Below are 57346 nucleotides of genomic sequence, written 5' to 3'. Positions count from 1 at the left end.
CCGTGAGTACGACCCGCGCCGCAGCACCAGCGGTGTGTACTTCAACAACCACGACTACTGGGCAGCCTGGGCCGTGGCCGCCACCGGCATGCTGGTCGGCCGCGACGACTTCATCCAGTGGGCCGACGGCAACCTGCGCCGTGCCCTGGCCCAGGCCGTGCGCGCCAACAACGGTAACTACGCCTATCTGCCGCTGGAAGTGGCGCGCAGCAAGCTGGCGGCCAACTACAGCCAGTACGCCCTGGTGCCGCTGGTGCTGCTGGCCGAGTCGGCACGTGCCAATAACCTGCCGTGGAGCCACGACGACCAGCAGACCCTCGACCAGCTGGCCAGCTTCGCTGCCCGCACGGTGCTCGCCCCAGGTGAGCTGCCCGAACTCAAGGGCCAACCCCAGGCGGACGTGGCACCCTACAAACTGGCCTGGCTGATCCCGTTCCTGCAACGCAACCCCGGCCATGCACTGGCGCGCCAGCTGTACGACAGCGAAGACGGCGAGGTGGACAACTACAGCCAGCTCGGCGGCCCGATCAAAGCGTTCTACCCCCCATTGCCCGGATCAAGGAGCTGACCCATGGCTGCCCTCGCCCGCTTTTCCCTCACTTGCCTGGCCGCCTTGTGCCTGGCCGGCGCTGCCCACGCCGCCAGCCAAGCGCTGCCGGTCAACCAGACCGTGGACACCCTGCCCGGTGAGCAACGCCAGCTCAAGGTCGAGCAGCTGCGCCAGCAGGTACGCCAGGCCGTGGCCTTCCAGCAGGCCGAGCGGCCACGCCCGGCCGGGCGCGCCAGCGTCAGCCTGCAGCCAATGTTCTCGTCCCAGGCCGGCAGCTGGCCGTTCGAGCCATTCGTCAACAACGGTCTGTTCCGCGCCATCGCCGGTTACCAGGCGCACCACCCGCAAGTGGTGATGCTGCGCGGTGGCAGCATCACCCTGGCGCAGTTGCACGACGCCCTGAATGATCCACGCATCCTCAAGCGCTACAAGGACGGCTACCTGCTCAGCTACCCGCTGATGATCGCCAGCGATGCGGGACTGGTGCTCGAAGGCACCAGCCTGTACCTCTCGAGTTTCTCCGGCACGGCGCTGATCAACCAGGGCTGGCTCGGGCTCAACCAGTCCAGCCTGGAGAGCATGGCCGGCGACAAGCCGGGCAGCACCGACCGGGCCTGGCGGCCGTTCGTGGTGGCCTGGGCCGGCAGCCATACCCAGGTGATCGGCTCGACGCTCAAGCGCCTGGGCTACAACGCCAACCTCTCCCGTGGCCTGACCACCGCCTTGAGCACCCAGCAGGCGGCCAGCACGCGCCCGGCCACGCTGATCATCCGCGACAGCCAGTTCAGCGAGATGTCCAGCGCGGTGGAGCTGCAACACAGCCAGGCGACCATCACCGGCAGCCAGTTCGGGCAGTCGCAGCAATACGCCATCGATGTGCAGAACAGCCAGGTCAGGCTGCAGGGCAACCAGCTGCGCGGCATCGACAACAACAGTGGCGTGCGCCTGCGTGGCCAGACCCGCGCCCTGGTCGAAGGCAATCTGATCCTCGGCGCGACCAAGGCCGCCATCGAAGTCAGCGAGCAACAAGGCGCAGTGCTGCTGGCCGGCAACCGCATCGGCGACAGCCGTGGCAACGGCATCCAGCTGCGCGACCTGGCACCCACTGCAACGGCACCGCTGGTGATCGACGACAACCTGCTGGCCAGCAGCCAGGGCAGCGCGGTGGATGCCAGCGAGGTGGGCGCGGTGGCGCTGCTCGACAACCGCATCGGTAATACCGCGGAATATGCCATCAGCCTGCGCAATGCCACGCCGCTGGCCGGGCCCTTGCTGCTCAGCGGCAATCGCCTGGGCCGGGTCGGCAAGGCGCTGGTGCGGGTCGAGGGTATGCGGGATGTGGTGCTGGGGGGCAACAGCTTCGATGGCAAGCCGTTGCTGCAAAACCTGTTGATCGGCGATTTGTTGCCCTTGCAGGGGCAGTTGCTCGAGGCCACGGTTCGTCAGGGTGAGACTGTGCGTGTGAGGCAGCAGTGATCCAGCATCTGCTGTAACTGCACCGCCCTCTTCGCGGGCTCGCCCGCTCCCACAGGTACTCCACAGCATTCAGAATTGTGGTGATCCTGTGGGAGCGGGCGAGCCCGCGAAGAGGCCGGCACAGGTCAACCGATAACTCGCTGCATCCTCACAAAGCAATCATCCTCACCCATCTCGACAAACCCATGGCGCAGGTACAACTGCCGCGCCGGGTTGCTCCTGAACACCATCAACCTCAAGAGTGGCAAACGCCGCTGCGCCGCCCAGTCTGCCAGGGTTTCCAGCACCTGGCTGCCCACCCCGCGCCCACGCTGCTCCGGCACCAGGTGCAACTCACGAATGAACAATGCCTGCCGGTCCTGGCTGAGGCTGCAGAAACCCAGCACGACCTCCCCTTCCATCACCAGCCATTGCTCGCGCCAGCCCCAGGCTTCGTCGAAGGCCTCCTCGATCCACAACAGGTCGAACTCGCGGTAATAGGGCAACATCGCCCGTCGCGTCAGGTCCCGGGCAAACGTGCACCAGGCATCGCTCGCGGCGATCAGCTCAACGGGCATAGCATACCGGCGAGCTGCCCGGGCCGCGCCGCTCCAGTTCGTCTTCCAGCCAGGCCGCCAGCACCTGGGCATTGTTGTGCCCGGCGTCCTTGCCGGCATACAGCAAGGTCAGGTTGCCTTTGGCGGCGAGGTCCAGCAGCGGATACCAGTGTTCCGGGTGCGCCGCCAGTTCCTGCTGATAGCGCTGGGTGAAACCGGCGAAATCCACCTCGCCCTGGTGAAACGCCTTGCGCAAATCAGTGGATGGCGCTACTTCGCGAAACCACTCGCCATGCAGTTGGTCCTTGCGTTTATTGCGCGGCCACAGGCGGTCGACCAGCACGCGCCGGCCATCTTCCTCCTCTGGCGCGTCGTAGACGCGCTTGCAACGAATCATGGGGTTCTCCTTCCTTTACCGTCTGTCTTGAGCCTAGGTAAATCATTGACCGAGGTCACGTCCAGCCGGGGAATTGTTTCTATGCTCAGAGCCACCCTCGCCGACGCCAATCGGAGCTCCCATGGCAACCCCGTCCCTGGCCAGCCAGCCGCCACTGGTCCACAGCGATGCTCGCCCGCAGCTTTCACACAAACCCGGGCGCGCCACCCTCGTGCTGTTCTTCGGCCTGCTGCTGGCCGGCATCGCCTACACCGCCTGGAGCCTCAAGCAGGACGTGGCCGCCAGTGGGACGGCAATCACCACCGTCACGCCGTTTCTGCTGCTGGGCCTGGCGCTGCTGATTGCCCTGGGCTTCGAATTCGTCAACGGTTTCCATGACACCGCCAACGCGGTGGCCACGGTGATCTACACCCACTCGCTGCCGGCACCGGTGGCGGTGGTCTGGTCCGGCTTGTGCAACTTTCTCGGCGTGTTGCTTTCCAGTGGCGCGGTGGCGTTCGGCATCATCGCCCTGTTGCCGGCAGAGCTGATTCTACAGGTCGGTTCCTCGGCTGGCTTCGCCATGGTCTTTGCCTTGCTGCTGGCGGCGATCATCTGGAACCTCGGCACCTGGTGGCTGGGGTTGCCGGCGTCCTCCTCGCATACACTGATCGGCTCGATCATCGGCGTCGGCGTGGCCAACGCGCTGATGCATGGGCGTGATGGCACCAGCGGGGTCGACTGGGCGCAGGCCAGCAAGGTCGGCTATGCCCTGCTGTTCTCGCCGCTGATCGGCTTCGCCTGTGCCGCCGTGTTGCTGCTGGCGCTGCGCGCGCTGGTCAAGCGCAAGGCGTTGTACCAGGCGCCGGAAGGCCGCACGCCGCCACCGTGGTGGATCCGCGGGGTGCTGATCCTGACGTGCACCGGGGTGTCGCTCGCCCACGGCTCCAACGACGGGCAGAAGGGCATGGGTCTGATCATGCTGATTCTGGTCGGCACCCTGCCGATGGCCTATGCCCTGAACAAGACCATGCCCAGCGAGCAGGCCCTGCAGTTCTCTGCCGTTGCCGAAGTCACCCGCCAGGCGCTGGTCCACACCGCGCCGGCGCCGGCCCCCGGCGACCCCCGCCAGGCATTGACCGCGTTCATTGCCGAGCCCAAGGCCACGCCCCAACTGGTACCGGCACTGGCCGCGCTCACCGGCCAGATCGGTGACCAGGTCAAAGGCTACGGTTCACTGAAGCGCGTGCCGGCCGAAGCCATGGCCAACGTGCGCAACGACATGTACCTGGCCAGCGAAACCATCCGCCTGATCGAAAAGAAACAGCTGGTGGCATTTGACGCCGACACCCACAGCCAGGTGCTGGCGTTCAAGACGCAACTGGACGACGCAACCCGCTACATCCCGCTGTGGGTCAAGGTGGCGGTGGCCATCGCCCTGGGCTTGGGGACGATGGTCGGCTGGAGACGTATCGTGGTGACGGTGGGCGAGAAGATCGGCAAGACCCACCTGAGCTATGCCCAGGGGGCTTCGGCGGAATTGGTCGCCATGTGCACCATTGGTGCGGCGGACATGTTCGGGCTGCCGGTGTCGACCACCCACGTGCTGAGTTCGGGGGTGGCCGGGACCATGGTCGCCAACGGCTCGGGGATTCAGAAGCGCACGCTGATCAACCTGCTGATGGCCTGGGTGCTGACGCTACCGGCGGCGATGCTGTTGGCCGGCAGCCTGTACTGGCTGCTGAACCAGATTTTCTGATCCGCAATGAACGCTTTTTTGTGGGAGCGGCCTTGCGTCGCGAAAGGGGCGCGAAGCGGCCCCAGGATTTCTGCGCCATTACATATCGCTGGGGGCTGCTTCGCAGCCCTTTCGCGACGCAAGGCCGCTCCCACAAAGGCCGCACCTGCAGGAAGTGGCGTGAGCTGATCAGGCGGGAATTTTCAGGCCACGCTGCACGGCTGGCCGTTCAAGGAACTTCGCCAGCACCCGCTGCACTTCCTTGAATTCATCGAAGCCCACCAGCTCGCGGGCGTTGTAGCGTTCTACCAGGTTGCGCACCCAAGGGAAGATGGCAATATCGGCGATACTGTATTCGTCGACCATCCACTCACGCCCTTCCAAGTGGCGGTCCAGCACGCCCAGCAGGCGCTTCGATTCGTTGACGTAACGGTCCCGCGGGCGCTTGTCTTCGTATTCCTTGCCGGCAAAGAAATGGAAGAAGCCGACCTGGCCGAACATCGGCCCGATGCCGCCCATCTGGAACATCAGCCACTGCAGGGTCTGGTAGCGCTGGGCCGGATCCTGGCTCAGCAACTTGCCGCTCTTTTCCGCCAGGTACTGCAGGATCGCCCCCGACTCGAACAGCGGCAACGGCTGGCCGCCCGGGCCGTTGGGGTCGAGGATCGCCGGGATCTTGTTGTTGGCACTCAGCGAAATGAACTCGGGGCTCAGTTGATCATCGTTATCGAAGCTGACCTTGTGCGGCTCGTAGGCCAGGCCGATCTCCTCCAGCATGATCGACACCTTGACGCCGTTGGGCGTGGGCAGCGAGTACAGTTGCAGGCGCTCAGGATGCTTCGCAGGCCATTTATGGGTGATGGGGAAAGCGCTCAGATCGGTCATGCTCGGTCCCTGCAGGAGTGAAACTCATCACTCTAAGGACATTGCTCTGGTTTGACCATCTCCGAGCAATTGGCAGACGACGCGCAAGCCTGAGCAGAATCGAGTACTCCCCTACCTGGCATTTCTACCAGTAGACGCCCCTATGCTTAAGTCATACCGTCCAGCTGTAAGCACTGCACAATCTGTGCGGGCACCAGGGGAACGGACCATGCCCAAGACACTCGAAATCAACTTGATGCTCGAAGGACGGACAGGAACCTCGCCAGCGCAACTTACAGTTTATCGGCAAGACTGGTGGGAGGATGGCTTCGATATCGAAGCCATCAGTGAAGAGCACAATCAGCGACCTCAATACTGGCTGCGCTTGACGGGGCACAATGCACCGAAGAAAGGCACATACCGACTTGATGGCGACGATGATCGTGAAGATCGTCTGCTTATCGAATTCGGCCTCTACAATCGTGATGTCCAGCCGATTGAAAACGGTGCGTTCATTCTCGAATCGATCGAGTTTAACCAACGCTCGTTAAAAGGAAAGTTCGAGTTCACTTGGGAACATGATGATGAGAAAGTCGAGGTCCAGTGCTGGGACCTTGAAGTGTTATCTCCATCTACGCATGACCATGAGCCTTGAGCTTGAGTTTTTCGGTGTCCACCCGCACGAACACCGAGTCGGCGCTGACCGTCAGCACATCGCCCGCCCAGACCTCACAGACGACCCGGGTCTTGCGCCCGACTTCACCTTCGACACGCGCCTTGAGCAGCAACTCTACCCCCATCGGCGTGGGCTTGAGGTAATTCAGCCCGAGGCTGCCGGTGACACAATCGATGCGCGGCAGGCTGCCCGCTTCGCGGCCTTCGGCGCGGTAGTGGTAGGCCATGGCGGTCCAGTTCGAATGGCAGTCGACCAGCATCGCCAGCAGGCCGCCATAGACCAGGCCGGGCCAGCCGATGTAGGTGCTGTCGGGTGAGTGCCGGCACAGCAGGTGAATACCGTCGGCGTCCCAGTGGCTTTGCAGGTGCAGGCCGGAGGGGTGGGAGCAACCGCAGCCGAAGCAGGTGCCTTCGGGGGCAGCGAGGGCCTGGAGGGAAAGGGGGTTATCGTTCATACGCAGCCTTGTGCTTGTTGGAATGGGGGCGCGAAACGCCCCCATTTAAGCAGAAAGTTCAAGCCGGCTGGGCAACCACCTTGCCGCCCTTCTGGGTCAGCGACACCAGCAGGATGAACAGGGTCACGCCAGCGGTCATCAGCGTCTCGTAGCGGTAGGCGTCGCTGAACAGCATGTAGCCCAGGACCATGACGATGGTGCCGATCACCAGCCAGGTCAGCCACGGGAACAGCCACATCTTCAGCTCCAGCGGCCGCCCTTCACGTTCGGCACGAGCGCGCATGCGCAGTTGCGACACGGCGATAACCAGGTATACCAGCAAGGCGATGGCGCCCGTGGTGGACAGCAGGAAGCCAAAGACCTTGCCCGGCAGTACATAGTTGACGAAGCAGCCGACGAAACCGGCCAGGGTCGAAAGGAGCACCGCCACGGTCGGCACGCCAGCACCGGAAATGCGCTTGGTCATGCTCAGCGCCTGGCCGCGGGCACCCAGCGAATAGAGCATCCGCGAAGCCGTGTAGAGGCCGGAGTTCATGCAGCTGGTCACCGCCACCAGTACCACCAGGTCGACCAGCAGCTTGGCGCCCGGCACGTTGAGCACTTCCAGCACGCGCTGGAACGAGCCCACCGCTTTCAGGCCAGGGTCGTTCCAGGCTACCAGCGACACCACCAGGAAGATCGACGCCAGATAGAAGATGGCGATGCGGTACACCACCAGGTTGGTGGCACGGCGGATCTTGTCTTTCGGGTTGGCGGTTTCGTCGGCAGCAATGGTGACGATCTCGGCGCCGAAGAACGAGAAGATGGTAATCAGCACGCCACCGAGCACGGTGCCGAAACCGTTGGGCATGAACCCACCGCTGTCCCACAGGCGGCTGATGCCGGAAACCTCGGCCAGCGGCCAGACGCCGGACACGGCCAGGCTGCAGACCGCGATGAAGGCGATGATCGCGACCACCTTGACCAGCGCGAACCAGTACTCGAACGCGCCGAAGTTCTTCACGCTGACCAGGTTGCTGCCCGACAGCACGAGCATGATCAGGAAGGCGAACAGCCAGGACGGCACGCCTGGGAAGTAGGCATGCAGGATGTCTGCACCGGCGATGGCCTCGACCGGGATGATCAGCACCCAGAACCACCAGTACAACCAGCCGATGGTAAAGCCTGCCCAGGGGCCGATGGCCTCCGAGGCGTAAGTGGAGAACGAGCCGCTGTTGGGGTTGGCGATGGCCATTTCGCCCAGCATGCGCATCACCAGCAGCACCAGCAGGCCGGTCATGGCGTAGGAGATGAGAATGGCCGGGCCCGCCGTGGCGATGGCGTTGGAAGAACCGATGAACAGGCCGGCGCCGATGATGCCGGCAATGGAGATCATGGACACCTGACGCGAGGTCAGGCCGTGCTGCAAGGAACGCTGTTTGTTGTTGTGTAGCGAAGCCATGAAGAACCCTCGAATGGGTCGGCCGGCGTGCGGCTTGAGTGCCGTCGTCGGCTGAAAAGTTGGAGCAGAAGTCGGGTAGGTCGTATTGCTCGTTGTTGTTGTTTTATGTCGCCGGTCGCGCCGTTACCTCCTCTTCGCCGTACCGGTTGTAATCGTTGATCGAGGTCAGTATTAATCTATAGGGCGAGGTCAACAAACGACCTTTTCGAAGCACATGATTCCAATACGGAATGAACTTCATCTTTTTTTGCTCGGTACGCGCCTGCCATGTCCAAACGCCTGATGCCCTCGACCACCGCCCTGCAGTGCTTCGAAGCCGCCGCCCGGCACCTGAGCTTCACCCGCGCGGCGCAGGAGCTGCACCTGACCCAGAGCGCTGTCAGCAAGCAGGTTGCGCAACTCGAGGACATGCTCTCGCATTCGCTGTTCCAGCGTATCCGCCGGCGCTTGCACCTGACCCCGGCCGGCGCGCTGTACCTCGCCGAAGTGAACAAGATCCTCAACCAGATCGACATCTCCAGCCGCTACATCCTCAGCTACGGCGACGAGACCGAGGTGCTGCGCATCGCTACCCAGCCAACCTTCGGTGCGCGCTGGCTGGTACCCAGGCTCAAGGGCTTCGGCGACCGCCACCCGCGCATCCACCTGGACATCCGCAACGAGCTGGAGCCGTTCGACCTGGTGCAGGCCAAGGCCGATATCGCCTTCTTCTTCGGCCAGGGCACCTGGCCGGGGGCCACCTGCATCGAGCTGTTCAGCGAGGAGGTGGTGCCGGTGTGCGCACCCGAGCTGCTGGCCCGGCACCGCTTCGACAGCGCCGAGGCACTCACCGAACACCGGCTGCTGCAGTGCGCATCACGGCCAGAGGCCTGGCATGAGTGGTTTTTGGGGTTGGGCTTGCACAGCCAGAACAGCTACCACGGGCCGCGCTTCGACACGTTCTACCTGTGCATCCGCGCGGCCATCGCCGGCTGTGGCATTGCCCTGATTCCGCGCTACCTGGTGGCTGAAGAACTGAGCGAAGGCAAGCTGGTGGTGGCCTGGGACCACCCGGTGGCGAGCAATGGCCGGCATTTCATCGCCCACGCCGAACACGCCGCCGAAGTGCCTAAGGTCAAGGCCTTCGTGCAGTGGATTCGTGAGCGGGTGGCCGAGGGGGATTGATGTCGCCTGTACCGGCCTCTTCGCGGGCGAGCCCGCCCCCACAGGTAATGCACAAGGCTTGAATCTTGCGCTGATCCTGTGGGAGCGGGCTTGCCCGCGAAGAGGTAAGTTCATGAATCTGAGGAATGACCGCAATCGAATAATTCGTTTGCGGAATAATACTGCGGCGCGCTTGGATATTAAGAAACTCGAACAAGGTCCGCGTGCCCATGAAACTGGAAAGTATCAGTCAATCCATTGCCATCGTTCATCCGATCACACTTTCCCATGGCCGTAATGCCGAAGTCTGGGATACCGACGGCAAACGCTACATCGACTTTGTCGGCGGTATCGGCGTGCTCAACCTGGGCCACTGCAACCCGGCGGTGGTCGAGGCGATCCAGGCCCAGGCCAGCCGCCTGACCCACTACGCGTTCAACGCCGCGCCCCATGGCCCGTACCTGGAGCTGATGGAGCGCCTGCGCCAGTTCGTCCCGGTCAGCTACCCGCTGGCCGGCATGCTCACCAACAGCGGTGCGGAAGCGGCGGAAAACGCCCTGAAGGTCGCCCGCGGTGCCACCGGCAAACGCGCCATCATCGCCTTCGACGGCGGCTTCCACGGCCGCACCCTGGCCACCCTGAACCTCAACGGTAAGGTCGCGCCGTACAAGCAGCGGGTCGGCGAACTGCCAGGGCCGGTGTACCACCTGCCCTACCCCAGCGCCGATACCGGCGTCACCTGCGAGCAGGCGCTCCAGGCCATGGACCGGCTGTTCAGCGTCGAGTTGGCGGTGGAAGACGTGGCGGCGTTCATCTTCGAGCCGGTGCAAGGCGAAGGTGGCTTCCTTGCCCTTGACCCAGCGTTTGCCCAGGCGCTGCGGCGCTTCTGTGACGAGCGCGGGATCCTGATCATCATCGACGAGATCCAATCCGGCTTCGGCCGTACCGGCCAGCGTTTCGCTTTCCCACGCTTGGGCATCGAACCGGATTTGCTGTTGCTGGCAAAGAGCATCGCCGGCGGCATGCCGCTGGGCGCAGTAGTCGGGCGTCAGGACTTGATGGCGGCACTGCCCAAGGGCGGCCTGGGTGGGACCTATTCGGGCAACCCGATCGCCTGCGCGGCGGCGCTGGCGAGCCTGGCACAGATGACCGACGACAACGTTGCCACTTGGGGTGAACGCCAGGAACAAGCGATCGTTAGCCGCCACGCCCGCTGGAAGGCCTCGAACCTGAGCCCGTATATCGGCCGCCTGACCGGCACCGGCGCCATGCGTGGCATCGAGTTCGTCAATGCCGATGGCAGCCCGGCGCCAGCACAGCTGGCCAAGGTGATGGAAGCGGCGCGGGCCAAGGGGCTGCTGTTGATGCCCAGCGGCAAGGCGCGGCACATCATTCGCCTGCTGGCGCCGCTGACCATCGAGGCCGAGGTGCTCGAGGAAGGGCTGGATATCCTCGAGCAGTGCCTGGCTGAACTGAGCTGAGGGTTACAGGCCCAGTTCTTCAGGGGTGAGCATGTCGGACTCGAAGGCGATCCAGCCGCCTTCGAGTTCGGCGTGGCCGTTGACGATCGGGCCGTAGTAGGTCAGGCCATTCTCCAGGGTCACGCAGATGTGCGTGGCGGTTTTTTCGGGGGCCGCGAGCGTACCGACGAAATGCACCTTCTTCAGGGTTTCGGTCACCGCTTCCAGCCCGACGCGCATGCCCGGGTTTTCCGAGGCTTCGGTGTCCCCCCCGCGGTCTTCGGCACTGATGGTCACGGTGGCGGTGTAAGGGTACTTGGTGCTCAAGCGGGGTTACCTCAAAAGGGTGTCTGGGTATATGGGCGCGTAGAGTACGGCAGGCGATCTCCGTTGTCTCTACCGGCCTCTTCGCGAGTAAACCCGCTCCCACAGGAATTTCACATTGCTCAAGGTGTGCACGGTACCTGTGGGAGCGGGCGAGCCCGCGAAGAGGCCAGGCCTGCAAAAGCTGCCCCGATCTGTTAGGGTGCCCGCCGATGCACGCCACACCACACGAGGACACCTGAGTGAGCGCCGAAGAACCCCTGATCGCCGACCTGTTCGAGGTCGACAAACGCCTGACCCTCAAGCCCGTCGTGGATTTCAACAGCTTCCTGCGCAACGCCTTTGGCGAAGGCCCGTGCCGCTGCCACCGCTGCGCCGAAGGCAGCGACCAAAGCAGCTACAGCCACGCCCACACGTTCACCTTCGAAGGCCGCCCGTGGCATCGCCGCTTCGCCAGCACCGCAGGCAGCGACGTCGCCCAGGTACTGAAAAAGGCCTGGCTGTCGTACACCAAGGCCGACCTCACCCTGCTCGGCGCGCTGGACCTCACCACCCTCAAGACATTCACTGAGGTCGCCATGCACGAGCGCCTGCTGGCCCTGCTGCCGGCCAGCGGCCTGGCCCGCGAAATCGACGGCCAGTGGATGCTGCAAGCCCAGGCTGACTGACGGCCCGGCGGTCAGGCAGGATTCCCCCGCTCTGCTACCGTGGGGGAATCCGCCCATCTGCAGGTAGTCCGTCATGGCCCGTACAACGCCCATCGAGCTGTACCGCAATATCGGCATCGTCGCCCACGTGGACGCTGGCAAGACCACGACCACCGAGCGCATCCTGTTCTACACCGGGGTCAACCACAAGATGGGCGAGGTGCACGATGGCGCCGCGACCATGGACTGGATGGCCCAGGAACAGGAGCGCGGCATCACCATCACCTCGGCAGCGACCACGGCCTTCTGGCAGGGCTCGACCAAGCAGTTCGCCGACAAGTACCGCTTCAATATCATCGACACCCCCGGCCACGTCGACTTCACCATCGAGGTGGAGCGTTCACTGCGCGTACTGGATGGCGCGGTGGTGGTGTTCAGCGGCGCAGACGGCGTCGAGCCGCAGTCCGAGACGGTCTGGCGCCAGGCCAACAAGTACCACGTGCCGCGCCTGGCCTATATCAACAAGATGGACCGCCAGGGCGCCGACTTCCTGCGTGTGGTTAAACAGATCGACCAGCGCCTGGGCCACCACCCGGTGCCGATCCAGCTGGCCATCGGCAGCGAAGAGAACTTCATCGGCCAGATCGACCTGGTGAAGATGAAGGCGATCTACTGGAACGACAATGACCAGGGCACCAGCTACCGCGAAGAAGACATTCCCGCCGAACTGCAGGCGCTGGCCGACGAATGGCGCGCGCACATGATCGAGGCCGCGGCCGAAGCCAATGATGAACTGACCATGAAGTTTCTCGAGGGCGAGGAGCTGAGCGTCGATGAAATCAAGGCAGCCTTGCGCCAGCGCACCATCGCCAATGAAATCGTACCGACCATTCTCGGCTCGTCGTTCAAGAACAAGGGTGTGCCGCTGATGCTCGACGCGGTGATCGACTACCTGCCCGCGCCCTCGGAAATCCCGGCAATCAAGGGCACCGACCCGGACGACGAGGAAAAGCATCTGGAGCGTCACGCTGACGATAAAGAGCCCTTCTCCGCCCTCGCCTTCAAGATCGCCACCGACCCCTTCGTCGGTACCCTGACCTTCGCCCGGGTGTATTCCGGTGTGCTCAGTTCAGGCAACGCCGTGCTCAACTCGGTGAAAGGCAAGAAGGAACGCATCGGCCGCATGGTGCAGATGCACGCCAACCAGCGCGCCGAGATCAAGGACGTGTGCGCCGGCGACATCGCCGCGCTGATCGGCATGAAGGACGTCACCACCGGCGACACCCTGTGCGACATCGACAAGCCGATCATCCTCGAACGCATGGACTTCCCCGACCCGGTGATCTCGGTGGCGGTGGAGCCGAAGACCAAGGGCGACCAGGAGAAGATGGGCATCGCCCTGGGCAAGCTGGCCCAGGAAGACCCGTCGTTCCGTGTGCGCACCGATGAAGAAACCGGCCAGACCATCATTTCCGGCATGGGCGAACTGCACCTGGACATCATCGTCGACCGCATGAAACGCGAATTCAATGTCGACGCCAACATCGGCAAGCCGCAGGTGGCCTACCGCGAGAAGATCCGCAACACCTGCGAGATCGAGGGCCGCTTCGTTCGCCAGTCCGGCGGGCGTGGGCAGTATGGCCACTGCTGGATCCGCTTCGCCCCCGGCGATGAAGGCAAGGAAGGCCTGGAATTCATCAACGAGATTGTCGGCGGCGTGGTGCCGCGCGAGTACATCCCGGCGATCCAGAAAGGCATCGAGGAGCAGATGAAGAACGGGGTACTGGCCGGCTACCCGCTGATCAACCTGAAGGCAGCGGTGTACGACGGCTCCTACCACGACGTCGACTCCAACGAGATGGCCTACAAGATCGCGGCGTCCATGGCCACCAAGCAGCTGTCGCAGAAAGGCGGTGCGGTGTTGCTGGAGCCGGTGATGAAAGTCGAGGTGGTGACACCGGAGGAGTATCAGGGCGATATCCTCGGCGACCTGAGCCGACGTCGGGGGATGATCCAGGATGGCGACGAGACCCCCGCCGGCAAGGTGATCCGCGCCGAAGTGCCGTTGGGCGAGATGTTCGGCTATGCCACTTCGATGCGCTCGATGACCCAGGGGAGAGCGAGCTTTTCGATGGAATTCACCCGCTATGCCGAGGCACCGGCTAGCATTGCCGATGCCATCGTCAAGAAAAACCGCGGGGAGTAAGCATTTTTCCTGTACCGGCCTCTTCGCGGGCACGCCCGCTCCCACAGGGAATATGCGATCCCTGTGGGAGCGGGCGTGCCCGCGAAGGGGCCGGTGCAGGCCACAACGATAGTCAGTGCTGCTCGCCAGCCCGCTTGAGCAGCTTCTTGCAACGCTCCGACAGATGCACCACCCGCAGATGCTTACCCGCCTTGGCATAACGCTCACGCAAGGTCTTCAACGCCGCAATCGCCGAATAATCGACAAAGCTCAGATGCTGGCAATCAAGGATGACCTTGGCCGGGTCATTGGCGGGGTCGAACTGGTTGAGAAACGGTGTGGTCGAGGCAAAGAACAACGTGCCATGCACCTGGTAATGCTTGCCCCCTTCCCCGTCCTCGTGGCTGTCGGCATACAGCTCACGGGCATGCTGCCAGGCAAAGTTGACCGCCGCGATGACAATGCCGAACAGCACCGCGACCGCCAGGTCGGTGAACACCGTCACCACGGTCACGGCGATGATCGCCAGCACGTCGCTCACCGGTACCTTGTGCAGCACCCGCAACGAGGCCCAGGCAAAGGTCTGCTGGGCCACCACGAACATCACCCCGACCAGCGCCGCCAGCGGAATGCGCTCGATCAGCGGCGACAGGAACAGTACGAACAGCAAGATCATCAGCCCCGCTACCACGCCTGACAACCGGCCACGGCCATTGGAGCTGAGGTTGATCACGGTCTGGCCGATCATTGCGCAGCCCCCCATGCCACCGCACAGGCCGGAGACCATGTTGGCCGCCCCCAACGCCACGCACTCGCGGTCCGGGTAGCCACGGCTCTCGGTGATCTCATCGGTGAGGTTGAGGGTCAGCAGGGTTTCCAGCAGGCCGACCATGGCCATCAGCACTGCGTAGGGGACGATGATTTTCAGGGTTTCCAGGTTCCAGGGCACCGCCGGCAGGGCCAGCTGCGGCAGGCCACCGGCAATATGCGCCATGTCACCGAGGGTGCGGGTCGGCAGGCCGAGCAGGTACACCAGCATGCCAACACCGAGAATCGCCACCAGCGCAGGCGGCACCGCACGGGTCAGTTTCGGCAACACATAGACCACCAGCATGGTCAGCGCCACCAGGCCGATCATCAGGTACAGCGGTGCGCCACTGAGCCAGTGCCCACCGTCCTTGAAGTGCTCGAGCTGGGCCAGGGCGATGACGATCGCCAGGCCGTTGACGAAGCCGAGCATCACCGGGTACGGCACCAGCCGCACCAGTTTGCCCAAACGCAGCAGGCCGAACAGGATCATCACCACCCCGCCCAGCAGGACGGTGGCCAGCAGGTATTGCACACCATGCTGCACCACCAGGGCGACGATCACCACCGCCATCGAGCCTGCGGCACCGGAGATCATCCCCGGGCGGCCACCGAACAGCGCCGTCAGGGTGCAGATGATGAAAGCGCCATACAGGCCCATCAATGGATTGAGGTGGGCCACCAGGGCGAAGGCGATGCACTCGGGCACCAAGGCGAACGAAGTGGTCAGGCCGGCGAGCAGGTCGGCACGTAGTCGGGCGGGTTTCATGGGCATCCTGTGGTGCGGTCCGGGCGGACGGTACGGAAAAACAAGGGGCGCGATGTTACGGAATTTGTCTGACAGCGGCCACCGCAGCGCCACGGCTTTCCTCAATTATTCGGCGGACAATATTTTATAGTTGGCCGGATAATTGAGGATAAAAGCCGTAGCCCGGCAGACTCCTGACAAATTTGCCATCATGTTGATTCCACCTGCGGAGATCATGGACATGCCGCTACGCCCCCTCTTCACTGCCCTGCTGCTGACTGCCAGCCTCACCGCCCAGGCCGCCACCGAAGTGGTGCCCCTGCAGCATCGCAGCAGCGCCGAACTGCTGCCCGCCGCACAGGCCTTCATTGGCCGCGACGGCACGGTGAGCGCTTTCGAGAACAAGCTGATCGTCAATGCCAGCCCCGAGCGCATCGATGACCTGCGCACGCTGCTGCAACAGTTGGACACCGCGCCCAAGCGCCTGCTGATCAGCGTCGACAACAACGACAGCAACTATCAGGACACCCGCGGCAACGGCCAGGTCATCCGCTACGGCACCAGTAATCGCGACGGCGGCTTGCAGCAAATTCAGGCCAGCGAAGGTCAGCCGGCATTGATCCAGATCGGCCAGAGCATCCCGATTACCAGCAGCAGCACCGACGGCTACGGGCGCATCCAGAGCAACACCGAATACCGCAATGTGACCCAGGGTTTCTACGTCACGCCGAGCTTGAGCGGAGATACGGTTCGTCTACAAATTAGCAGCAATAATGACCGAGTGAGCCAGGAACGTGCCGATGTAGTGAAAGTGCAAAGTACCGACACGACAATCACCGGCAGGCTCGGTGAGTGGATCACCCTGGCCGGCTACAACCAGCAGAGCCAAGCCGACCGCAACCCTTCAAGCCGCACCTACAGCACGCAACGGGGTGAAAACATGACTTTGCGCGTCAAAGTCGACCTTCTGGACTGATCCCAGGCAATTCAAGGCCTCGACCAAAGGCCTTGAAACTGACCGCCAAGTCGCATTAGACCAAAGATGTAGTAAGAGAAAAAAACCACTACAAAACATTTGACAGGGTCTTTTTGCCAAGGGCATGATGGCCTCGCTCCCGCTAATCAGGGGCCCTGGCAAGGGCCTTCGAGGCGCCCTCCTCCCACCCCTGGAGGCACCTCGTGTCTATACGGCCCACAAGGCGGTTCGACGGGATTGCGACTGCAACGAAGAAGTTGTCCCGAGGGACGGAAGCGCATCACCGCAGTTCTGGCAATCGCGTAGCACCGCAGCAAGGCAACCACGAGCCGACCTGCCGGAGCGCAACTGCGCCTGACCTGCATCTCCTTCCCCTTCGAGCCTTCGCGTTCGCCGCCGCATTCCCCCGCACAGGACAGCCGCCAGTCCCTGATGAGCCCCGAGCATCAGCACAATTAACCCAAGATCGATGCGACGAGGTTTATTTCCATGGCACTGACACGCGAACAGCAAATTGCAGCCCTCGAGAAAGACTGGGCCGAGAACCCGCGCTGGAAAGGCGTGACCCGTACCTACACCGCCGCCGATGTCGTTCGCCTGCGTGGCTCCCTGCAGCCGGAGCACACCCTGGCCCGCCTGGGTGCAGAAAAACTGTGGAAGCTGGTCACCGAAGGTGCCCACCCGTCCTTCCGCCCAGAAAAAGATTTCGTCAACTGCATGGGCGCCCTGACCGGCGGCCAGGCAGTGCAGCAGGTCAAGGCCGGCATCCAGGCCATTTACCTGTCTGGCTGGCAAGTGGCCGCCGACAACAACTCGGCCGAATCCATGTACCCAGACCAGTCGCTGTACCCGGTCGACTCGGTACCGACCGTGGTCAAGCGCATCAACAATGCATTCCGCCGCGCCGACCAGATCCAGTGGAAAGCCGGCAAGAACCCGGGCGATGAAGGCTACATCGACTACTTCGCGCCGATCGTGGCTGACGCGGAAGCCGGTTTCGGCGGCGTGCTGAACGCCTACGAGCTGATGAAGAACATGATCGAGGCAGGCGCCGCCGGCGTGCACTTCGAAGACCAGCTGGCCTCGGTGAAAAAATGCGGCCACATGGGTGGCAAGGTACTGGTACCGACCCAGGAAGCGGTGCAGAAGCTGGTGGCCGCACGCCTGGCTGCCGACGTATCGGGTGTACCGACCATCATCCTGGCCCGTACCGACGCCAACGCCGCCGACCTGCTGACCAGCGACTGCGACCCGTACGACCAGCCGTTCGTGATCGGCGAGCGTACCCGTGAAGGCTTCTACAAGGTGCGTGCCGGCCTTGACCAGGCCATCGCCCGCGGCCTGGCCTATGCCCCGTACGCCGACCTGATCTGGTGCGAGACCGCCAAGCCGGACCTGGACGAAGCCCGTCGCTTCGCCGAAGCGATCAAGAAGGAGTACCCGGACCAGATCCTGTCGTACAACTGCTCGCCTTCCTTCAACTGGAAGAAAAACCTGGACGACGCGACCATCGCCAAGTTCCAGCGCGAGCTGTCGGCCATGGGCTACAAGCACCAGTTCATCACCCTGGCCGGCATCCACAACATGTGGCACGGCATGTTCAACCTGGCGCACGATTACGCCCGCAACGACATGACCGCCTACGTGAAGCTGCAAGAGCAGGAATTTGCCGACGCCAACAAGGGCTACACCTTCGTGGCGCACCAGCAGGAAGTCGGCACCGGCTACTTCGACGACATGACTACCGTGATCCAGGGTGGCGCTTCGTCGGTGACTGCACTGACCGGTTCGACCGAGGAAGAGCAGTTCCACTGATCGTGGCTTGCTGACTGAGGCCCGGGGCTTGCGAAAGCCCCGGGCTTTTCATTTTCCTGTACCGGCCCTTTCGCGGGCACGCCCGCTCCCACAGGAACTGCGCACAGTTCGAAGGCTGTGGTTATCCTGTGGGAGCGGGCGTGCCCGCGAAAGGGCCAGTACAGGCTGAAGCAATTCCCAGGATCAGGGCTATGCTTGTGGCAGCCCAGCAGCAAGGACCGCCCATGCCCCGTCCAAGCCACCTGATGATGCTCGCCCTGGCCGCCGCCGCGCTCTATCTATATGCAGTGGCCAGCGACAACGCGCTGCTCGGCCTGCTGGCCAAGCCCATTCCAGTCCTGGCACTGATTGCCTGGCTATACACAGCCCCCGCTACACCCTATCGCCGCCGGATCACCATCGGCCTGGCGTTCTCGGTACTGGGCGACATCCTCCTGGCCATCCCGGCCGACCTGTTCGTGTTCGGCCTGACCGCGTTCCTTTGCGCTCACCTGGCCTACCTGCGCGCCTACTGCGGCAAGACCATCCGCCCCGCCCTGCCCGCACTGCTGCTAAGCGTCATCACCGGCGTCACCCTGTTCGGCGTACTGGCCAGCCACGGCCTTGGCCCGCTGCTGACTCCGGTCTCGGTCTATGCCCTGGCCATCAGCGCCATGCTCTGGCGCGCGCTTGCCTGCGGCGGTGTCGCCGCTTTGGGGGCCTGCCTGTTCGTTTTCTCCGACAGCCTGATCGGCATTGACCGCTTCGTCAGCCCGTTCGCTGCCGCGCCCTACTTGATCATCCTCGCCTACTGGCTGGGCCAGTGGGCGATCGCTTCGTCAGTCCGTCATGGCTCAAGCGCTGAAGTATTGACCCAGAGCGGTGCGCGCAGCACCGGAAGCTGCTAGAACACGAGTCTTTCGCATTTACAAGTAGGGTGAATCTGCAGATGAACTTTACAAGGCACAGAACAGCCAAATTCAAAGGCATCAGATCAAATGATATCAATTATCATTACGAAGTTTGTAATTCGTTACCACTCGCAAGAAACATAATTAACAAAACCGCATGCAATGCCCGAATCTCAAGGCTTTCAGCCAGTTAGGCGCGGGTTTTGTACTAAATCCTACGAATAAATTTGCAACGGAAATTTTACTTGCACCGGGTTTACCCATAAAATCAGCCCGATTGATTCAGCTGCGACATTTGGTCACTGCACCTGCGACACCACGTCGCCGCTCTACTTATTTCAGACTGCAGAGCTGGGTCTCTGTATAAGGATTTCTAGCATGTCCGATTCGGCAGGACTCATCGCCCACAACTGGGGCTTTGCCATCTTCCTCCTGGGTGTCGTCGGCCTGTGTGCCTTCATGCTCGGCCTGTCCAGCCTGCTCGGTAGCAAAGCCTGGGGCCGCGCCAAGAACGAACCTTTCGAATCCGGCATGCTGCCCGTCGGCAGCGCCCGCCTGCGCCTGTCCGCCAAATTCTATCTGGTCGCGATGCTGTTCGTGATCTTCGATATCGAAGCCCTCTTCCTGTATGCATGGTCTGTGTCCGTCCGCGAAAGTGGCTGGACCGGATTCGTCGAAGCACTCGTTTTCATAGCAATTCTGTTGGCTGGTCTTGTCTACCTATGGCGCGTCGGAGCCCTTGACTGGGCACCCGAAGGTCGCCGCAAGCGGCAAGCGAAGCTGAAACAATGAGGCTTTGGCAATGCAATACAATCTCACCAGAATCGATCCGGATGCGCCCAACGAGCAGTACCCGGTAGGTGATCGGGAAACCGTCACAGACCAGCTGCTCGAGGACCAGGTCCACAAGAACATCTTCATGGGCAAGCTTGAAGATGTGATGCGTGGCGCGGTCAACTGGGGTCGCAAGAATTCCCTCTGGCCGTACAACTTCGGCCTGTCCTGCTGCTACGTGGAAATGACCACGGCCTTCACGGCGCCCCACGACATCGCCCGCTTCGGCGCCGAAGTCATCCGGGCCTCGCCGCGTCAGGCCGACTTCATGGTCATCGCCGGTACCTGCTTCGTCAAAATGGCGCCGATCATCCAGCGCCTGTATGAGCAGATGCTCGAACCGAAGTGGGTCATCTCCATGGGTTCGTGCGCCAACTCCGGTGGCATGTACGACATCTACTCGGTCGTTCAGGGGGTCGACAAGTTCCTCCCCGTGGACGTCTACGTGCCTGGCTGCCCGCCGCGCCCCGAGGCTTTCCTGCAAGGCTTGATGCTGCTGCAAGAGTCGATTGGCCAAGAACGACGCCCGCTTTCCTGGGTGGTTGGTGATCAAGGCATCTACCGTGCCGAGATGCCAGCCCAGAAGGACCTGCGTCGTGAACAGCGCATTGCGGTTACCAACCTGCGCAGCCCCGACGAAGTCTGATCCAGCGACCTGCCGCCCGCTCCCGAAAGAGCCGGCGGCCTGGCTTCATTCTTAACGCTGACCCAAAGCGACCGAGACCATGACAGCGGACAACGCTATTTTCATTCCGCCTTACAAGGCAGACGACCAGGATGTGGTCGTCGAATTGCACAACCGTTTTGGCGCCGACGCATTCGTCGCCCAGGAAACCCGCACCGGCATGCCTGTGCTGTGGGTAAAGCGCGCCCAGCTCAAAGAAGTGCTGAGCTTCCTGCGCGGCGTCGCCAAGCCGTACAGCATGCTGTACGACCTGCACGGCGTCGACGAGCGCCTGCGCACCCAGCGCCGCGGCCTGCCCGCTGCCGACTTCAGCGTTTTCTACCACTTGCTGTCGATCGAACGTAACAGCGATGTGATGATCAAGGTGTCGCTCAGCGAAGGCGACCTGAACCTGCCGACCGTGACCGGCATCTGGCCCAACGCCAACTGGTACGAGCGCGAAGTCTGGGACATGTTCGGCATCGACTTTGCCGGCCACCCGCACCTGAGCCGCATCATGATGCCGCCGACCTGGGAAGGTCACCCGCTGCGCAAGGACTACCCTGCCCGCGCCACCGAGTTCGATCCCTACAGCCTGACCCTGGCCAAGCAGCAGCTTGAAGAGGAATCGGCGCGCTTCAACCCGGAAGCCTGGGGCATGAAGCGTCAGGGCGCCAACGAGGACTACATGTTCCTCAACCTCGGCCCGAACCACCCTTCGGCCCACGGTGCCTTCCGTATCGTCCTGCAGCTGGACGGTGAAGAGATCGTCGACTGCGTGCCGGACATCGGTTACCACCACCGTGGTGCCGAAAAAATGGCCGAGCGCCAGTCCTGGCACAGCTTCATTCCCTACACCGACCGTATCGACTACCTCGGCGGGGTGATGAACAACCTGCCGTACGTGCTCGCGGTCGAGAAGCTGGCCGGCATCAAGGTGCCACAGAAGGTCGACACCATCCGCGTGATGCTGGCCGAGTTCTTCCGTATCACCAGCCACCTGCTGTTCCTGGGTACCTACATCCAGGACGTCGGCGCCATGACCCCGGTGTTCTTCACCTTCACCGACCGCCAGCGCGCCTACACCGTGATCGAAGCGATCACCGGTTTCCGCCTGCACCCGGCCTGGTACCGCATCGGTGGCGTTGCCCACGACCTGCCACGCGGCTGGGACAAGCTGGTCAAGGACTTCGTCGAATGGCTGCCCAAGCGCCTCGACGAGTACGAGAAGGCCGCCCTGCGCAACAGTATCCTCAAGGGTCGTACCATTGGTGTTGCCGCGTACAACACCAAGGAAGCCCTGGCCTGGGGTACCACCGGTGCCGGCCTGCGTGCCACCGGCTGCGACTTCGACCTGCGTAAAGCGCGCCCGTACTCCGGCTACGAGAACTTCGAGTTCGAAGTACCGCTGGCCCACAACGGCGATGCCTACGATCGCTGCATGGTCCGTGTCGAGGAGATGCGCCAGAGTATCCGCATCATCGACCAGTGCCTGCGCAACATGCCGGAAGGCCCGTACAAGGCGGACCACCCGCTGACCACGCCGCCGCCGAAAGAGCGCACCCTGCAGCACATCGAAACCCTGATCACGCACTTCCTGCAGGTCTCGTGGGGCCCGGTCATGCCGGCCAACGAGTCGTTCCAGATGATCGAGGCGACCAAGGGCATCAACAGTTACTACCTGACGAGCGATGGCGGCACCATGAGCTACCGCACCCGGATCCGTACTCCGAGCTACCCGCACCTGCAGCAGATCCCTTCGGTGATCAAAGGCAGCATGGTCGCCGACCTCATTGCGTACCTGGGCAGTATCGACTTCGTTATGGCTGACGTGGACCGCTAAGCATGAACAGCACGCTTATCCAGACAGACCGTTTCGCCCTGAGCGAAACCGAGCGCTCGGCCATCGAGCACGAAATGCATCACTACGAGGACCCGCGCGCGGCGTCCATCGAAGCCCTGAAGATCGTCCAGAAGGAACGTGGCTGGGTGCCGGACGGCGCCATCCACGCCATCGGCGAAGTGCTGGGCATTCCCGCCAGCGACGTCGAGGGTGTGGCCACGTTCTACAGCCAGATCTTCCGCCAGCCGGTTGGCCGCCACATCATCCGCGTGTGCGACAGCATGGTCTGCTACATCGGTGGCCACGAATCGGTGGTCAGCCAGATCCAGAGCGAACTGGGCATCGGCCTCGGCCAGACTACCGCGGACGGGCGCTTCACCCTGCTGCCGGTGTGCTGCCTGGGCAACTGCGACAAGGCCCCGGCGCTGATGATCGACGACGACACCTTTGGTGACGTACAGCCGGCTGGCGTTTCCAAACTGCTGGAGGGTTACGTATGACCATTACTTCCTTCGGCCCGGCCAACCGCATCGCGCGCTCGGCCGAAACCCACCCGCTGACCTGGCGCCTGCGTGACGACGGCGAGCCAGTGTGGCTGGCCGAGTATGAGTCGAAGAACGGCTACGCTGCCGCGCGCAAGGCGCTGGCCGACATGTCGGCCGACGACATCGTGCAGAGCGTCAAGGACTCCGGCCTCAAGGGCCGCGGTGGCGCTGGCTTCCCCACTGGCGTGAAGTGGGGCCTGATGCCCAAAGACGAATCCATGAACATCCGCTACCTGCTGTGCAACGCGGACGAAATGGAACCGAACACCTGGAAGGACCGCATGCTGATGGAGCAACAGCCCCATCTGCTGGTCGAGGGCATGCTGATCAGCGCCCGTGCGCTCAAGGCCTACCGTGGCTACATCTTCCTGCGTGGCGAATACACCACCGCAGCGAAGAACCTCAACCGTGCCATCGACGAAGCCAAGGCCGCAGGCCTGCTGGGCAAGAACATCCTGGGTTCGGGCTTCGACTTCGAGCTGTTCGTGCACACCGGGGCCGGGCGCTACATCTGCGGTGAAGAAACCGCACTGATCAACTCCCTGGAAGGCCGCCGCGCCAACCCGCGCTCCAAGCCGCCCTTCCCGGCCGCCGTTGGCGTATGGGGCAAGCCGACGTGCGTGAACAACGTCGAGACCCTGTGCAACGTCCCGGCCATCGTCGCCAACGGCAACGACTGGTACAAGTCGCTGGCCCGTGAAGGCAGCGAAGACCACGGCACCAAGCTGATGGGCTTCTCCGGCAAGGTGAAGAACCCGGGCCTGTGGGAACTGCCGTTCGGCGTTACCGCCCGCGAGCTGTTCGAAGACTACGCCGGTGGCATGCGCGACGGCTACAAGCTCAAGTGCTGGCAGCCTGGCGGCGCCGGTACCGGCTTCCTGCTGCCCGAGCACCTCGACGCCCAGATGTATGCCGGTGGCATCGCCAAGGTCGGCACCCGGATGGGTACCGGCTTGGCCATGGCGGTCGACGACAGCATCAACATGGTCTCGCTGCTGCGCAACATGGAAGAGTTCTTTGCCCGCGAGTCGTGCGGCTGGTGCACCCCGTGCCGTGACGGCCTGCCATGGAGCGTGAAGATGCTGCGCGCGCTGGAGAAAGGCCAGGGCCGCGCCGAAGACATCGAGACGCTGCTGGGCCTGGTCAACTTCCTCGGCCCGGGCCGTACCTTCTGTGCTCACGCACCGGGTGCCGTCGAGCCGTTGGGCAGTGCTATCAAATACTTCCGGTCCGAGTTCGAGGCTGGTGTCGCGCCAGCGTCCGCTGCAGACAGCCTGCGCCCTGACCTGGCCAAGCCGATCGTGGTCGGCGCATAACAAGATGACAAGGCGGGTGGCCCGTGCCGCTCGCCAGCTGACAGGCCCGAGTCGATCGTGGCGTGTCGCAAGCTCACCGATTTCCATTAGCCACGCCCGCTCACGCGGGCCAACGAAGAACTTTGAACAATGGCCACTATCCACGTAGACGGCAAAGCGCTCGAAGTCAACGGTGCAGACAACCTGTTACAGGCGTGTCTGTCGCTCGGCCTCGACATCCCTTATTTCTGCTGGCACCCGGCGCTTGGTAGCGTCGGCGCCTGTCGGCAGTGTGCGGTCAAGCAGTACACCGACGAGAACGACACCCGTGGTCGTATCGTCATGTCCTGCATGACCCCTGCCTCCGACGGCACCTGGATTTCCATCGACGATGACGAGTCCAAGGCGTTCCGCGCCAGCGTCGTCGAATGGCTGATGACCAACCACCCGCACGACTGCCCGGTGTGCGAGGAAGGCGGTCACTGCCACCTGCAAGACATGACGGTGATGACCGGCCACAACGAGCGCCGCTACCGTTTCACCAAGCGTACCCACCAGAACCAGGACCTTGGCCCGTTCATCGCCCATGAGATGAACCGCTGCATCGCCTGCTACCGCTGCGTGCGCTACTACAAGGACTATGCCGGTGGTACCGACCTGGGCGTGTACGGCGCCCACGACAACGTGTACTTCGGCCGCGTCGAAGACGGCGTGCTGGAAAGCGAGTTCTCCGGCAACCTGACCGAGGTCTGCCCGACCGGCGTGTTCACCGACAAGACCCACTCCGAGCGCTACAACCGCAAGTGGGACATGCAGTTCGCCCCAAGCATCTGCCATGGCTGCTCCAGCGGCTGCAACATCAGCCCGGGCGAGCGCTACGGCGAGCTGCGTCGCATCGAGAACCGCTTCAACGGTTCGGTCAACCAGTACTTCCTGTGCGACCGCGGCCGCTTCGGCTATGGCTATGTCAACCGCAAGGACCGCCCGCGCCAGCCACACCTGGCCGACGGCACCAAGCTGGGCCTGGACGCTGCGCTGGACAAGGCCGCCGACCTGCTGCGCGGCCGCACCATCGTCGGTATCGGCTCGCCACGCGCCAGCCTCGAAAGCAACTACGGCCTGCGTGAGCTGGTCGGCGCCGACTACTTCTACTCCGGCATGGAAGCAGGCGAACTGGCCCGCGTCCGCCTGGTCCTGGACGTGCTGAACAACAGCCCGCTGCCAGTACCGACCCTGCGCGACATCGAAGACCACGACGCCGTGTTCGTGCTCGGTGAAGACCTGACCCAGACCGCTGCCCGGGTTGCCCTGGCCGTACGCCAGGCCACCAAGGGCAAGGCCGAGGCCATGGCCGAAGCGATGAAGGTTCAACCGTGGCTCGACGCCGCCGTGAAGAACATCGGCCAGCACGCGCTGTACCCGCTGTTCATTGCCTCGCTGGCTGAAACCAAGCTGGACGACGTTGCCGAGGAATGCGTGCATGCCGCCCCGGCGGACCTGGCCCGCATCGGTTTCGCCGTGGCCCACGCCATCGATCCGAGCGCACCGGCAGTCGCCGGCCTGGACGACGAAGCCAAGGCCCTGGCCCAACGCATCGCCGATGCCTTGGTCGCCGCCAAGCGCCCACTGGTCGTGGCCGGTACTTCGCTGGCCGACCCGGCACTGATCGAAGCTGCCGCCAACATCGCCAAGGCCCTGAAGCTGCGCGAGAAGAACGGTTCGCTGAGCCTGGTGGTACCTGAGGCCAACAGCCTCGGTATGGCCATGATGGGTGGCGAGTCGGTCGATGCCGCACTGGATGCCGTCATCAGCGGCAAGGCCGACGCCATCGTCGTGCTGGAGAACGACTTGTACGCCCGCGTACCGGCCGCCAAGGTCGATGCTGCCCTGGCTGCGGCCAAGGTGGTGATCGTCGCCGACCACTCCAAGACCGCCACTGTCGACCGCGCCCACCTGGTGCTGCCGGCCGCATCCTTCGCCGAAGGCGACGGTACCCTGGTCAGCCAGGAAGGCCGCGCCCAGCGCTTCTTCCAGGTGTTCGATCCGCAGTACCTGGACAGCAGCATCCTGGTTCACGAAGGCTGGCGCTGGATGCACGCCCTGCGTGCCACCCTGCTCAACAAGCCGGTCGACTGGACCCAGCTGGACCACGTCACCAGTGCCTGCGCCGAAGCCGCCCCGCAACTGGCCGGCATCGTCAACGCCGCGCCGAGCGCCGCGTTCCGCATCAAGGGCATGAAGCTGGCCCGTGAGCCGCTGCGCTACTCCGGCCGTACTGCCATGCGCGCCAACATCAGCGTGCACGAGCCGCGTACCCCGCAGGACAAGGACACCGCGTTCGCCTTCTCCATGGAAGGCTATTCGGGTTCGGCCGAACCGCGTCAGCAGGTGCCGTTCGCCTGGTCGCCAGGCTGGAACTCGCCGCAAGCCTGGAACAAGTTTCAGGACGAGGTCGGCGGCCACCTGCGTGCCGGTGACCCGGGCGTGCGCCTGATCGAATCGCAAGGCGATCGCCTGAACTGGTTCACCGCCATCCCTGGCGCGTTCAACCCGGCCCGTGGGACCTGGACTGCGGTACCGTTTTTCCATCTGTTCGGCAGCGAAGAGAGTTCTTCGCGCGCAGCCCCGGTGCAAGAGCGCATCCCGTCCGCCTACGTGGCGCTGGCCAAGTCCGAAGCCGACCGCCTGGGGGTCAACGACGGCGCCCTGCTGAGCCTGAACGTCGCAGGCGTGGCGCTGCGCCTGCCGCTGCGCATCAATGAAGAACTGGGCGCTGGCCTGGTTGCCCTGCCCAAAGGCCTGGCCGGCATCCCGCCGGCCATCTTCGGTGCATCCGTCGAAGGTCTGCAGGAGGCAGCACAATGAGCTGGTTCACCCCCGAAGTGATCGATGTGATCCTCACCGTGGTCCGGGCCATCGTGGTCCTGCTCGCCGTGGTGGTGTGCGGCGCGCTGCTCAGCTTCGTCGAGCGCCGCCTGCTGGGCTGGTGGCAGGACCGTTACGGTCCGAACCGTGTCGGCCCGTTCGGCATGTTCCAGATCGCTGCCGACATGCTGAAGATGTTCTTCAAGGAAGACTGGAACCCGCCCTTCGTCGATCGCATGATCTTCACCCTGGCGCCAGTGGTGGCCATGAGCGCCCTGCTGATCGCCTTCTGCGTGATCCCGATCACCCCGCTGTGGGGCGTCGCCGACCTGAACATCGGCCTGCTGTTCTTCTTCGCCATGGCCGGCCTGTCGGTCTACGCGGTGCTGTTCGCCGGCTGGTCGTCGAACAACAAGTACGCCCTGCTGGGCAGCTTGCGTGCCTCGGCACAGACCGTGTCGTACGAGGTGTTCCTGGGCCTGGCGCTGATGGGCGTGGTGGTGCAGGTGGGCTCGTTCAACATGCGCGACATCGTTGAATACCAGGCTCAGAACCTGTGGTTCATCATTCCGCAGTTCTTCGGCTTCTGCACCTTCTTCATCGCTGGCGTCGCCGTGACCCACCGTCACCCGTTCGACCAGCCGGAAGCGGAACAGGAACTGGCCGACGGCTACCACATCGAGTATGCCGGGATGAAATGGGGCATGTTCTTCGTCGGTGAGTACATCGGCATCATCCTCATCTCGGCGCTGCTGGTGACCCTGTTCTTCGGCGGCTGGCACGGCCCGTTCGGCATCCTGCCGCAACTGTCGTTCCTGTGGTTCGCCCTGAAGACTGCGTTCTTCATCATGCTGTTCATCCTGCTGCGCGCTTCGATCCCGCGCCCACGCTATGACCAGGTGATGGACTTCAGCTGGAAGTTCTGCCTGCCGCTGACCCTGATCAATTTGCTGGTGACCGCTGCGATCGTGCTCTACAACACGCCAGCCGTCGCGGCCCAGTGAGGATTTGACCCATGTTCAAGTATATCGGCGACATCGTTAAGGGCACCGGCACCCAGCTGCGCAGCCTGGCAATGGTGTTCTCCCACGGGTTCCGCAAGCGCGACACCCTGCAGTACCCCGAAGAACCCGTGTACCTGCCGCCGCGCTACCGCGGCCGCATCGTCCTCACCCGCGACCCCGATGGCGAGGAGCGCTGCGTAGCGTGCAACCTCTGCGCGGTGGCCTGCCCGGTCGGCTGCATTTCGCTGCAGAAGGCCGAGACCGAGGACGGCCGCTGGTACCCGGAGTTCTTCCGCATCAACTTCTCGCGCTGCATCTTCTGTGGCCTGTGTGAAGAAGCGTGCCCGACCACCGCGATCCAGCTGACTCCGGATTTCGAAATGGCCGAGTTCAAGCGTCAGGACCTGGTGTACGAGAAAGAAGATCTGCTGATCTCCGGCCCCGGCAAGAACCCTGACTACAACTTCTACCGTGTTGCGGGTATGGCGATCGCTGGCAAGCCGAAGGGCGCTGCGCAGAACGAAGCCGAGCCGATCAACGTGAAGAGCTTGCTCCCATAAGGACAGAAAGATGGAATTCGCTTTCTACTTCGCATCCGGGATCGCCGTGGTCTCCACCCTCCGGGTGGTGACGGGCACCAACCCCGTGCACGCCCTGCTTTACCTGATCATCTCGCTGATCTCCGTCGCGATGATCTTCTTCGCCCTGGGCGCGCCGTTTGCCGGCGCCCTGGAAGTGATCGCCTACGCCGGCGCCATCATGGTGCTGTTCGTCTTCGTGGTGATGATGCTCAACCTCGGGCCAGCTTCGGTCGCCCAGGAACGGGGCTGGCTCAAGCCCGGCATCTGGGCCGGGCCGGTGATCCTGGCCGCCCTGCTGCTGCTGGAGCTGCTGTACGTGCTGTTCGTCGCGCCGAGCGGCGCGGCCATCAGCGGTACCACCGTCGGCGCGAAAGAAGTGGGTATCAGCCTGTTCGGCCCGTACCTGCTGGTGGTCGAACTGGCCTCGATGCTGCTGCTCGCTGCTGCCGTCACCGCCTTCCACCTGGGCCGCAACGAGGCGAAGGAGTAAATCATGGGTGCTATCCCTCTCGAACATGGTCTGGCAGTCGCCGGCATCCTGTTCTGCTTAGGTCTGGTTGGCCTGATGGTCCGCCGCAACATCCTCTTCGTGCTCATGAGCCTGGAAGTCATGATGAACGCCTCTGCCCTGGCGTTCATCGTCGCCGGTGCCCGTTGGGTCCAGCCCGACGGCCAGGTGATGTTCATTCTGGTGATCAGCCTGGCAGCCGCCGAGGCCAGCATTGGCCTGGCGATCCTGCTGCAGCTGTATCGCCGCTTCCACACTCTCGACATCGATGCTGCCAGTGAGATGCGCGGATGAACCTTCTCTTCCTGACTTTCGTCTTCCCCCTCGTCGGCTTCCTGCTGCTGTCGTTCTCGCGCGGGCGGTTCTCGGAGAACCTGTCCGCCCTGATCGGCGTCGGCTCGGTGGGCCTGTCGGCCGCCACCGCCACCTACGTCATCTGGCAGTTCAACGTCGCCCCGCCTGAGGGTGGCGCCTACAGCCAGCTGCTCTGGCAGTGGATGTCGGTGGACGGCTTCGCGCCGAACTTCACCCTGTACCTGGACGGCCTGTCGGTCACCATGCTCGGCGTGGTCACCGGTGTCGGCTTCCTGATCCACCTGTTCGCCTCCTGGTACATGCGTGGCGAAGCCGGCTACTCGCGCTTCTTCTCGTACACCAACCTGTTCATCGCCAGCATGCTGTTCCTGATCCTCGGCGATAACCTGCTGTTCATCTACTTCGGCTGGGAAGGCGTGGGCCTGTGCTCGTACCTGTTGATCGGTTTCTACTACAGCAACCGCAACAACGGTAATGCGGCACTCAAGGCGTTCATCGTCACCCGTATCGGCGACGTGTTCATGGCCATCGGCCTGTTCATCCTGTTCGCCCAGCTGGGTACCCTGAACGTGCAGGAACTGCTGGTGCTGGCACCGCAGAAATTCCAGGCTGGCGACACCTGGATGGTCCTGGCGACCCTGATGCTGCTGGGTGGCGCGGTCGGTAAATCGGCCCAGCTGCCGCTGCAGACCTGGCTGGCCGACGCGATGGCGGGCCCGACCCCGGTTTCGGCACTGATCCACGCGGCAACCATGGTGACCGCGGGCGTGTACCTGATCGCCCGTACCAACGGTCTGTTCCTGCTGGCGCCGGACATCCTGCACCTGGTAGGCGTGGTAGGTGGCGTGACCCTGGTACTGGCCGGCTTCGCCGCGCTGGTGCAAACCGACATCAAGCGTATCCTCGCCTACTCGACCATGAGCCAGATCGGCTACATGTTCCTCGCCCTGGGCGTGGGCGCCTGGGACGCGGCGATCTTCCACCTGATGACCCACGCCTTCTTCAAGGCCCTGCTGTTCCTGGCCTCCGGTGCGGTAATCGTTGCCTGCCACCACGAGCAGAACATCTTCAAGATGGGCGGCCTGTGGAAGAAGCTGCCACTGGCCTATGCCAGCTTCGTGGTCGGTGGCGCTGCCCTGGCAGCCTTGCCGATCGTGACCGTGGGCTTCTACTCCAAGGACGAGATCCTCTGGGAAGCCTTCGCCAGCGGTAACACCGGCCTGCTGTACGCCGGCCTGGTCGGTGCGTTCATGACCTCGCTGTATACCTTCCGCCTGATCTTCATCGCCTTCCACGGTGAAGCCAAGACCGAAGCCCACGCTGGCCACGGCATCAGCCACTGGTTGCCGCTGGGCGTGCTGATCGTGCTGTCGACCTTCGTCGGCGCCTGGATCACCCCGCCGCTGGCCGGTGTACTGCCAGAAAGCGCCGGCCATGCCGGTGGCGAAGCCAAGCACGCGCTGGAGATCACCTCGGGTGCCATCGCCATCGCCGGCATCCTGCTGTCGGCCCTGCTGTTCCTGGGCAAGCGCAGCTTCGTCAGCGCGGTCGCCAACAGCGGCATCGGTCGGGTGCTGTCGGCCTGGTGGTTCGCTGCCTGGGGCTTCGACTGGATCTACGACAAGCTGTTCGTCAAACCTTACCTGCTGATCAGCCACGTCCTGCGCAAGGATCCGGTTGACCGCAGCATAGGCCTGATCCCGCGCCTGGCTCGCGGCGGTAACGTCGCCATGAGCAAGACCGAGACCGGCCAGCTGCGCTGGTACACCGCTTCGATCGCCGTTGGTGCAGTGCTGGTACTCGGCGCTGTGGTAGTGGCAGCGGTATGACCATGAACTTTGCGAACCTTGCGACTCTGCGAAAGGAAACCAACCCGTCATGATTTTGCCTTGGCTGATCCTGATCCCCTTCATCGGCGGCCTCCTGTGCTGGCTGGGTGAGCGCTTCGGCGCCACCCTGCCGCGCTGGATCGCGCTGCTGACCATGTCCCTGCTGCTCGGCATCGGCCTGTACCTGTGGGCCAACGGCGACTACACCCTGGCGCCCGCCCCGGGTGGCGAGCCTGCCTGGGCCCTGGAATACAAAGTCCAGTGGATCCAGCGCTTCGGCATCAGTATCCACCTGGCCCTCGATGGCCTGTCGCTGCTGATGATCCTGCTCACCGGCCTGCTCGGTGTGCTGTCGGTACTGTGCTCCTGGAAAGAGATCCAGCGCCACGTCGGCTTCTTCCACCTCAACCTGATGTGGATCCTCGGCGGCGTGGTCGGTGTGTTCCTGGCCCTGGACCTGTTCCTGTTCTTCTTCTTCTGGGAAATGATGCTGGTGCCGATGTACTTCCTCATCGCGCTCTGGGGTCACAGCTCGGCAGATGGCAAGAAGACCCGGATCTACGCGGCGACCAAGTTCTTCATCTTCACCCAGGCCAGTGGCCTGATCATGCTGGTGGCGATCCTCGGCCTGGTGCTGGTCAACTACAGCAACACCGGCGTGATCACCTTCAACTACAGCGACCTGCTCAAGGCCGAGCTGCCGGCCGGTACCGAGTACCTGCTGATGCTGGGCTTCTTCATCGCCTTCGCGGTGAAGCTGCCGGTGGTGCCGTTCCACTCCTGGCTGCCTGACGCTCACGCCCAGGCGCCGACCGCAGGTTCCGTAGACCTGGCCGGTATCTTGCTGAAGACCGCGGCCTATGGCCTGCTGCGCTTCGCCCTGCCGCTGTTCCCTAACGCCTCGGCCGAGTTTGCGCCGATCGCCATGACCCTGGGCCTGATCGGTATCTTCTACGGTGCCTTCCTGGCCTTCGCGCAGACCGACATCAAGCGCCTGATCGCCTTCTCCAGCGTTTCGCACATGGGCTTCGTGCTGATCGGTATCTACTCCGGCAGCCAGCAGGCCCTGCAAGGCGCGGTGATCCAGATGCTGGCCCACGGCCTGTCGGCTGCCGCGCTGTTCATCCTGTCCGGCCAGCTGTACGAGCGCCTGCATACCCGTGACATGCGCCAGATGGGCGGCCTGTGGCACCGCATTGCCTACCTGCCAGCCATCAGCCTGTTCTTCGCCGCCGCGTCGCTGGGCCTGCCAGGTACCGGTAACTTCGTCGGCGAGTTCCTGATCCTGATCGGCAGCTTCGTGCATGTACCGTGGATCACCGTGATCGCCACCACCGGCCTGGTATTCGGTTCGGTGTACTCGCTGATCATGATCCACCGCGCCTACTTCGGCCCGGCCAAGGCCGACACCGTGCTGGCCGGCATGGACGGTCGCGAGCTGGTCATGGTGCTGGGCCTGGCGGTACTGCTGATCCTGCTGGGCGTGTATCCGCAGCCGTTCCTCGACACCTCTGCCGCCACCATGTCCGGCGTGCAGCAGTGGCTCGGTTCCGCTTTCACTCAACTCGCTTCGGCCCGGTAAGAGCGCTATGGAATTCACCACTCAACACTTCATCGCATTGGCGCCGATGCTGATCACCACCATCACCACCGTGGTGGTGATGCTGGCGATCGCCTGGAAGCGCAACCACTCGCAGACCTTCCTGCTGTCTACCGTAGGCCTGAACCTGGCCCTGCTGTCGATCCTGCCGGCACTGAAAGTCGCGCCCTTGGCGGTGACCTCGCTGGTCACCATCGACAAGTTCGCCTGCCTGTACATGGCGATCATCCTGGTGGCCACGCTGGCTTGCGTCACCCTCGCCCACGCCTACCTCGGCGAAGGCTCCAAGGGTTTCCCGGGCAACCGTGAAGAGCTGTACCTGCTGCTGCTGATGTCTGCCCTCGGTGGCCTGGTGCTGGTCAGCGCCAACCACCTGGCCGGCCTGTTCATCGGCCTGGAGCTGCTGTCGGTACCGGTCTATGGCCTGGTGGCATACGCCTTCTTCAACAAGCGTTCGCTGGAAGCTGGCATCAAGTACATGGTGCTGTCGGCCGCAGGCTCCGCCTTCCTGCTGTTCGGCATGGCACTGCTGTACGCCGACGCTGGAAGCCTGACCTTCGACCAGCTGGGCAAGGCCCTGGCCGCCACCAGCATGCCAAGCCTGCTGGCCCAGCTGGGCCTGGGCATGATGCTGGTCGGCCTGGCCTTCAAGCTGTCGCTGGTACCGTTCCACCTGTGGACCCCGGACGTATACGAAGGCGCCCCGGCGCCGGTCGCCGCGTTCCTGGCCACCGCCAGCAAGGTTGCGGTATTCGCCGTGGTCGTGCGTCTGTTCATGCTCTCCCCTGCTGCCAGCAGCGGCGTGCTGAGCACCGTCCTGGCCGTGATCGCGGTAGCGTCGATCCTGATCGGTAACCTGCTGGCACTGACCCAGAGCAACCTCAAGCGCCTGCTCGGTTACTCGTCCATCGCCCACTTCGGTTACCTGGTCATCGCCCTGGTCGCCAGCAAGGGCCTGGCCCTGGAAGCCATGGGCGTGTACCTGGTCACCTACGTGATCACCAGCCTCGGTGCCTTCGGTGTCATCACCTTGATGTCGTCGCCTTACGCCGGCCGTGACGCCGACGCCCTGTACGAGTACCGCGGCCTGTTCTGGCGCCGCCCGTACCTGACCGCGGTGCTGACCGTGATGATGCTGTCGCTGGCGGGTATCCCGCTGACCGCTGGCTTCATCGGCAAGTTCTACATCATCGCCACCGGCGTCGAATCGCAGCTGTGGTGGCTGGTCGGTGCGCTGGTGATCGGTAGCGCCATCGGTGTCTACTACTATCTGCGCGTCATGGTCACCCTGTACCTGGTCGAGCCCAACCTGCGTCGCCACGACGCCCCGCTGAAGTGGGAACAGCGCACAGGTGGCGTGATGCTGCTGGCCATCGCCATCCTCGCCTTCGTCCTCGGTGTATACCCGCAGCCTCTGTTGGACATGGTCCAGCACGCCGGCCTGCAACTGCTGGGCTGATCACTCGGCAATACGCAAAACCCCGCCTCGGCGGGGTTTTTCTTTTTCAAAGGTTACACAACCAAAGCTGTGCTTCGTCTGACACTTGCAGCGTCAGAATCCCGCTTATCGATCTGGAACCCCTGAAATGCGCCCCACCCTCCCCCTTTCGCTGCTGGCCCTGCTGGTCACCAGCGCCGCCCAGGCCGCTGGCAGTATCGAACTCGACCAGGTACTGATCGAAGATCGGCAACAGACCGAACTGGAGACTGCCGCCGAGCGTCTGCGTGAGATCCCAGGCGCCAGCAACCTGGTCGACATGGACAAGGTGGGGCAAGGACGGGTGGCCAGCAATCAGGACGTGCTGGCCTATCAACCTGGCGTGTTCGCCCAGTCCGCGGGTAACGATGGCATCAAGTTGTCGATCCGCGGCTCGGGCATCAACCGTGCGCCTGGAGCCCATGGCTCCGGGGTCTACACGATGTTCGACGGCCTGCCGCTGACAGGCCCGGGCGGTACGCCCTACGAGCTGTTCGAACCCCTGTGGCTGAGCCGTGCCGAAGTACTGCGCGGGGCCAACGGTTTCGATCAAGGCTCGCTGGCCCTGGGCGGGGCCGTCAACTATGTGACCCATACCGGTTACGACGCCGCGCCGCTGCAGGTGCGATACGAGGTCGGCAGCCGAGGCTACCAGCACCGGCAGATCAGTTCCGGGCAAGTACTGGGCAACCTCGATTATTACGTGGCCCTGACCGACTCGGAGTACGACGGCTATCAGGACCACAGCAGCGGCAGCTCGAAAGGCATTGCCGCCAATGTCGGCTACCGCTTCAACCCGAACCTGGAAACGCGCTTCTACCTGCGCTACCGGGAAACCGAAAACGAACTGGCCGGGCGCCTGACCAAGGACCAGATCAGACATGACCCTCGCGCTGCCAACCCAGGCTATCTGTCGCGCAACGACAGCCGCCCGCAACCGGGCAGCACCTGGGTGGGCAACAAGACCACCTTCTTCCTCGACGACGATTCGCGGCTGGAGGCCGGGCTGGTCTATCACGACTACCCGATGGACCTGCGCGAGGGCGCCATGCGCCTGAAGGTGGCCTACACCGATGTCAGTGGCACGCTGAACTACTTCCGGCGTGACACCCTGCTTGGCCATGAGAGCAAGACCACCGTTGGCTGGCGCACCACCAAGCACCTGCCCAACAGTGGCGCCTCGCAGTTCTCCCGGGTCAATGACGTGGTCGGCGCGCGCACGCGTGACTTCACCTACCAGGGTTCGGACACCGTGCTGCACCTTGGCAATGATCTGGAACTGGTCCCCAACCTGTGGCTGACCACGGGACTTGCGGTGATCTATACCCGCCGTGAAAGCGATGTGACTTACCCCGCCGATGGCGGCAAAGTCAGCCAGCATGACTGGGACTATGCCCCGCGTGTGGGCCTGCGTTACGACATTCGCCCGGACCTGCAGGTTTACGGCAATCTCAGCCGCTCGGTCGAACCGCCTCACCCATGGTCGCTGATCTGGAGCGCACCGACCAAGTTCCAGCCCATCGAGATGCAGAACCAGACCGCAACCACGCTGGAGCTCGGCGCCCGCGGTGAATCACTGCTCGGCCGCTGGGACCTGGCCTGGTACTACGCCCAGGTGCGTCACGAACTGCTGGCAGTGGAGCTGGCCCCAGGCATCACTGGCGAATACAACGCCAGCCCCACCGTACACCAAGGCGTCGAAGCCGGCCTGGACAGCCTCCTCTGGGAGCAACCCGGCACGGGCAAGCTGAGCCTGCGCCAGGCCTACACCTTCAGCGACTTCCACTACCGCGACGACGACAAATTCGGCGACAACCGCCTACCTGGCATCCCCATGCACTACTACCAGGCGGAACTGCGCTACGACTGGCCGAGCGGGTTCTACGCCGGGGTCAACACGCAGATGGCGTCGAAAGTCCAAGTCGACTACGCCAACAGCTACCACGCCGACGCCTACGCCTTGTTCGGCGCTCGCCTGGGCTGGGATTCGCCGAAGCAGGACTGGCAGACCTGGCTGGACCTGCGCAACCTGACCAACCAACGCTACGCGGCGACCGTGACGCCGGGGTACAACGATGCCGGCAAGGACGTTGCCCGCTCGACACCGGGCGAAGGCTTCGGCGTGTATGCCGGGGTTTCGTTCAGCTTCCGCTGATACCGTCTCAGGACGGTAACTGCACCTGCGGCTTGGCCGCAGCGAAGATCGCCCAGCTGGAAACGAACAACGCCGCAATCAACGGCCCGATCACGAAGCCGTTGAGCCCGAATACCGCGAGCCCGCCCAGGGTGGACACCAGGATCAGGTAATCGGGCATCCGCGTGTCCTTGCCCACCAGGATCGGCCGCAGCAGATTGTCCACCAGGCCGATCACCAGCACGCCGAACGCGGTCAGGATCAACCCTGGCAGAATCGCCCCGGTCAACAGGAAGTAGGCTGCCACCGGCGCCCAGACAATCCCCGCGCCGACCGCTGGCAATAGCGACAGGAATGCCATCAGTACTGCCCAGACCAACGCACTGGGGATATCCAGCACCCAGAAGATCAAACCACCCAGCGCACCCTGGGTGATGGCCACCAGCACATTGCCCTTGACCGTGGCCCTTACCACCCGGTTGAACTTCAACTGCAGCCGGCGCTTCTGGTGTTCCGGCAACGGCACGGCCAGGCGCACCCGGCGCGCCACGTCGGCCCCCTCGCGCAGGAAGAAGAACAACAGGTACATCATGATGCCGAAGCTCACCACAAACTCGAAGGTGCCCTGGCCAAAGTTGAATGCCTGGCTGGCCAGCACCTGGCTGCCCTGGGTGGCCCATTTGGTGATCTTGTCACGCAGCCCGTCCAGGTTGCCCATGCCCATGCGATCCAGACCGTGTTGGGCAAAGGCCGGGAGCATGTCCTTGCCGCGCTCGACGTAGCCGGCGATGTCCAGCTGCCCACTCTCGATTCGCTGGTACAGGGTGGCGCCTTCCTGCACCAGCAAGGCGCTGGTGATGATCACTGGCAGCACGGCCACCAGCAGGCACACCAGCACGGTACAGGCCGCCGCCAGATTGCGTCGGCGGCCGAAGCGGATCAGCAGGTGACGCTGCAACGGTGCGAACAGGATGCCGAGAATCACGGCCCAGAAGATGGCGCCGTAATACGGCAGCAGGATCCACACGAAGGCGATGGTCACCAGGGTCAGGAGTACGGCCAGGGCTTTGTTCTGCAGGGCGTCTTGGTTCATGGCAACTCCTCAGGGGTCATGGTCATTAGTGCACACCACCTGGGCAAAAGTGCCACCCTGCCGTTGATTCAAATCAATACCACGGCCCCGGCCAGCCGCTAGCATCCGCGCCTTTGCCCCGGTGCGCCCATGACCCTACCTGCCAAGCCCGAACTGCTTGCCCCCGCCGGCAGCCTCAAGACCATGCGCTATGCCTTCGCCTACGGTGCCGATGCGGTCTACGCCGGCCAGCCGCGTTACAGCCTGAGGGTGCGCAACAACGAATTCGACCACGCCAACCTGGCGCTGGGCATCAACGAAGCGCATGCCCAGGGCAAGCGTTTCTACGTGGTGGTCAACATCGCGCCGCACAATGCCAAGTTGAAGACCTTCCTCAAGGACCTGGCACCGGTGATCGAGATGGCGCCCGATGCGCTGATCATGTCCGACCCCGGGCTGATCATGCTGGTGCGCCAGCATTTTCCGCAGATGCCGGTGCACCTGTCGGTGCAGGCCAATACGGTCAACTGGGCCAGCGTGCAGTTCTGGCAGCAGATGGGCCTGAGCCGGGTGATCCTGTCGCGTGAACTGTCGCTGGAGGAGATCGAGGAAATCCGCCAACAGGTACCGGCCATGGAGCTGGAAGTGTTCGTCCACGGCGCACTGTGCATGGCCTACTCCGGTCGCTGCCTGCTGTCCGGTTACCTGAACAAGCGCGATGCCAACCAGGGCACTTGCACCAATGCCTGCCGCTGGAAATACCAGGCCACCCCAGCCACGGAAAACGCCACCGGCGACATCGTCCGAGAGGTCGAGCCGACCCTGGGCCTGGGCGCGCCCACCCAGCAGGTGTTCCTGTTGCAGGAGAGCAATCGCCCTGGCAGCGAGATGCCCACCTTCGAGGACGAGCATGGCACCTACATCATGAATGCCAAGGACCTGCGCGCCATCCAGCACGTCGAGCGCCTGGCGGCCATGGGTGTGCACTCGCTGAAGATCGAAGGGCGGACCAAGAGTCACTTCTACTGCGCCCGGGCCGTGCAGTCCTACCGCAAGGCCATCGACGACGCCGCAGCCGGTAGGCCGTTCGACATGGCCTTGATGGACAACCTCGAATCGCTGGCCCAGCGCGGCTATACCGAAGGCTTCCTGCGCCGCCATGTGCACGACGAATACCAGAACTACCTGCGTGGCAACTCGCTGTCTGAGCGCCAGCAGTTCGTCGGCGAGCTGACGGGCTTGCGCGTCGATGGCCTGGCCGAGGTCAAGGTCAAGAACCGCTTCGCTTTGGGTGACCACCTGGAGTTGATGACCCCGCGTGGCAACTACCACTTCGACCTGCACCGCCTGTTCGACCGCCAACAGCACGCCATCGAAGTTGCGCCCGGCGACGGCCATGTGGTGTACCTGCCGATTCCCGAGCAGGTTGCGCTGGAGTACGGCCTGCTGATGCGCGACCTGGGCGATGCCGAACAGGCTGCCTGACAAGGCTGTAACCTGCGCCTCAGCCAGCTGACAGGCGCAACCGGCGAGGATCGTGTCTCCCCCGCACGAGACCACGCCATGTTGCGCAACCCTACCCGCCGCACCTTCGTCAAAGGCCTGGGCGCTGCCACCACACTGGCCGGCCTGGGCCTGTGGCGGCCGCTGGCCCAGGCCAGCGATGGCCGCGAACTGGCCGGCCAGCACTTCGAGCTGTTCATTGGCCAGACGCCGGTCAATATCACTGGCCGGCCACGCACCGCGCTGACCATCAATGGCAGCCTGCCCGGCCCGCTGCTGCGCTGGCGCGAAGGCGACACGGTGACCCTGCGCGTGCGCAACCGCCTCGACCAGGACACCTCGATCCACTGGCACGGCATCCTCCTGCCGGCCAACATGGATGGCGTACCGGGGCTGAGCTTCGCCGGCATCGCGCCGGGTGGCGATTACCTGTACCGGTTCACCCTGCGTCAGAGCGGCACCTACTGGTACCACAGCCATTCCGGCCTGCAGGAACAGGCTGGGGTGTATGGCGCGATCGTCATCGAACCCCGCGAGCCCGAGCCGCATGCCTACCAGCGCGACCATGTGCTGCTGTTCAGCGACTGGTCCGACCAACCACCCGAAGCGTTGCTGGCAACCCTGAAGAAACAGTCCGACGCCTTCAACTACCACAAGCGCACACTCGGCGACTTTGTCACCGATGTTGCCGACAACGGTTGGGGCGCTACCGTCGACGAACGCCTGGCCTGGGCGCGCATGCGCATGAGCCCGACCGATCTGGCCGACATCAGCGCCGCCAGCTACACCTACCTGCTCAACGGCCAACCCCCGGACGGCAACTTCACCTGCCTGTTCCAGCCCGGCGAAACCGTGCGCCTGCGCCTGATCAATGCGTCGGCCATGACCTATTTCGATTTCCGCATTCCGGGCCTCACGCTGACGGTGATCGCCGCCGACGGCCTGCCGGTGACGCCGGTGACCGTGGACGAGCTGCGCATCGCGGTGGCCGAAACCTACGACGTGCTGGTGACCGTCGGCGACCTGCCCGCCTACACCCTGTTCGCCCAGAGCATGGACCGCAGCGGTTACGCCCGCGGTACCCTGGCACGTGCCAACGGTCTGCAGGCAGCGGTGCCCGCGCCTGACCCGCGCCCCGTGCTGAGCATGGCCGACATGGGCCACGGCAACATGGCTGCGATGCATCACGGCAACATGGCCGGCATGGACCACGCCAGCATGAGCGGCATGCAAGGCCACCCCACCAGCGAGGCCGGTAACCCGTTGGTGGACATGCAGACCATGGCCCCGCGCGCCAACCTGGCCGACCCTGGCATCGGCCTGCGTGACAACGGCCGCCGGGTGCTGACCTATGCCGACCTGCGCAGCCCCTACCCTGACCCGGACGGCCGCGAACCTTCACGGGATATCGAACTGCACCTGACAGGGCACATGGAGCGCTTCGCCTGGTCGTTCGACGGGGTCAAGTTCAGCGATGCCGCGCCGTTGCGCCTGGCCTACGGCGAGCGGGTGCGCATCACCCTGGTCAACGACACGATGATGACCCACCCCATCCACCTGCACGGCATGTGGAGCGATCTGGAGGACGAACACGGGCGCTTCCTGGTGCGCAAGCACACCGTCGACATCCCGCCCGGCAGCCGCCGCAGCTACCGCGTAACTGCCGACGCCCTGGGCCGCTGGGCCTACCACTGCCACCTGCTCTACCACATGGAGACCGGCATGTTCCGCGAGGTACGGGTCGATGAATGAGATCAGCAACCGGCGCCTGGTCACGGGCGTCGCCCTGGCCGCGCTGCTGGCCAGCGAACGGGCCACGGCCGCCAGCATGGAGCACATGGAACATGGCGTCATGCCGATGGACCACAGTCAAATGAACCACGGCACAGCCCCAAGCCAACCCCGCACACCGCTCCCCGTGCTGACCGACGCCGACCGCCAGGCCGCCTTCCCGCCCCTGCCTGGCCATCAGGTGCACGACCGCGCCGTCAACTGGGCGGTGATCGTCGATCAGCTGGAATATCAGGACTTCGAAAGCAGCAACGCCCTCAAGTGGAACGCCACGGCCTGGGTCGGTGGCGACATCGACCGCCTGTGGCTACGCACCGAGGGCGAACGGCAACAAGGCAATACCCACAAGGCAGAGTTGCAGGCGCTGTGGGGCCACGCGATCAGCCCCTGGTGGGAGTTGGTCGGCGGCCTGCGCCAGGACTTCAAGCCGGCCAGCGGGCAAACCTGGGCCGCCTTCGGCATCCAGGGCACCCCGCTGTATGGCCTGGAGCTGGAAGCCACCGCCTATGCCGGTGAGCGACAACAGAGCGCGCTGCGCCTGGAAGCTGCTTACGCTATCCTGCTGACCAACCGCTGGATCCTCGAGCCGAACCTGGAAGCCAACTTCTACGGCCGCAACGATACCGGCCACGAACAGGGCGCCGGGCTTGCCGACAGCGAGGTCGGCCTGCGCCTGCGCTACGAAATCAGCCGGGGCTTGGCGCCCTATGTCGGGGTAAGCTTCGAGCGCCTGCACGGCAACCGCGCCGACCAGGCCCGTGAAGACAGCGAAGACCTCGGCCAGACCCGTCTGGTGGCAGGCATACGCCTGCGTTTCTAAGGAGATGTTCCACCATGCTGCGTAAACACCTGATCACCTTCGGCCTGCTGGCCATCACCGGGCTTGCTCAGGCAGCCGAAACCATCGATGTCTATCGCGACCCCAACTGCGGCTGCTGCAAGGCCTGGATCAGCCACCTGCGCGACAACGGCTTCACCGTCAACGACCATGTCGAGCCGAACATGAGCGCCGTCAAACAGCGCCTGGGCGTGGCGCCGCGCCTGGCGTCGTGCCACACCGGGGTGATCGAGGGCAAGTTCGTCGAAGGCCATGTGCCCGCCGAACAGGTGCGCCTGCTGGCCCAGCGCAACGATCTCAAGGGCCTGGCCGTGCCAGGCATGCCCATGGGGTCGCCCGGCATGGAAATGGGTGACCACAAGGATGCCTACCAGGTCATCGGCGTGACCCAGGATGGCCAGGACACCGTGGTTGCCAGCTACTGATGCTGAGCCTTTGGGCGCTGTTTCTCAGCGCCTTCGGTGCCGCCACCCTGCTGCCGCTGCAATCGGAGGCAGTGCTGGTCGGCTTGTTGCTGCGTGAGCCCGACGCCTGGGTGACCTTGCTGCTGGTAGCCACCTTGGGCAATGTGCTCGGTTCGCTGGTCAACTGGCTGCTCGGCCGGGCCATCGAGCACCTGCGCGACCGGCGCTGGTTCCCGTTCAGCGCCAGCCAGCTGCAACGGGCGCAGCGGCGTTACCAGCGTTGGGGGCAATGGTCGCTGCTGCTGAGCTGGATGCCCGTGATCGGCGATCCGCTGACGCTGATTGCCGGCGTCATGCGTGAACCATTCTGGCGTTTTCTGCTGCTGGTGACCCTGGCCAAGGGCGGGCGCTATATCGTCGTGGCGATGATTACCCTGGGCTGGTTTCATGCCTGGTAACACCTTTAACGTTTAAGGTGGTCCACTGACTGCTAAAGTCGCCAATTCCTACATGGTCCTACACGGAGTGCCCCAATGCTGCGCGCAACCGCCCTGGCCCTGGCCTGCCTCGTCGGCGCCCCGGCCATCGCTGCCGAATCGCCCACCTACGGCAAACAGCTCGAAGGCTTCAGCTACCCCCACCCCCTCCGGCATTTCGACTTCCAGTCCCAGGGCCAGCACCTGCAGATGGGCTACATGGATGTGCCAGCACAGGGCCAGGTCAATGGCCGCAGCGTGGTGCTGATGCACGGCAAGAACTTCTGCGCCGCCACCTGGGAGACCACCATCGACGCCTTGAGCCAGGCTGGCTACCGGGTCATCGCGCCGGACCAGATCGGCTTCTGCACTTCAAGCAAGCCGGCGCAGTACCAGTACAGTTTCCAGCAGCTGGCAGTGAACACCCATGCCCTGCTCGAACAACTGGGCGTCAAGCAGGCCATCGTGCTCGGCCACTCCACCGGCGGCATGCTCGCCACTCGCTATGCGCTGATGTACCCGCAGCAGGTCGAGCGCCTGGCGATGGTCAACCCGATCGGCCTCGAGGACTGGAAAGCACTCGGGGTGCCCTACCGCACGGTGGACCAGTGGTATGCCCGCGAGCTCAAGCTCGATGCCGAAGGCGTGCGCGAGTATGAACGCAAGACCTACTACGCGGGGCGCTGGAAGCCTGAATACGAGCGCTGGGTACAGATGCTGGCGGGCCTTAACAAGGGGCCGGGGCATGAGGCGGTGGCGTGGAACTCGGCGCTGATCTACGACATGATCTTCACCCAGCCGGTGTATCACGAGTTCAAGGACCTGAAGATGCCGACCCTGCTGCTGATCGGCGACCAGGACACCACGGCGATCGGCAGCGACATCGCCCCGCCTGAAGTAAAGGCCAAGCTGGGCAAGTACAAGGAACTCGGGCCGCACGTGGCCAAGCTGATTCCACAAGGCGAGCTGGTGATCTTCGAGGGCATGGGGCATGCGCCGCAGATCGAGGAGCCGCGGCGCTTCAACCGGACACTGGTGGAGTGGCTCGGGCGCTAACCCTTCCAGACCTGCGCTTCGCTCCAGCCGAGTTCGGCGAAGTCCAGGGCGCGCAGGTCGGCCTCCTCTTCACAGAAAAACTCATCCAGCTGCGGCGGCCGCACCGCTGTGTCACTGAGCATCGCATGCACCTGCCCACGGTGATGGATCTGGTGCTCGAACAAATGCGCCAGCAGGCGCAAGCGCTGTTCGCGCTGGATCCGCCCAGGCCGCACGATGCTCACGTAGCGCGCCAGCTGATCGTCCTGCAACTGCCTGCAATAGGCGATCAGCCGGTGGTCGGCCTGGGCCTGCTCGGCATGCAGGTCGGTACAGGTAGCAAACGGTTGCTCCGGCTCGAAAAAGCGCTCGCCGTCAGGGTTCGGCGTTTCACCGCGCTGTTCGCACTCGAGCATGTCCAGATAGAACCAGTCCACCGTCAGCAGATGGTTGAGGGTGGCCTTGATCGACGGGAAGAAACTGCAACGGGGGGCGACGAACTCGTCGTGGGTCAGTTGCAGGCAGGCTTTGTACAGGCGATGGTTGGCCCAGCCATTGTTGTAGGCCTGGGTCAGCAGATGATGCGACAGCGGCTGCATGATTCGGCTCCTTCAGACGAAGCGTTGCAGTTGCATCTCCCGTAACCGGCTCAGGGTGCGTTGGTACGGGAACGCCAGATACCCTTGAGTGTAGAGCGCATCGAGCGGCACCTGCGCCTCCAGGTACAGGGCCACACGCCGATCGTAGCATTCGTCGACCAAAGCAATGAAACGGCGCACGGCGTCATCCCTGGGTGACAGCATCGGCAATTCCCGGTCGCCTGCCACGACACGCGCGGCGCCATCTTCGGTGCCGCGGGCAATGCGCCCGGCCCGCTGTTCACCGCCCAAGGCCGGAATACCCTCGACCAGGATCGCCGGAAACTGGTCGCACAAGGCCATGAACTCCATGGCGGCCAAGGGCCGTTCACAGAGTTCGGTAAAGTGGCACCAGACCGCCTGGTTGCTGCGCCGGATCACCTCGACCTGCCGCGAGCCAATCAACAAAGGCGCAGTGCTACCGGGTTCACCCGCGCTGAGCTGGAGGAAAACAGCTTCGAGCGCACCGCCTTTGCTCCCCGCTTCGGCCACCCAGTAACGCTGGCACTGTGCGCCGGGATGCAAGCGATGGTCCTGCTCGCCGGCCACCGACAGCACTTGCATGTGCCGCTCGATGGCGCTGATGGCCGGCAGGAAGCGCTCGCGATTGAAACCGTCGCGGTACAGCTGTTGCGGCGGCTGGTTGGAGGTAGCGACCACCGCCACGCCGTGGTCGAACAGTACTTGGAACAGCCGGCCGAGAATGATCGCATCGCCGATGTCGCTGACAAACAGCTCGTCGAAGCACAACACACGGATCTGCCCGGCCAGCTCCCGCGCCAATGCCTTCAAGGGGTCGGCAGTGCCGTTGAGCTGGAACAGGCGCTGGTGGACCCAGGCCATGAAGTGGTGAAAGTGCTGGCGCCGGGACGGGACGCTGAGGCAGCGGTGGAACAGGTCCATGAGCCAGGTCTTGCCGCGGCCGACCGGGCCCCAGAGGTACAAGCCCTGGGCAGCATGGCCACTTTCCAGGGCTTCGAAACAGCTTTGCAGGGCCGTGACCGCCTGGGCTTGAGCAGGGTCATGGGCGAAGCCCTGCTCGGCGAGCGCCTGGAGATAGAGAGACTGCGGATCGAGGGGCATATAGTCGGTGGCTTGGGCAGTTAGCCCTCTATTGTCTGCACTGGCCCCTTCGCGGGCAAGCCCGCTCCCACAGGGGGCGCACCGCCCCTCAGGCTTGTGGTGAACCTGTGGGAGCGGGCTTGCCCGCGAAAGGGCCAGTGCAGGAAAAAGCGCCTTCAGCCCTCGCTCAGGCCCACCTTCAGCAGTGTGCCGTCCTTGGCATCGGTGAGAATGTACAGGTAACCGTCCGGCCCCACCCGCACATCACGAATGCGTGCCTTCAACGCTCCCAGCAAGCGTTCTTCGTGGACGATCTTGTCACCGTCGAGCTGCAGGCGGATCAATTCCTGAGCCGCCAGCGCGCCGACGAACAGGTTGTGATCCCAGGCCTTGAAAGTCGGGCTGTCATAGAACGCCATGCCGCTGATGCCAGGCGACTTCTCCCAGACATGGTGCGGGTCGACCATGCCGTCGACATGCTTGCCCTTGGCTTCAGGGATTGGCATGAGCGAATAGTTGATACCGTGCGTAGCGATCGGCCAGCCATAGTTCTTGCCTGGCTCCGGGATGTTGATCTCGTCGCCGCCACGCGGGCCGTGTTCATGGGTCCAGAGTTTGCCGGTCCACGGGTTGAGCGCTGCGCCCTGCTGGTTACGATGGCCAAACGACCAGATTTCCGGGCGCACATTCCGCTTGCCGACGAAAGGGTTGTCCTTTGGCACTTCGCCGTCCGGCAGGATCCGCACCACCTTGCCCTGCAGCTTGTCCAGGTCCTGCGCTGTCGGGCGCTGGTTGTTCTCGCCCAGGGCAATGAACAGGAAACCGTCGCGGTCGAATACCAGCCGCGCGCCAAAGTGATTGCCTTCGGAGAGCTTAGGTTGCTGGCGGAAGATCACAGTGAAGTCTTCCAGCCGTGCGCGGTCCTCGGACAGCTGGCCACGACCCACTGCCGTGCCGGCCTTGCCATCACTGCCCTCCTCGGCATACGACAGGTACACCGTGCGGTCCTTGGCAAACTCAGGCGACAGCACCACGTCAAGCAGGCCACCCTGGCCCTCGGCCCAGACCTTGGGCACGCCGCTGATGGGTGGGCCGACCTTGCCCTCGGCGCTTACCACCCGAAGATTGCCGGGGCGCTCGGTGACCAGCATGTCCTTGCCACCCGGCAGGAAAGCCAGCGCCCAGGGGTTGCGCAGGCCATCCGCCACGGTGCTGACGGTAAGTTGGCCCTCTTCGCTGGGAAATTGCTGCTCAGGGGCGGCGTGGGCCAGCAGTGGCAACAGCGCAGCAGCGGTCAAGGTGGTCAGCCAGTTGATTCGGGTCATGCAGGATTCCTTTCTGAGGCTCAGGCGATGGATCAGGGCACACGCTGGCTATCACGCGCTGGCCGCGTCGGCTCCAGATTGGGAGCCTGCTGCTGGCGGCGCAGGTTGTCGCCATTGCCGATGCCGCGATTATCCAGGCTTGGCGTACGGTAGATGGGCTGGGTGGACGGGCCGCGAACGGGCGGTGTGGCCGGCATGCTGCCCTGGCGACTGTTGGGGTTGGCACGCTGGATCGGGCTGTTGTAGGGGTTGTTGCCTGCGGCGAGCTGCAATGGCTGCGCAAACGCAGCCTGTAACGACAGGCCCAGCGTCAAGCCGAAGAACAAGGCTGGCACCCTGGGTTTCATGCTTCACCTCCTGTACGAAAAAGCGCGCCATGTGGGTTTGGATAGCCTAGGGCGCGAAGGGTTCGCGGCAAAAGTGTGAATGCGATTCCTGATGTTTCAGTATGGGCCTGATGGCACGGCGCATCAGGCCCGCCGATCACCGGGCGGCGCCGACCTTGTGCCGTGCCGCATACAGGCACAGCATCTCCATGGCCAGGGTAGCCCCGGCCAGCGCAGTGATATCGGCGTGGTCATAGGCTGGCGCCACTTCCACCAAGTCCATCCCTACCAGGTTGATACCGCGCAGGCCGCCGAGGATCTCCAGCGCCTGCAGCGTGCTCAACCCCCCGCATACCGGGGTGCCGGTGCCTGGCGCATAGGCCGGGTCCAGGCAATCGATGTCGAACGTCAGGTACACCGGCCGGTCGCCGACCCGCTGGCGGATCGCCGCGATGATCGCCTCGGTGCCTTGGCGGTGAACCTGCCGGGCATCGAAGATGGCGAAGCCCTGGCTGTCGTCATTGGTGGTGCGCAGGCCGACCTGCACCGAGCAGGATGGATCGACCAGGCCACTCGCGGGCGGCATGCCAGAACATGGTGCCATGGTCGATGCGGCCCTCTTCGTCCGGCCAGGTGTCGCTGTGCGCATCGAAATGGATCAGCGCCAGCGGGCCGTGGCGGCGGGCATGGGCCTTGAGCAGCGGGTAGCTGATGAAATGGTCACCGCCCAAGGTGAGCATGGCGCAACCGGCTTCAAGTATGTGCTCGGCATGGGCCTGGATACTCTCCGGGACCGACTGCGGGGTGCCACTATCGAAAGCGCAGTCGCCGTAGTCGATCACTGCCAGATGGTCGAACGGGTCGAAGGCCCAGGGCCAGTGGCGCGCCCAGGCCTGCTGCACCGAGGCGGCACGGATTGCGCGCGGCCCGAAACGCGCCCCGGGGCGGTTGCTGGTGGCGTTGTCGAAAGGCACACCGCTGACCACCACATCCACTCCACGCAGGTCGCGACTGTAGCGACGACGAGAGAAACTGGTAATACCTGCGTAGGTACTTTCCGCTGCAGTACCGTACAGGCTGTCACGGGTCATGGCCTGGTCGTTGTTCTGGGCTTGTTCCACGGTTGGGCTCCTTTGTGTTTATCAGTCACTGGCGGCTACGGAAGGCGGTCCACAGCCGGTTGCGCTGACGCAGGTCGGACAGCGCCATGCTGCGGTCGGCATACAAGCGCTCACGCACATCGGCAGGCGGGTAGATATCCGGGTCATTGCGCACGGCGTCATCGACCAGAGCCGTCGCGGCCTGGTTGGCATTGGCAAAGAACAGCGTATTGGTGAGCGCAGCCACCGACTCAGGTTTCAACATGAACGCAACGAACGCCCGGGCAGCTTCCGGGTGTGGGGCGTCCTTGGGGATGACCAGGTTGTCCTGCCACACCAGCGTGCCTTCACGGGGAATGCGGTAGATCAGCTCGAACGGCTTGCCGGCGCGGCGCGCCTGGTCGGCGGCCATGGCCGCGTCGCCGTTGTAGGTCAGCGCCAGGCACACGCTGCCGTTGGCCAGGTCACTGATCTGTCGGCCATTGGCGACGTAGCTGATCGACGGCTGCAGCTGGTTGAGCAGGTCCTGCGCCGCCGCGAGGTCGGCCTTGTCCTGGCTGTAAGGGTCCTTGCCGAGGTAGTTGAGGGCGACACCGATCACTTCCTGTGGTGAGTCCGGCATGGCAATGCCACACGCCTTGAGGCGGCTGGCGTACTCGGGCTTGAACAGCAGGTCCAGGCTATCCAGCGGTACATCGCCCAGGCGCTGGCGCACCGCCTCGACATTCACCCCCAGGCCCAAGGTGCCCCAGGTATAGGGCACCGCGTAGCGGTTGCCTGGGTCGGTCTCGGCCAGCTTGGCCAGCAGGTCCTTGTCAAGGTTGGCGTAGCCGGGCATGCCTTGCGCATCGAGCGGTTGCAGGGCATTGGCCTTCAGCGCCCGGGCCAGCACGGTGGCTGATGGCACCACCACGTCGTAGCCGCTGCCGCCAGTGAGCAGCTTGGTTTCCAGGACTTCGGTGGTGTCAAAGGTGTCGTAACGCACCTTGTAGCCGGTTTCCTTTTCGAAGCGTTGAAGGGTTTGCGGCGCGACGTAGTCGGCCCAGCTGTAGAGGTTGACGACCTTTTCTTCGGCCTGCAGCGGCAGAGCCAGGATCAAGGATAACAGGCACAGCGATCGACGCATGACGGGCACCTCGGCAAGTGGGTGGATGCCGCCAGCATGCCATCCGGGTAACATTGCAAGAATGGCAAGCTTGCAAAGCTGACATTCATCAGGAGCAATGTGATGCTCGGACAACTGCACGACCCCGACCTGCACCTGCTGCGGCTGTTCGTCACTGTAGTAGAGGCAGGCGGCTTCAGTGCCGCCCAGGGCGTACTGGGGCTGAGTCAGCCCACCATCAGCCAGCGCATGGCGCAGTTGGAAACGCGCCTGGGTTACCGCCTGTGCAGCCGCGGCAAAGGCGGTTTTCGGCTGACCGACAAGGGCGAGTTGCTGCTGGAAGCGGCACGCGGGCTGTTGCTGAACGTCGAGTCGTTCCGTCAGCAGGCCAACGGCGTCGCCGGGCGCTTGCTGGGGACGGTGCGGGTGGGCATGGCCGAGCACCAGGATGCGGCCGTGAGCCTGCGCCTGGCCACGGCCATCTCACGCTTTCGCCGGCGCGAAGAAGCCGTGCAACTGGAGCTGATCAGCGCACCACCGGCGGAGCTTGAGCGACTGCTGCTGGAGCAACGGCTCGACGTTGCCATCAGCTATTTTTCCGGCAACCAGGCGGCGTTCGACTATCAGCCTTTGTTCGAAGAGCGCCAGCGCTTGTACTGCGGCAAGGGGCATGTGCTGTTCGACAAGGCCAAGGTGACGCACGAGCAGTTGCTGGAGGCGGACCAGGTGCGCCACCCGTACCGCTTTCTCAAAGGCGGCGAGCCGTTCCAGAGCCGACGCAGCATGGCGGTGGCGGAACAGATCGAGAGCGTGCTGACACTGATACTTTCGGGGCGGCATATTGGCTACCTACCGTGTCATTGTGCAGCGAGCTGGGAAGACCAGGGGATGTTGCGGGCGCTGGATACGGAGCTGGATTTCGTGGTGCCGTTCACCTTGGCTCGGCATCGGGCACAGCGGCCTGGGGAGGCGCAGGCCGCATTTGTAGAGGATTTGCTGGTAGCGTTCTCCTGACATGGCCTGTTCGCGGGTAAACCCGCTCCTACACGTTCATCACAGCCTTCAAGACTTGTGCTGTACCTGTACAAGGAGCGGGTTTACCCGCGAAGAGGCCAAGTCAGGCGGCGACCTCTAGTAAGCCATGCTCCAGGTCAGGGTGTAGGTGCGGCCCCGGCCCTGGTAGTCATACAGATAGGCCGGCCCGTAGGTCGGCGAGTAGAACAGCGTCGCCCGCTGCCCCCACACGGTGCTGTACTGCTTGTCCAGCAGGTTCTGTATCCCCGCGCTGAAAGTGCCAAAACCGCTGTCCTGGCTGGCCAGCAAGTCAAAGGTGGTGTAGCCGTCGATTTCATGATCGGCATCGTCCTTCAAGCTGAAGGCGTGGTTGGCCTGCAGCCGCGCACTGCGGCCATCGCCCTTCCAGCCGACGAACGCGGTGGCCTTGGACAGCGAGGCATAGCGGGCATCGCGCTTGATCCAGTCGCCGTCGGCATCTTCTTCCTCGGAACGGGTCAGGTGCAGCGTTCCACCCGCCTCCCAGCCCGCCAGGAAATGCCGGGTCAATGCGCCCTCGAAGCCGAAATCGCGGCTTTTCTGATCCTCGACGTCGATGGTCAGCGTCTGCGAGTCGACGTTGATGATCTTGTCCGACCAGATGTAGTACAGCGCCGCCTGCGCGTCCCATTCGAGGTCGGCATAGCGCCAGCCCAGCTCGACCTGGCGACTCTTGATGCCGGCCAGCGGGTTGTCCGCCACGCTCAGGCCAGGCTTGCCGTAGTACTTGGCCGGGTCTGGCAGGTCGAAACCTTCACCATAGTTGGTCCACAGCTGATGACCGTTCTTGAAGTCGTAGATGGCGCCGACGTTGTACAGGTTGACCTCATAGTCGTTACTACCACCGGGTACGCCCTTGAAGTCGCTGACATCCACATCCATCTGCTGGCGCCGGGCGCCGCCGGACAAGGTCAGGTTGTCGCTGGCATGCCAGTCGAGCTGGGCGTAGACCGAAACGCCATCGACCCGATAGCTGGGGTAGCGCTCGGCCTTGCTTTGCTTGTCCAGGTCCAGCCCACCGCTCTGAGAGGACGTCAGCGCATCGAACGTGGTCTGGTCGGCGTTGAAACGCTCGCGATCCAAGTCGACGCCGTAGGTCAGCTTGAGGCTGTCCCACTGCCTGGCGAACAGCCCCTTGAGGCTGGTGACTTCGAAGTTCTGTTGCGAGGCAGCGAAGTACACGCCACGCGACCCGCTCGGAGTGGCACGGTTGTAGTACGGGAACGGATAGAAATTATCGTCTTCCTTGCGGTACGAGGCCTGCAAGTAGAAGTCCTGGCCCAGCACGTCGGTGTGGTGGTAATTGGCGTTGAGCAACAGGCGCCGGGTGCGTGGCTCAAGGTCAGAGGAATAACCGCCGCGCAGTTCGGCGTCCTCCAGGTCCGAGGGGGCGTTGTAGTTGAGGTTGGGGAAGTAGATGCCGGTACTGCCGTGGTTGCCGGAATCGTAGTACTGGGCCAGCAGGTCGAGGCTTTGCTCGTCGGTGAGTTTCAGGCCGAGGGTGCCCAGCACATCGACAGTGCGGTTGTACTGCAGGTCGGTCTGGGTGTTATCGATGAAGATCTGCTCGCCTGCGCCATCGTAGAAGGCTTCGTTCTGCTCCCCGGAAATCCCCAGGCGCGCGTTGACCCGGTCGTTGCCGCCACTGATCGACTGGGCGAAACGAGTGGCCAAGTCATCACTGTTGTTGAAACCGCTGCTGGCACCGAGCTGGGTCTCGAAGCGTGCCGGGCCCGCTTCGCCCTTTTTAGTGACGATATTGATGATGCCGCCCGTTGCGCCACCGCCGTAGATGGCACTGGCGCCAGACAGCACCTCGACGCGTTCGACGTTGAACGGCGAAATGCTGTCGAACTGGCGCGACAGGCCGCGCGAGCTGTTCTGGCTGACACCGTCGATCATCACCAGCACATTGCGACCGCGCATGTTCTGGCCGTAGTTGGTGCGCCCTTCGGGCGCCAGGTCGAGGCCCGGCACCAGCTTGCCGATAGCCTCCTTGAGGCTGACGCCGCTGTCGATCTGTTCACGCAGCTGCTGTTGGTCAACCACCCACACCGTGCCGGGGATTTCGCTGATGGCGGTGCTGGTGCGCGAGGCAACACTGACTTCGATGGGCTTGAGGTTGACCGCCTGCGGCGCGGGCACGGTCTTGCGCAGGGTGACCGTGCCGACATCGCTGAATTGCCAGGCCATGTCACTGCCTGCCAGCAGCAGCTGCAGCGCCTGCTCGATACTGTAGCTGCCCTGCAGTGCCGGGCTGTTCAGGCCGGCCACATCCCCGGTGGTGTACAGCAGGTGCAGGCCAGCCTGGTCGGCAAAGGCGGTCAGGGCCTGATCCAGCGTTTGTGCTGGCAGGTCCAGTTGAACCTGGCGCGCCTGAACCTGCGCTGCCACGTCTGTGGCGGCCCACGCCTGCAAGGGGCCGGCGAACATGGCCAGGGCACTGCAGGACATCAGGGCATGGTGAAGGCGACCGCCGCGACGGTAGTTGGGCTTGGGCAAGAGAGGCACGAATGAGCTTCCAGACAAGTCGTGAAAGAGAACGGGTTGCTGATCAGTCCCACTACGACGTTCTGGCTTGCACGAACTTGCAGCGCCAAATGAAAAAAATTTCGATTATTTTTTACAGGCTCAATGCACGACGGCCAGCCAGGGCAGATAGGTGACTTTCAGGCCATAACGCTGCTCCAGGGTGCGCAGCAGGGCCTGCGGCTCGTTCAAATCGAACACACCGCTGACTTCGAGAGCCGACAGCGTGTGGTCGGAGAGCAGAATGCGGCCATGCTGGTAGCGCTCGAGTTCGGCCAGTACCTGCCCAAGCGGTTTGCCATTGAAGATCAGCTTGCCACGCTGCCAGGCCGTCTGCGCGCTGGCGTCGACGGCGATGGCCAGGTTGTGCTCGCCAAGCCGGGCTGCCCCCTTGGCCAGCACAACCTGGCCGTCACGACGCACACTGAAGGTGGCCGCACTGCCCTGCACGGCCTCGCCGGCGGTTTCGACGACGAAGGGCCGTGGGTCATCGGTGGTTTCGAACAGGGCCTCGCCAGCTTGCAGCGTCACCCGGCGTTCGTTGGCGCTGAAGGCCACACTGAGGGCGCTGGCGCTGTTGAGCAGTACCCGCGAACCGTCTGCGAGGGTGATGCTCTGCCGCTCGCCCATGCCCGTGTGATAGTCCGCCAGCCACACCGGCACCTGTTGCCAGCTGCCGTAACCTGCCACCAGCAGCACCAGCGAGGCAGCGATGCCTGCCGCCCAGTGACGCTTGCTGCTGCGCCCGGGCGCGGCTTCCAACGCTTGGGCAGCCTGTGTATTCCCCAGATCCTGCCACAGCGCTTCGGCCTCATGTGCCGCCTCGGCATGCGCCGGGCTGAGCTGGCACCAGCGCAGATAGCGTGCCCGATCGGTCGCACTGGCCCGCCCCGAGTGCAGCAGTACCTGCCAGTCGAGGGCATCGTCGGACAAGTCACTGATCGGCTGCGGAGCGTGCATGGTCGAAGTTTCAGTCATGGTTGTGCTTGAGCCAGTCGCGGCAATGGCGCAGGGCCTGGCCGATGTATTTTGCCACCATGCTCTCGGAAACGCCCAACCGTTGTGCGATCTGCGCCTGGGTCAGGCCTTCGACACGGTTCAGCAGCAACGCCTGGCGAGCATTGCTGGATAACTGCAGCAGTGCTTGGTCGAGTATCTGCAGGCGCTCCCGGGCCAACAGCGTCGCCTCAGGCGCCGGCGCCGGGCAGGCCACCTCTTCTGCGCCATCGCTGCCCTCATGGCTGGAGGCGATGCGCTGTTCGCGGCGCAGCGCATCGATGGCCAGATTGCCAGCCACGCGGAAGATGAAGCTGCGCGCATGCAGCACCGGCACCGCCTGCTCGTCGATCTTGACCAGTTTCAGGTAAGTCTCCTGCGCCACGTCGGCGGCACGCTGCCGATCACTCATGCGCCGGGTGAGGAACTGCAGCAGGTCGTCGTAGTGCTCCTGGAAACTTGCCAGCAGAGCGGACACGGGAGACGTCAGCATGGGGTAAAGCACTGCCAGTAGGAGAAATTATCGGGCGTTAATGAGAAACAGTATCTTTCATAACACCCTGTGCTTTCAACGCTGCCGTGCTTTTGCCACACTGCAGGCACCACTTCGTCGGTAAGGACCTTCCATGGCTGCCCATTTGCGCCGTTCCCTTCGCTTGCTGCTGGTGTTGCTGCTGGCGGGCGGGCTCAACGCCTGCGCACTGTTCCAGGCCCGCGACCCGCTTGCTATCAGCGTGATCGGCATCGAGCCGCTGCCAGGGCAGGAGCTGGAAATGCGCATGGCGGTGAAAATGAGAGTGCAGAACCCCAACGAGTCGCCCATCGACTATAACGGCGTTGCGTTGAACCTGGAGGTGAACGGCCAGCCGCTGGCGTCTGGGGTCAGTGATCAGCAAGGGCGCATCGGCCGTTATGACGAAGCCGTGATCGTGGTGCCAGTGAGCATTACGGCGTTCGCCTTCCTGCGCCAGGCCTATGGCCTGGGCAAGCTCGATACATTGCAAGGGATGCCTTACAAGCTGCGAGGCAAGCTGGCCAGCGGGCCGTTTGGCACCGTGCGCTTCACCGATGAGGGCAAGCTGGACCTGCCCAAGGAGGGCAGCCTGTATTGGTAGGGCGTGGGATCAGCGACTGGCGCTGGCGGCAGCCATCATCTTGTTGACCTCGCTGCGGACCATACTGGCGAATTCTGGCGGCGACATCGCGTCCAGCTCACCACGCACCCACTCAGCCCACTTGCCTTTGCGGCGCGGCTTTTCAGCGATCAGTCGCGCAGCTTCACCCTTGGCCTTGCCCAGGTTGTTCTGCCACAGCTCGAACAGCCGGGCCTTTTCCGCCTCGATCTGCGCCCGTTCCTCGAAGCTCATGTTGGCCAGATTGAAAGTCATGAAGGTACCTGCCGGTTGAAAATGGCCGCTATCTTACACTCAGGCGGCGCACCATCGGCAAAGCCTTCGCAACTTTCCCGCCGCGCAGGCATCCATTGTTCTAACAATCCCATCGACGAGGACGTGTTCATGGCCCGGAAAAACGCCGCACTGGCAGACAGTGATCAGATCAAGGACCAGGTGTTCAGTGAACTGCAGGCATTGATCGAAGAATCGGAAAAACTGCTCAACGACAGCGCCGCACTGGTTGGCGAAGAAGCCGAGACACTGCGTGCCCAGGTCAGCCTGAAACTGCGCCAGGCTCGCCAGGCCGCCGGCCAGGTGCGCGCCAAGGCGCAACCGGTGGTGGACGCCACCCAGGACTACATCGGTGGCCATCCATGGCAGACCGTGGCAGTGTCTGCAGGCTTTGGCTTGGTGGTCGGCCTGCTGCTGGGGCGCCGCTACTGAGCGTCAGGCCGCTAGCGCCATCGGGATGCCGCTGTGAAAACGTAGCTCCTGGTCCGGTGACAGGATCAGTTCGGCTTCGGCTTCACGCACCAGGGTGACGCGGCGGGCAATATCCGCCTCGTCACCGTACTGCTGGGCCAGTTTCAGGTAACCCTGATAGTGGCGTGCTTCGCTTTTCAACAAGCCGTGATAGAAGGTGCCGAGCTCTTCATCGAGGTGCGGCACCAAGGCAGCAAAGCGTTCGCAACTACGGGCTTCGATGAATGCCCCGACCACCAGCGTATCCACCAGTTTCACCGGCTCGTGAGCGCGCACCAGACGGCGCAGGCCAGACGCATAGCGCCCTGCTGAAACCGGCCGCAATGGCACGCCACGACGCTTCATCAGCCGCAGTACCTGCTCGTGATGCACCAGCTCTTCGCGGGCCAGGCGCGACATCATGTTGATCAGGTCCAGGTGGGTGTTGTACTTGGCGATCAGGCTCAGGGCCGTGCTGGCCGCCTTGAACTCGCAATTCTTGTGATCGATCAGTAGGGTTTCCTGGTCGGCGAGTGCCGCTTCGATCCAGGCGTCTGGGGTCGGGCAGCCGAGAAAGGCATCGATTTCGGGGATCAGCGACATAAGCGAACAACCACACTGGACAGGCAAGACCGGCGATTATACCGAGGGCGGCGGGTATCACCAGTGACTATGCTTGATGTATATCAAACGGCGACGCGGGAAGCGCCGACTATAGTCAGGCATTGGTCGCAACCTTTGAACGGAGTTCACGCCCATGCAAGAGGTTCGCAGCATCCTCGTTGTCCTCGACCCCGAACATGCCCATAGCCGTGCACTGACCCGGGCCAAGCTGATTGCCAGCGTAACCGGTGCTCGCCTGCACCTGCTGATGTGTGACAAGAAGCATGACCACAGTGCGTTGCTCAGTTTGCTCAGCAGCCAATTGCATGATGCTGGCTATGACAATGTCAGCCATGAGCAGAACTGGCACGAGAACTTGCATGAATCGATCATCGCCGTGCAGCAGGCCGAGGGTTGCGAGCTGGTGATCAAAGAGCACCGGCCGGAAAGCCCGCTTAAGAAGGCCCTGCTGACGCCTACCGACTGGAAGCTGTTGCGCCAGTGCCCCTGTGCGGTACTGATGGTCAAGAGCGAACGACCCTGGACCGGTGGCGTGGTTCTGGCAGCGGTGGATGTCGGCAACCAGGACGAGGATCATCGTCGCCTGCATGCCAGCATTATCGACCACGGTTATGCGATTGCCGGGTTGGCCAAGGGCGACCTGCATGTCGTCAGTGCGCACCCCTCCCCCATGCTGTCGGCATCAGACCCGGTTTATCAGCTGAGTGAAACGATCGAGAAGCGCTATCGCGAGGCCTGCAGTGCGTTCCAGGCCGAATACGATATCAGTGAAGACCGCCTGCATGTCGCCGAAGGGCCAGCTGATGTGTTGATTCCCCATTTGCAGAAGCAGCTCGATGCCGTGGTCACGGTGATCGGCACTGTAGCCCGCACAGGGATTTCCGGGGCCCTCATCGGCAATACCGCAGAAGTAGTGCTCGATTCGCTGGAAAGCGATGTGCTGGTGCTCAAGAGCGAAGAAGCGACAGCACACCTGGCGGAACTGGCCCGGGGCTGAAAGTTTCCTGGGCCAG

The 57346-nt window shown here is 63.5% G+C and carries 52 protein-coding genes and 2 pseudogenes (1 of these 54 cut by a window edge); 35 read left to right on the top strand and 19 right to left on the bottom strand.

What is annotated here, in order from left to right; genetic code table 11:
* On the top strand, nt 1-568 hold the 3' portion of the coding sequence (locus APH33_RS09600; RefSeq protein WP_054884900.1) for a polysaccharide lyase. It extends 560 nt beyond the left edge of the window; 568 of the gene's 1128 nt are visible here — the last part of the coding sequence; its start codon lies off the left edge, out of view; it ends in the stop codon at nt 566-568.
* 3 nt (nt 569-571) lie between these two features.
* Nucleotides 572-2026: a right-handed parallel beta-helix repeat-containing protein gene (locus APH33_RS09595; protein ID WP_082433531.1), complete on the top strand. Its 1455-nt coding sequence runs from the start codon at nt 572-574 to the stop codon at nt 2024-2026.
* A gap of 125 nt (nt 2027-2151) precedes the next feature.
* Here the strand turns inward: APH33_RS09595 and APH33_RS09590 are convergent, their stop codons facing one another.
* Complete coding sequence (locus tag APH33_RS09590) at nt 2152-2583, bottom strand: GNAT family N-acetyltransferase (protein WP_054884899.1); 432 nt, start codon at nt 2581-2583, stop codon at nt 2152-2154.
* On the bottom strand, nt 2573-2959 hold the full coding sequence (locus tag APH33_RS09585; protein WP_054884898.1) for a DUF488 domain-containing protein: 387 nt from the start codon (nt 2957-2959) through the stop codon (nt 2573-2575). Before APH33_RS09585 ends, APH33_RS09590 begins: the two co-directional genes overlap by 11 nt.
* A gap of 121 nt (nt 2960-3080) precedes the next feature.
* Between APH33_RS09585 and APH33_RS09580 the strand changes: the two genes are divergently transcribed.
* Entirely contained in the window at nt 3081-4697 is a 1617-nt protein-coding gene (locus tag APH33_RS09580) for an inorganic phosphate transporter (RefSeq protein WP_054884897.1), read from the top strand.
* A gap of 168 nt (nt 4698-4865) precedes the next feature.
* Here APH33_RS09580 and APH33_RS09575 read toward each other — a convergent pair whose 3' ends face one another.
* A complete protein-coding gene (locus APH33_RS09575; RefSeq protein WP_054884896.1) occupies nt 4866-5561 on the bottom strand; it encodes a glutathione S-transferase N-terminal domain-containing protein in 696 nt (231 codons plus the stop codon).
* Between the two features lie 208 nt (nt 5562-5769).
* Here APH33_RS09575 and APH33_RS09570 point away from each other — a divergent pair, with 208 nt between their 5' ends.
* Nucleotides 5770-6195, top strand: a complete 426-nt coding sequence (locus APH33_RS09570) for a hypothetical protein (RefSeq protein ID WP_054884895.1) — start codon at nt 5770-5772, stop codon at nt 6193-6195.
* Here the strand turns inward: APH33_RS09570 and APH33_RS09565 are convergent.
* Together APH33_RS09565 and APH33_RS09560 are read right to left on the bottom strand one after the other, a co-directional pair.
* Nucleotides 6173-6670 (bottom strand): PaaI family thioesterase, encoded by a 498-nt coding sequence (locus tag APH33_RS09565; protein ID WP_054884894.1) that lies wholly within the window; start codon nt 6668-6670, stop codon nt 6173-6175. The genes APH33_RS09570 and APH33_RS09565 overlap by 23 nt on opposite strands.
* 58 nt (nt 6671-6728) lie before the next feature.
* Nucleotides 6729-8111, bottom strand: coding sequence for an amino acid permease (locus APH33_RS09560; protein WP_054884893.1), 1383 nt, complete (start codon nt 8109-8111; stop codon nt 6729-6731).
* Nucleotides 8112-8378: 267 nt separating this feature from the next.
* Here APH33_RS09560 and gcvA point away from each other — a divergent pair, with 267 nt between their 5' ends.
* Together gcvA and APH33_RS09550 are read left to right on the top strand one after the other, a co-directional pair.
* The gene (gene gcvA, locus APH33_RS09555; RefSeq protein WP_054884892.1) at nt 8379-9275 is read left to right on the top strand and encodes a transcriptional regulator GcvA; all 897 of its coding nucleotides are present in this window, start codon (nt 8379-8381) and stop codon (nt 9273-9275) included.
* Nucleotides 9276-9484: 209 nt separating this feature from the next.
* Nucleotides 9485-10735, top strand: a complete 1251-nt coding sequence (locus tag APH33_RS09550; protein WP_054884891.1) for an aspartate aminotransferase family protein — start codon at nt 9485-9487, stop codon at nt 10733-10735.
* A 3-nt stretch (nt 10736-10738) separates the two neighbouring features.
* Here APH33_RS09550 and APH33_RS09545 read toward each other — a convergent pair whose 3' ends face one another.
* Nucleotides 10739-11041, bottom strand: coding sequence for a hypothetical protein (locus tag APH33_RS09545; RefSeq protein ID WP_054884890.1), 303 nt, complete (start codon nt 11039-11041; stop codon nt 10739-10741).
* A gap of 239 nt (nt 11042-11280) precedes the next feature.
* On the opposite strand from APH33_RS09545, the gene APH33_RS09540 reads away from it, so the two are divergent.
* Both APH33_RS09540 and fusA read left to right on the top strand, forming a co-directional pair.
* On the top strand, nt 11281-11706 hold the full coding sequence (locus tag APH33_RS09540; RefSeq protein WP_054884889.1) for a hypothetical protein: 426 nt from the start codon (nt 11281-11283) through the stop codon (nt 11704-11706).
* A gap of 73 nt (nt 11707-11779) precedes the next feature.
* Nucleotides 11780-13891, top strand: a complete 2112-nt coding sequence (gene fusA, locus APH33_RS09535; protein WP_054884888.1) for an elongation factor G — start codon at nt 11780-11782, stop codon at nt 13889-13891.
* 112 nt (nt 13892-14003) lie between these two features.
* On the opposite strand, the gene APH33_RS09530 is transcribed toward fusA, so the two are convergent.
* The gene (locus APH33_RS09530) at nt 14004-15446 is read right to left on the bottom strand and encodes a SulP family inorganic anion transporter (protein WP_054884887.1); all 1443 of its coding nucleotides are present in this window, start codon (nt 15444-15446) and stop codon (nt 14004-14006) included.
* 220 nt (nt 15447-15666) lie between these two features.
* Here APH33_RS09530 and APH33_RS09525 point away from each other — a divergent pair, with 220 nt between their 5' ends.
* The 17 genes from APH33_RS09525 (at nt 15667) to APH33_RS09445 (ending at nt 36621) form a co-directional block, all read left to right on the top strand.
* Complete coding sequence (locus APH33_RS09525) at nt 15667-16401, top strand: secretin N-terminal domain-containing protein (RefSeq protein ID WP_054884976.1); 735 nt, start codon at nt 15667-15669, stop codon at nt 16399-16401.
* A gap of 489 nt (nt 16402-16890) precedes the next feature.
* Nucleotides 16891-18216, top strand: coding sequence for an isocitrate lyase (gene aceA / locus APH33_RS09520; protein WP_054884886.1), 1326 nt, complete (start codon nt 16891-16893; stop codon nt 18214-18216).
* Nucleotides 18217-18440: 224 nt separating this feature from the next.
* The gene (locus APH33_RS09515) at nt 18441-19103 is read left to right on the top strand and encodes a lysoplasmalogenase (RefSeq protein ID WP_054884975.1); all 663 of its coding nucleotides are present in this window, start codon (nt 18441-18443) and stop codon (nt 19101-19103) included.
* Between the two features lie 381 nt (nt 19104-19484).
* On the top strand, nt 19485-19898 hold the full coding sequence (locus APH33_RS09510; RefSeq protein WP_011534614.1) for an NADH-quinone oxidoreductase subunit A: 414 nt from the start codon (nt 19485-19487) through the stop codon (nt 19896-19898).
* A gap of 10 nt (nt 19899-19908) precedes the next feature.
* Nucleotides 19909-20586 carry an NADH-quinone oxidoreductase subunit B family protein gene (locus tag APH33_RS09505; protein WP_027920598.1) on the top strand — a complete coding sequence of 226 codons (678 nt, stop codon included), beginning with the start codon at nt 19909-19911 and terminating at the stop codon, nt 20584-20586.
* Between the two features lie 79 nt (nt 20587-20665).
* Complete coding sequence (gene nuoC / locus APH33_RS09500) at nt 20666-22447, top strand: NADH-quinone oxidoreductase subunit C/D (protein WP_054884885.1); 1782 nt, start codon at nt 20666-20668, stop codon at nt 22445-22447.
* 2 nt (nt 22448-22449) lie between these two features.
* Nucleotides 22450-22947 (top strand): NADH-quinone oxidoreductase subunit NuoE, encoded by a 498-nt coding sequence (gene nuoE / locus APH33_RS09495; RefSeq protein WP_003251433.1) that lies wholly within the window; start codon nt 22450-22452, stop codon nt 22945-22947.
* Complete coding sequence (gene nuoF, locus APH33_RS09490) at nt 22944-24308, top strand: NADH-quinone oxidoreductase subunit NuoF (protein WP_054884884.1); 1365 nt, start codon at nt 22944-22946, stop codon at nt 24306-24308. The genes nuoE and nuoF overlap by 4 nt, the downstream gene beginning before the upstream one ends.
* A gap of 129 nt (nt 24309-24437) precedes the next feature.
* Nucleotides 24438-27152, top strand: a complete 2715-nt coding sequence (nuoG, locus tag APH33_RS09485) for an NADH-quinone oxidoreductase subunit NuoG (RefSeq protein WP_054884883.1) — start codon at nt 24438-24440, stop codon at nt 27150-27152.
* Nucleotides 27149-28156, top strand: a complete 1008-nt coding sequence (gene nuoH, locus APH33_RS09480) for an NADH-quinone oxidoreductase subunit NuoH (RefSeq protein WP_054884882.1) — start codon at nt 27149-27151, stop codon at nt 28154-28156. Before nuoG ends, nuoH begins: the two co-directional genes overlap by 4 nt.
* An 11-nt stretch (nt 28157-28167) precedes the next feature.
* Nucleotides 28168-28716 (top strand): NADH-quinone oxidoreductase subunit NuoI, encoded by a 549-nt coding sequence (gene nuoI, locus APH33_RS09475; RefSeq protein ID WP_016488223.1) that lies wholly within the window; start codon nt 28168-28170, stop codon nt 28714-28716.
* A gap of 10 nt (nt 28717-28726) precedes the next feature.
* Complete coding sequence (nuoJ, locus tag APH33_RS09470; RefSeq protein ID WP_054884881.1) at nt 28727-29227, top strand: NADH-quinone oxidoreductase subunit J; 501 nt, start codon at nt 28727-28729, stop codon at nt 29225-29227.
* Between the two features lie 3 nt (nt 29228-29230).
* Nucleotides 29231-29539 carry an NADH-quinone oxidoreductase subunit NuoK gene (gene nuoK / locus APH33_RS09465; protein WP_008096201.1) on the top strand — a complete coding sequence of 103 codons (309 nt, stop codon included), beginning with the start codon at nt 29231-29233 and terminating at the stop codon, nt 29537-29539.
* Nucleotides 29536-31389, top strand: coding sequence for an NADH-quinone oxidoreductase subunit L (nuoL, locus tag APH33_RS09460; protein ID WP_054884880.1), 1854 nt, complete (start codon nt 29536-29538; stop codon nt 31387-31389). The genes nuoK and nuoL overlap by 4 nt, the downstream gene beginning before the upstream one ends.
* A 49-nt stretch (nt 31390-31438) precedes the next feature.
* Nucleotides 31439-32971: an NADH-quinone oxidoreductase subunit M gene (gene nuoM / locus APH33_RS09455; RefSeq protein WP_054884879.1), complete on the top strand. Its 1533-nt coding sequence runs from the start codon at nt 31439-31441 to the stop codon at nt 32969-32971.
* A gap of 7 nt (nt 32972-32978) precedes the next feature.
* The gene (gene nuoN / locus APH33_RS09450) at nt 32979-34448 is read left to right on the top strand and encodes an NADH-quinone oxidoreductase subunit NuoN (RefSeq protein ID WP_054884878.1); all 1470 of its coding nucleotides are present in this window, start codon (nt 32979-32981) and stop codon (nt 34446-34448) included.
* 127 nt (nt 34449-34575) lie between these two features.
* Nucleotides 34576-36621, top strand: coding sequence for a TonB-dependent receptor domain-containing protein (locus APH33_RS09445; protein WP_054884877.1), 2046 nt, complete (start codon nt 34576-34578; stop codon nt 36619-36621).
* A gap of 7 nt (nt 36622-36628) precedes the next feature.
* Here the strand turns inward: APH33_RS09445 and APH33_RS09440 are convergent, their stop codons facing one another.
* On the bottom strand, nt 36629-37693 hold the full coding sequence (locus APH33_RS09440) for an AI-2E family transporter (protein ID WP_054884876.1): 1065 nt from the start codon (nt 37691-37693) through the stop codon (nt 36629-36631).
* Between the two features lie 129 nt (nt 37694-37822).
* On the opposite strand from APH33_RS09440, the gene yegQ reads away from it, so the two are divergent.
* From yegQ to APH33_RS09410, 6 genes are all read left to right on the top strand, one after another.
* A complete protein-coding gene (yegQ, locus tag APH33_RS09435; RefSeq protein WP_054884875.1) occupies nt 37823-39157 on the top strand; it encodes a tRNA 5-hydroxyuridine modification protein YegQ in 1335 nt (444 codons plus the stop codon).
* A 78-nt stretch (nt 39158-39235) separates the two neighbouring features.
* The gene (locus APH33_RS09430) at nt 39236-40927 is read left to right on the top strand and encodes a copper resistance system multicopper oxidase (RefSeq protein WP_054884874.1); all 1692 of its coding nucleotides are present in this window, start codon (nt 39236-39238) and stop codon (nt 40925-40927) included.
* The gene (locus tag APH33_RS09425) at nt 40920-41786 is read left to right on the top strand and encodes a copper resistance protein B (protein ID WP_054884873.1); all 867 of its coding nucleotides are present in this window, start codon (nt 40920-40922) and stop codon (nt 41784-41786) included. Before APH33_RS09430 ends, APH33_RS09425 begins: the two co-directional genes overlap by 8 nt.
* Before the next feature lie 14 nt (nt 41787-41800).
* Nucleotides 41801-42229 carry a DUF411 domain-containing protein gene (locus APH33_RS09420; protein WP_054884872.1) on the top strand — a complete coding sequence of 143 codons (429 nt, stop codon included), beginning with the start codon at nt 41801-41803 and terminating at the stop codon, nt 42227-42229.
* Nucleotides 42229-42666 (top strand): YqaA family protein, encoded by a 438-nt coding sequence (locus APH33_RS09415; protein ID WP_054884871.1) that lies wholly within the window; start codon nt 42229-42231, stop codon nt 42664-42666. The genes APH33_RS09420 and APH33_RS09415 overlap by 1 nt, the downstream gene beginning before the upstream one ends.
* A 75-nt stretch (nt 42667-42741) precedes the next feature.
* Nucleotides 42742-43740 (top strand): alpha/beta fold hydrolase, encoded by a 999-nt coding sequence (locus APH33_RS09410; protein ID WP_054884870.1) that lies wholly within the window; start codon nt 42742-42744, stop codon nt 43738-43740.
* On the opposite strand, the gene APH33_RS09405 is transcribed toward APH33_RS09410, so the two are convergent.
* From APH33_RS09405 to APH33_RS09380, 6 genes and pseudogenes are all read right to left on the bottom strand, one after another.
* Nucleotides 43737-44318, bottom strand: coding sequence for a DinB family protein (locus APH33_RS09405; protein ID WP_054884869.1), 582 nt, complete (start codon nt 44316-44318; stop codon nt 43737-43739). The two genes, APH33_RS09410 and APH33_RS09405, sit on opposite strands and share 4 nt — an antisense overlap.
* A gap of 12 nt (nt 44319-44330) precedes the next feature.
* A complete protein-coding gene (zapE, locus tag APH33_RS09400; RefSeq protein WP_054884868.1) occupies nt 44331-45440 on the bottom strand; it encodes a cell division protein ZapE in 1110 nt (369 codons plus the stop codon).
* A gap of 155 nt (nt 45441-45595) precedes the next feature.
* Nucleotides 45596-46744 (bottom strand): PQQ-dependent sugar dehydrogenase, encoded by a 1149-nt coding sequence (locus APH33_RS09395; protein ID WP_054884867.1) that lies wholly within the window; start codon nt 46742-46744, stop codon nt 45596-45598.
* Nucleotides 46745-46776: 32 nt separating this feature from the next.
* Nucleotides 46777-47091: a hypothetical protein gene (locus APH33_RS09390; protein ID WP_054884866.1), complete on the bottom strand. Its 315-nt coding sequence runs from the start codon at nt 47089-47091 to the stop codon at nt 46777-46779.
* A 136-nt stretch (nt 47092-47227) separates the two neighbouring features.
* Nucleotides 47228-48191: pseudogene (gene speB / locus APH33_RS09385) on the bottom strand (agmatinase).
* A 25-nt stretch (nt 48192-48216) separates the two neighbouring features.
* On the bottom strand, nt 48217-49296 hold the full coding sequence (locus tag APH33_RS09380; RefSeq protein WP_054884865.1) for an extracellular solute-binding protein: 1080 nt from the start codon (nt 49294-49296) through the stop codon (nt 48217-48219).
* Nucleotides 49297-49398: 102 nt separating this feature from the next.
* Here APH33_RS09380 and APH33_RS09375 point away from each other — a divergent pair, with 102 nt between their 5' ends.
* Nucleotides 49399-50289, top strand: a complete 891-nt coding sequence (locus tag APH33_RS09375) for a LysR family transcriptional regulator (RefSeq protein WP_054884864.1) — start codon at nt 49399-49401, stop codon at nt 50287-50289.
* A gap of 117 nt (nt 50290-50406) precedes the next feature.
* On the opposite strand, the gene APH33_RS09370 is transcribed toward APH33_RS09375, so the two are convergent.
* The 3 genes and pseudogenes from APH33_RS09370 to APH33_RS09360 all read right to left on the bottom strand — a co-directional run.
* Nucleotides 50407-52830, bottom strand: coding sequence for a TonB-dependent receptor (locus APH33_RS09370; RefSeq protein ID WP_054884863.1), 2424 nt, complete (start codon nt 52828-52830; stop codon nt 50407-50409).
* Nucleotides 52831-52959: 129 nt separating this feature from the next.
* A complete protein-coding gene (locus APH33_RS09365) occupies nt 52960-53835 on the bottom strand; it encodes a FecR domain-containing protein (protein WP_256218606.1) in 876 nt (291 codons plus the stop codon).
* Nucleotides 53836-53839: 4 nt separating this feature from the next.
* Nucleotides 53840-54346: pseudogene (locus tag APH33_RS09360) on the bottom strand (RNA polymerase sigma factor); the annotation flags it as partial.
* Nucleotides 54347-54479: 133 nt separating this feature from the next.
* On the opposite strand from APH33_RS09360, the gene APH33_RS09355 reads away from it, so the two are divergent.
* Nucleotides 54480-54968 (top strand): LEA type 2 family protein, encoded by a 489-nt coding sequence (locus APH33_RS09355; RefSeq protein WP_054884861.1) that lies wholly within the window; start codon nt 54480-54482, stop codon nt 54966-54968.
* Nucleotides 54969-54977: 9 nt separating this feature from the next.
* Here APH33_RS09355 and APH33_RS09350 read toward each other — a convergent pair whose 3' ends face one another.
* On the bottom strand, nt 54978-55241 hold the full coding sequence (locus APH33_RS09350; RefSeq protein WP_054884860.1) for a hypothetical protein: 264 nt from the start codon (nt 55239-55241) through the stop codon (nt 54978-54980).
* Nucleotides 55242-55370: 129 nt separating this feature from the next.
* Between APH33_RS09350 and APH33_RS09345 the strand changes: the two genes are divergently transcribed.
* Nucleotides 55371-55691, top strand: coding sequence for a YqjD family protein (locus APH33_RS09345; protein WP_054884859.1), 321 nt, complete (start codon nt 55371-55373; stop codon nt 55689-55691).
* Nucleotides 55692-55694: 3 nt separating this feature from the next.
* Here APH33_RS09345 and APH33_RS09340 read toward each other — a convergent pair whose 3' ends face one another.
* Nucleotides 55695-56312 (bottom strand): tRNA-(ms[2]io[6]A)-hydroxylase, encoded by a 618-nt coding sequence (locus APH33_RS09340; protein ID WP_054884858.1) that lies wholly within the window; start codon nt 56310-56312, stop codon nt 55695-55697.
* Between the two features lie 154 nt (nt 56313-56466).
* Here APH33_RS09340 and APH33_RS09335 point away from each other — a divergent pair, with 154 nt between their 5' ends.
* Nucleotides 56467-57330 (top strand): universal stress protein, encoded by an 864-nt coding sequence (locus tag APH33_RS09335; RefSeq protein WP_054884857.1) that lies wholly within the window; start codon nt 56467-56469, stop codon nt 57328-57330.
* Nucleotides 57331-57346: the final 16 nt, after the last annotated feature.

This window comes from Pseudomonas sp. NBRC 111130 (assembly GCF_001320485.1).
GTDB classification, from domain to species: Bacteria; Pseudomonadota; Gammaproteobacteria; order Pseudomonadales; family Pseudomonadaceae; genus Aquipseudomonas; species Aquipseudomonas vlassakiae.
The sequence above is the reverse complement of the archived record's forward strand: the minus strand, read 5'-3'. Positions and strand labels throughout refer to the sequence as shown.

Coding starts and splice junctions, on each gene's coding strand:
- APH33_RS09445 (WP_054884877.1), top strand. CDS start 34,576: ATGCGCCCCACCCTCCCCCTTTCGCTGCTGGCCCTGCTGGTCACCAGC.
- APH33_RS09525 (WP_054884976.1), top strand. CDS start 15,667: ATGCCGCTACGCCCCCTCTTCACTGCCCTGCTGCTGACTGCCAGCCTC.
- APH33_RS09515 (WP_054884975.1), top strand. CDS start 18,441: ATGCCCCGTCCAAGCCACCTGATGATGCTCGCCCTGGCCGCCGCCGCG.
- APH33_RS09405 (WP_054884869.1), bottom strand. CDS start 44,318: ATGCAGCCGCTGTCGCATCATCTGCTGACCCAGGCCTACAACAATGGC.
- APH33_RS09575 (WP_054884896.1), bottom strand. CDS start 5,561: ATGACCGATCTGAGCGCTTTCCCCATCACCCATAAATGGCCTGCGAAG.
- APH33_RS09375 (WP_054884864.1), top strand. CDS start 49,399: ATGCTCGGACAACTGCACGACCCCGACCTGCACCTGCTGCGGCTGTTC.
- APH33_RS09570 (WP_054884895.1), top strand. CDS start 5,770: ATGCCCAAGACACTCGAAATCAACTTGATGCTCGAAGGACGGACAGGA.
- APH33_RS09380 (WP_054884865.1), bottom strand. CDS start 49,296: ATGCGTCGATCGCTGTGCCTGTTATCCTTGATCCTGGCTCTGCCGCTG.
- APH33_RS09420 (WP_054884872.1), top strand. CDS start 41,801: ATGCTGCGTAAACACCTGATCACCTTCGGCCTGCTGGCCATCACCGGG.
- APH33_RS09440 (WP_054884876.1), bottom strand. CDS start 37,693: ATGAACCAAGACGCCCTGCAGAACAAAGCCCTGGCCGTACTCCTGACC.
- APH33_RS09395 (WP_054884867.1), bottom strand. CDS start 46,744: ATGACCCGAATCAACTGGCTGACCACCTTGACCGCTGCTGCGCTGTTG.
- APH33_RS09505 (WP_027920598.1), top strand. CDS start 19,909: ATGCAATACAATCTCACCAGAATCGATCCGGATGCGCCCAACGAGCAG.
- APH33_RS09585 (WP_054884898.1), bottom strand. CDS start 2,959: ATGATTCGTTGCAAGCGCGTCTACGACGCGCCAGAGGAGGAAGATGGC.
- APH33_RS09340 (WP_054884858.1), bottom strand. CDS start 56,312: ATGTCGCTGATCCCCGAAATCGATGCCTTTCTCGGCTGCCCGACCCCA.
- APH33_RS09415 (WP_054884871.1), top strand. CDS start 42,229: ATGCTGAGCCTTTGGGCGCTGTTTCTCAGCGCCTTCGGTGCCGCCACC.
- APH33_RS09550 (WP_054884891.1), top strand. CDS start 9,485: ATGAAACTGGAAAGTATCAGTCAATCCATTGCCATCGTTCATCCGATC.
- zapE (WP_054884868.1), bottom strand. CDS start 45,440: ATGCCCCTCGATCCGCAGTCTCTCTATCTCCAGGCGCTCGCCGAGCAG.
- APH33_RS09430 (WP_054884874.1), top strand. CDS start 39,236: ATGTTGCGCAACCCTACCCGCCGCACCTTCGTCAAAGGCCTGGGCGCT.
- APH33_RS09425 (WP_054884873.1), top strand. CDS start 40,920: ATGAATGAGATCAGCAACCGGCGCCTGGTCACGGGCGTCGCCCTGGCC.
- APH33_RS09580 (WP_054884897.1), top strand. CDS start 3,081: ATGGCAACCCCGTCCCTGGCCAGCCAGCCGCCACTGGTCCACAGCGAT.
- APH33_RS09335 (WP_054884857.1), top strand. CDS start 56,467: ATGCAAGAGGTTCGCAGCATCCTCGTTGTCCTCGACCCCGAACATGCC.
- APH33_RS09590 (WP_054884899.1), bottom strand. CDS start 2,583: ATGCCCGTTGAGCTGATCGCCGCGAGCGATGCCTGGTGCACGTTTGCC.
- APH33_RS09345 (WP_054884859.1), top strand. CDS start 55,371: ATGGCCCGGAAAAACGCCGCACTGGCAGACAGTGATCAGATCAAGGAC.
- gcvA (WP_054884892.1), top strand. CDS start 8,379: ATGTCCAAACGCCTGATGCCCTCGACCACCGCCCTGCAGTGCTTCGAA.
- nuoL (WP_054884880.1), top strand. CDS start 29,536: ATGAACCTTCTCTTCCTGACTTTCGTCTTCCCCCTCGTCGGCTTCCTG.
- nuoM (WP_054884879.1), top strand. CDS start 31,439: ATGATTTTGCCTTGGCTGATCCTGATCCCCTTCATCGGCGGCCTCCTG.
- nuoC (WP_054884885.1), top strand. CDS start 20,666: ATGACAGCGGACAACGCTATTTTCATTCCGCCTTACAAGGCAGACGAC.
- APH33_RS09365 (WP_256218606.1), bottom strand. CDS start 53,835: ATGACTGAAACTTCGACCATGCACGCTCCGCAGCCGATCAGTGACTTG.
- yegQ (WP_054884875.1), top strand. CDS start 37,823: ATGACCCTACCTGCCAAGCCCGAACTGCTTGCCCCCGCCGGCAGCCTC.
- APH33_RS09560 (WP_054884893.1), bottom strand. CDS start 8,111: ATGGCTTCGCTACACAACAACAAACAGCGTTCCTTGCAGCACGGCCTG.
- APH33_RS09410 (WP_054884870.1), top strand. CDS start 42,742: ATGCTGCGCGCAACCGCCCTGGCCCTGGCCTGCCTCGTCGGCGCCCCG.
- APH33_RS09565 (WP_054884894.1), bottom strand. CDS start 6,670: ATGAACGATAACCCCCTTTCCCTCCAGGCCCTCGCTGCCCCCGAAGGC.
- nuoI (WP_016488223.1), top strand. CDS start 28,168: ATGTTCAAGTATATCGGCGACATCGTTAAGGGCACCGGCACCCAGCTG.
- APH33_RS09510 (WP_011534614.1), top strand. CDS start 19,485: ATGTCCGATTCGGCAGGACTCATCGCCCACAACTGGGGCTTTGCCATC.
- APH33_RS09390 (WP_054884866.1), bottom strand. CDS start 47,091: ATGAAACCCAGGGTGCCAGCCTTGTTCTTCGGCTTGACGCTGGGCCTG.
- APH33_RS09595 (WP_082433531.1), top strand. CDS start 572: ATGGCTGCCCTCGCCCGCTTTTCCCTCACTTGCCTGGCCGCCTTGTGC.
- APH33_RS09350 (WP_054884860.1), bottom strand. CDS start 55,241: ATGACTTTCAATCTGGCCAACATGAGCTTCGAGGAACGGGCGCAGATC.
- nuoK (WP_008096201.1), top strand. CDS start 29,231: ATGGGTGCTATCCCTCTCGAACATGGTCTGGCAGTCGCCGGCATCCTG.
- nuoF (WP_054884884.1), top strand. CDS start 22,944: ATGACCATTACTTCCTTCGGCCCGGCCAACCGCATCGCGCGCTCGGCC.
- APH33_RS09530 (WP_054884887.1), bottom strand. CDS start 15,446: ATGAAACCCGCCCGACTACGTGCCGACCTGCTCGCCGGCCTGACCACT.
- nuoG (WP_054884883.1), top strand. CDS start 24,438: ATGGCCACTATCCACGTAGACGGCAAAGCGCTCGAAGTCAACGGTGCA.
- nuoJ (WP_054884881.1), top strand. CDS start 28,727: ATGGAATTCGCTTTCTACTTCGCATCCGGGATCGCCGTGGTCTCCACC.
- fusA (WP_054884888.1), top strand. CDS start 11,780: ATGGCCCGTACAACGCCCATCGAGCTGTACCGCAATATCGGCATCGTC.
- nuoE (WP_003251433.1), top strand. CDS start 22,450: ATGAACAGCACGCTTATCCAGACAGACCGTTTCGCCCTGAGCGAAACC.
- APH33_RS09355 (WP_054884861.1), top strand. CDS start 54,480: ATGGCTGCCCATTTGCGCCGTTCCCTTCGCTTGCTGCTGGTGTTGCTG.
- nuoH (WP_054884882.1), top strand. CDS start 27,149: ATGAGCTGGTTCACCCCCGAAGTGATCGATGTGATCCTCACCGTGGTC.
- nuoN (WP_054884878.1), top strand. CDS start 32,979: ATGGAATTCACCACTCAACACTTCATCGCATTGGCGCCGATGCTGATC.
- aceA (WP_054884886.1), top strand. CDS start 16,891: ATGGCACTGACACGCGAACAGCAAATTGCAGCCCTCGAGAAAGACTGG.